This window comes from Streptomyces sp. NRRL F-2664, from assembly GCF_000719345.1.
Classification (GTDB): domain Bacteria; phylum Actinomycetota; class Actinomycetes; order Streptomycetales; family Streptomycetaceae; genus Streptomyces.
In genome coordinates, this window is sequence record NZ_JOFX01000002.1 from 169001 (window position 1) to 224935 (window position 55935).

Sequence of the window (55935 nt, forward strand, 5' to 3'; positions counted from 1 at the left end):
GCTGCATGGCGATCTCCGCCGTCGTCGCCGTCGGCTCCATCGGCGACACGCTGGTGGAGAAGATCCGCGAGCGCGCCGAGAAGATCAAGATCGGCCCCGGCAACGACCCGACCTCGGAGATGGGCCCGCTGATCACGGCCGCCCACCGCGACAAGGTCGCGTCCTACGTCAAGGGCGCGGCCGCGCAGGGCGCCGACGTGGTCCTGGACGGCACCGGCTACACCGTCGAGGGCAACGAGAACGGCCACTGGATCGGCCTGTCGCTGCTCGACCACGTGCGCACCGACTCCGACGCCTACCGCGACGAGATCTTCGGCCCGGTGCTGTGCGTCCTGCGCACCGAGACCTACGAGGAGGGCGTGGCCCTCATCAACGCCTCGCCGTTCGGCAACGGCACCGCGATCTTCACCCGTGACGGCGGCGCCGCCCGCCGCTTCCAGCTGGAGATCGAGGCGGGCATGGTCGGCGTCAACGTCCCGATCCCGGTGCCGGTGGGCTACCACTCCTTCGGCGGCTGGAAGGACTCCCTCTTCGGCGACCACCACATCTACGGCAACGACGGCATCCACTTCTACACCCGCGGCAAGGTCGTGACGACCCGCTGGCCGGACCCGTCGGACGCCCCGGCGGGCGTGGACCTGGGCTTCCCGCGCAACCACTGACCGCGCACCGCCCGGACGTCCCCGGACCGAGCCGCCCCCCGCACGCATCACCGCGGGGGGCGGACCGGCGCTGCCGGGCCCCGGCGGCGCAGCGCATGGGCGAGGGAGCGGTCGCCGCGGCTGTCCGGGACGAGGAACGGTGCGGCGACGTTGTGAGCCGATGACGGCTCTGAGCGGTGATGGCCGGACACCGTCACCCGGGGACACCTTGGCCGGTCAGCGCGTTCCGGCCAAGTCCAGGACGGACTGCTCCTGGTCGCTCTCGGCGCGACGGCGCCGGCGCAGTACCCCCACGGTGCCGCCCGCGCCCGCCAGGACCAGCAGCAGACCGACGGCCGGCCAGGGCACGGCGACGAAGTCGCTCTCGGCGCGCGAGACCAGGCCGGGATGGGCCGCCGCACCCGCCGTGATCCTGACGGTCACCCAGTCCGACTGGGGGGCGTCCGGCCACGGTTCGGTCAGCTCGATCCGCTGGCCCGGCAGCAGGGCCAGCTGCAGCTCGCGCCCCGGCCGGTCCAGCACCCGCCGGCCGAACAGGCCCTCCGCGGAGATCGCCACCTCGGGCCCGACCACCACATTGCCCCGGTTGACCAGCGTGTACGAGACGGTGGCGCGGGCGTCCTGCACCCAGGGCAGCAGCGGGGCGGACCGGCTGACCCGCACGTCCTCCACGCTCAGCCCGGGGGTGACGGGCCCCGGGACCCTGAGGTACAGGCGGGCGCCGACCGAACGCTTCACCCCGACCTGCACCTTGCCGTCCTGCTGCACGCCCTCCACGGCCGTGCCCAGGGCCACGATGCCGCCCACGTGGTCACCGGGCGTCGCGTCCGCCGGCACCTGCACGGTGAAGGGGATGTCCTTGCGGCCCTTGGCCGGCACCGTGACGGTGCCCGCCGCCTCCGGGGCCAGGGAGATCCACGCCCCGACGTCCTTCGGCCTCGTCTCCACCGGCAGCAGCGCGAACGCGCCGCCCGCCGGGGTGTTGACGGCGTCGGTGGCGAAGACCTGGAAGGTCAGTTCCCGGTCGGAGGAGTTCAGGACCGTCACGCTGTCGGTGAGGGTGGTGCCTGCGGCGCCCTCGTGGAAGAAGTACGCGCGGTCGGTCGTGGCGGCGCCTGCCGTGGGCGTCGGGAACACCGCCCACGTGCCGTTGTCGGCTGCCGTCGCCGGGGCGGTCGGCAGCAGGCCCGCGACCAGCACGAGCAGGCCGAGGAGCAGACCGTGCAGGGGGCTCAGGGCGCGGGTGCGGCTGTGTCTGCGGCGGGGCGTACTGCTGCGGGGGCGCATGGGCGGTCTCCAGTCGGCGCGGAGCGGGGAAAGGGGTGGTACGGCGCCGGAGCGCCGCACCACCCTGACGGAGCGGCCTTGCGGTCGTGCGGGGTCGCACGGGTCAGGCGATCGAGAAGGTGACGACCGTCCGGTAGGTGTCGGCGAACATGAAGGGCGGGAGCTGGATCATCCCGGCGCCGCCGACGGCGAACTCGCCACCGGTCAGCTCGTCGCCCCCGGCGGCCTGGGACGCGACCTTCATCGGGACGTCCGAGATCGCGCCGGGCGTGCCCGCGGTGCAGGTGCTCGGGCTGTCCGGGTTCGTCACGGTGCAGGACGGCTGGATGCCGATCTGCGCCTTCGGCATCGAGTGGCCGGTGGTCTGGTTCAGGAACGGCGTGCGCGTCGCCGTCACGTCCCAGCCGAGCGAGCCGCCGCGGAAGTCCTGGACGGTCGCGGCGTTGAACACACCGACCACCGACTGGGGCTTGCCGTTGATGGTGACCGCGCCGAAGCTGACGGCCGGCTGGCCGTCCTTCGGGCCCAGGGCCAGCGGTCCGGGCAGGATCTCGACGTCGACCGGGTTCTTCACGCCCGGCTGGTCCTCCGTGAACACGAAGGCCTTGTACGGCGTGATCGAACCGTCGATCCTGATCGTGTCGGCCTTCTTGGTGACTGTGATCGTGCAGGTCGCGGCGCCCGAAGCGTCCGCGGTACCGGTGCCGGTGTCACCGGTCGCCGCTCCGGCGAGCAGGGCGGAGCAGGTGACCGGACCGGCCGGGAAGTTGGCGCCGTTCACGACGACGGCGGTGCCCGCCGGACCGCTGTTGGGCGTCAGCTTCGTGGTGACCGGATCCTTGGGCAGGGCCTCGACCGCGACCGATCCGAGCGAGGCGCTCGGCCGGGGGGCCGGGGTACAGGTGGTGGTGAAGACGGAGCCGGAGAGGTCCGCGTCCGTCACCGCCAGATCGAGGGCGACCTGGACGGTGGTGCCCTCGGTGCCGTCGGGGATTCTGATGGTGCCGGAGAACGCCTTGGGGTCGAGCGGCTGCCCGGCCACGACGGACACGGTCTCCGGTGGGCTGGTCACCACCTGGGTGGTCGCGCCGACCTTGAGGGTGATCTTGGAGGTGTTCACCGTGGTGACGGAGAACGAGGGGATCAGGGGGCTCGCACCCGGGTCGATCGTGATCGGGACGACGTCGCCCGCCTTCGCGCCGTCGGGCAGCGTGACCGTCCAGTTCTGGTTGCCCGAGCCGTCCGGCTGCGGCGCCGGGGCGTCACAGTTCTCGAAGACGACAGTGGTCCTGGTCGCGGCCTGCGCGGGGCCCGCCAGGCCCGCCACGGCGCCGGTGAGGGCCAGCGACAGGGCCGCCGCCGCTGCCGGCACTCTGCGTCGATGCGTTCTCGTACTCACTGGGTCGCGACTCCTTCGTCGTGACGAAACCTCCCCCCACCCGCTGTGTGGGGGAGGCCGAGCCGGTGCGGTGGCCGATATTGACGCGTCACGGTGATGAGAAGTCAATGACTTGCTTTGTCCGGAAGCACACAGAAATTGATGGGCCATCAGGGAAGGGCTGATGGCCCATCGGGCGGCCCGACGGACACCGACCGATCGGGGTGGGCGGCGTGTCCGCCGGCCCGGCCCGGGGTCCAGGCGCTATCCGGCCTTTTCCGGCCGTCGGGCCCCGTCCGGCCGTCGGGCCCCGTCCGGCCGTCGGGCCCCGTCCGGCCGTTGGGCCCCATGCGGCAGTTGGGCCCCGTCCGGCAGTCGGGCGCTATCCGGCCGGGGCCACGACAGCCGGATTCCCGACGCCGGGATTCCCGACGGCCGGGTTACCGGCGGCCGGGGGGACGGTCGGTGGGGCGGCCGGGTGCATGACGGCCGGTGGTGCCTCCGGCTTCACCGCGGCCGGGTGGACGGTCGGGATGTGCAGCAGCCGGTTCGGGGTGCCGGCCGGCAGCCCGGTGATGCGGCCGGGAACGGCTCCCCGCACCAGCGCCTCGGCCACCTCGGCCGGGGTGCGCACCGTGCCGCCCGCCAGCAGCAGCGCGGCCGCGCCGGCCACGTGTGGCGCGGCCATGGAGGTGCCCGAGGAGCGGGCCGTGCTGGTGGCGGAGTCCTTCGAGGCGGAGACGACGGAGACGCCCGGCGCGAACAGGTCCACGCACGAGCCGTAGCTGGAGAACCGCGCCCGGCGGTCCTCGGCGTCGGTCGCACCGACGGTGACGGCCTGCGGGACGGAGGCCGGGGATCCGCCGCACGCGTTCCTGCCGTCGTTTCCGGCGGCGGCGACGAAGGTGATCCCGGAGGCCGTGATCCGCAGGACGGCGGAGTCGAGGGCGCGGCTGCGGCTGCCGCCCATGCTCATGTTGGCCACGGCCGGAGTGCCGGGGGAGCGGGCCGCGTCCTTCACCACCCAGTCGAGCCCCTTGATCATGGCCGACAGGCGGCCGTCGCCGCGGCAGTCGGCCACCTTCACGGAGACGAGGGAGACACCCTTGGCGACCCCGTACGTCGCCCCGCCCACGGTCCCCGCGACGTGCGTGCCGTGCCCGTTGCAGTCGCGGGAGCCTTCCAGGAACACCGCGTTCGTCCCGGAACGGGCGCGGCCGCCGAACTCCTGGTGACGGGTGTTGATCCCGGTGTCGACGACGTAGACGGTGACGCCCTCGGCCTTCGTGGCGTACGTGTACGAACCGTCGAGCGGCAGCTCGCGCTGATCGATCCGGTCCAGCGTCCAGGGCGCGGGGCTCTGCGGCTGTACCTGGGGGGTGTCGATGCCGGTGGTGGTGTGGAACACCGCGTCCGGTTCCACGGAGGCCACCCGCGGGTCGGCGGCCAGGGCGGCGGCCCGCGCGGCGGTGGTGCGGACGGCGAAGCCGTCGAGGACGGCTTCGTAGACGGGGCCGACCTCGTCGCCGGCCTCCGCGGCCTCGGCGGCCAGGGCACGGGTCGGGGCGCGCGAGGCGGTGTCCTTCAGGGTGACGACGTAGGGGGCGACGGGTCCGTCGGGCGCGGCGGCGGTGTCCGGCGGTGGGGCGAGGGTGGTGGCGGCGGCCGCCAGGAGCGCGGCGGGGACCAGCGGAGCGAAGGGGGTCATGCGCCCGATGCTCGGCGAACGGCGGTACGGACGCGCGGAGGGTGCGCCGAGTGGCCGCACGACACGCCGCCGCCCGGGGGGCGCCGGCCCGCGGACGTCCGGGCCGGATCAGGGGGCGAGGGGCCAGCCGCGCATGGTGAACACTCCCTCGTCGCGGGCCCCGGCCGCGTCGTAGGTGGCCAGGGCCGCCTCGTTGTCCGTGTCGACCCCCACCCACATGCCGTAGCAGCCGCGCTGCCTGGCCTCGTCCGCCAGGGCCAGCGTCAGGGCGCGGCCGATCCCGCGGCGGCGGTAGCCCTCGTCCACCGACAGCTCGTAGAGGCACATCTCCGTTCCCTTGTCGGGGTGGACCATTTCGATGCCGGAGACCATCCCGGCGGGTACGCCGTCGACGTACGCGATGAGCATCAGGTGCCCGGGGGCGGCGAGGAAGCGCTCGGACCACTCCTCGCGGGCGGGCCCGTCGAAGAGGGATGCGGCGGCCGCGAGTTCGGCGGGGGTGAGGGCCCGGCGGATGTCCATGGCGGTCACGATATGCGCGCGCGGCCGCCCGCCGCACGCATCGCGGCACGGCGTGGCGGGCGGCACGCACACACCGGCCGGTGACACACCGCAGTCGTCAACCGGTGCGTACCGTGGCTGACTTGGAGACCAGTGGCGGGCTGCGTACCCACGACATGGTCACGCCGGAGGTGACCGGATCCGCTGAGTCGCGCTGCCGGGCGTTGCGCCGCCGAAGCGTGTCGTTCGGAGCGTGCCGGAAGGCGTGCCGGCTCCCTAGCCGTCGGCGCGGGGGGACGGGGTGCCGTCGGTCCAGGCGTAGACCCGCTTGCCGTGCACCGCGACCTGGTACTGGTGGAAGTCGCGGCACTCCGTACGGACTTCGGCCTCCCGGGTGTCCGGCCGCCACCACCGGGCGTGCAGGTCCGGGGCGCCCTGCTGCCTGGGGGTGCCCGCCGTGCAGCGCGGGCCGTCCAGCGGCGTCTTGCCGAGGTCGAACCGGATCAGCCGGGACTCCCCGCTGGTGCGCACCCGTATGCGGACGTCGGTGGCGTCCTTCGGTATCCAGGAGGGCAGCGCGAACGGCGCCCCCGCGCGTGCCGGGGCATCGGCGGCGGTCGCGAAGCGCTTGCCCTTCTCCTTGAACACCTTGTGGTCGATCGTGTCGGTCACCGGGTTGGGCGGCAGGTCGGGCAGGGCGAAGGCGGCGGTGGCGAGGACCCCCACGGTGGCGGCGGCGATGACGAACGGGCGGCGGTTCATGCCCTCCAGTGTCGGCGGGGGCGACCCGCTCGCGCGTCCTTCCTCAGAACGAACCGTGCCTTGGCCGCAGGTAGCACACGGCCTCATACCTGGGAGGGGGCTCCGCCCCCAGCGGTGGCCCTCGGAGACCGGCCACCCCGCCGGCAGCCGTACCGCCCACCGACCGGGCCGCCCAGTAACCGCGCGGCGGCCGCCCCCGTTGGCGGGTTGACCGTCCGTCCGGCTCCCGAGGACCCCCATGCGCCGTCGCCGCCTCCTGCCCGCCCTCGCCACCTGCACCGCCACCGCCGTGCTCGCCCTCGCTCCCGCCGCCTGGGCCGCGCCCGAGGTACCGGCCGACAAACCGCAGGTCCTGAGCCGCTGGACCCAGCCCGGCGCCGCCAGTTACGCGGCCTGGGCCGACGCGCGCGAGCACCGCGCCGCGTGGGCCGCGTACGCCTTCGACTGGTCGACCGACCAGTGCACCACCTCCCCGGACAACCCCTTCGGCTTCCCCTTCGCCGCTGCCTGCGCCCGCCACGACTTCGGCTACCGCAACCACCGCGCCGCCGGCATCTTCCCCGCCGCCAAGGCCCGGCTCGACGAAGCGTTCCACGCGGACCTCCAGCGGGTGTGCGCCCGCTACTCGGGCAACCGCAAGCGCTCCTGCGACGGCACCGCGTGGACGTACTACCAGGCGGTCAGGCTCCTCGGCATCTCCTGACGGCCCGTCCCGGAACGGGTCAGACGCAGAGCACGTGGACCCGTTGCACCGCGTTGTTGCCGAAACCGCCGCGGTTCCAGGGCTGTTCGAGCGGCTGCGTCCGGCCCTCGGTGTCCGTCGCGCGGACGCTGAGGACGTGGCGGCCCGGCGCGGCCGTCCAGACCCAGCTCCAGGCCTGCCAGGCCCACGGGTGCGGCTGCGCCGCCGCCACCTCGGCCCGCGACCAGGTCAGGCCGTCGTCGGCGCTCACCTCCACCCGGGCGACGGCCCCGTGGCCGGACCAGGCCCGCCCCCGTACGCGGACGCGCCCGGGGCGCACGATGCGGGTCCGCGACATGAAGTCGGGGAAGCCCGGCGGGATCATCAGCGCCCGCGGCGCGATCCGGGTGACCGGCTCACCGGGGTCGTCCGGGCCGTCGGCGGCCCGCCGGAAGCGGTAGGCCACGGACTGCTGGAAGCCGGTGAACGGCGCGTCCACGAGGGTGATGTCGCGCAGCCATTTGACGTGTGCCATGCCGTACCAGCCGGGGACGACCAGCCGCAGCGGGTAGCCGTGCTGCGGCGGCAGGGGCAGGCCGTTCATGGCGTAGGCGATCAGCACACCGGAGTCCTCCCCGGTGGCGTAGGGCAGCGGCAGACTGCGCCGGTAGTCCTGCTCCACGCCGCGCTCCACGCCGTGGTCGGCTCCCGAGAACACGGCCTCGACGGCGTCGGACCGCACCCCCGCCCGCTCCAGGACGAGGCTCAGCGGCACCCCGGTCCAGTCGGCGGTGCCCACCGCCTCCACCAGCCACGGCTGGCTGACCGGCCGGGGCGTCAGCCGCGCCCGGCCGTTGCCCGCGCACTCCATGGTGACGCGGCGGGTGACCGCGGGGAACGCGCGCAGGGCGTCGAGGCCCAGCGACAGCGGTGTACGGACCAGGCCGCCGACGGTCAGACTCCAGCCGTCCGCCTCGGCGTCGGGGATGTCGTAGTGGACGAGGACGTAGTGCAGCCCGGGCGGGGTGACGTCGTAGCGCAGGGCCTCCAGCGGCAGGCCGTGGTTGCGGGCCGCGAGGGCCAACTCGTCCTCGCCGATGCCCTCACCCGCCCGGGCGATGCGCGCCGGGCCGCTGACATCCCCCGCGGACGCCTGCTCCATCTCCCCATCGTCGCGCGCCCCGGCCCCGGCGGCACCCCAGGGGATGTCCCGCCGCCCCTCGCCCCGACCGACCCCGGTCCGCCCGACAGGACCTAAGGCGCCAGGTACCGGGTGAACCAGTCACCGGCCAGGCGCGCCACCGCCTCCAGGGCGCCCGGCTCCTCGAAGAGGTGTGTGGCTCCCGGCACGACCTCCAGCCGGTTCTCGCAGCGCAGCTCCCGCTGCGCCCGGCGGTTGAGGTCCAGCACGGTGGTGTCCTCGCCGCCGACGACGAGCAGCGTGGGAGCCCGTACGGCGGCCAGCCGGGGCCCGGCGAGATCGGGCCGGCCGCCCCGCGACACCACGGCCCCGACATCCGCTGCGACGTCGGCGGCGGCCCACAGTGCGGCCGCAGCGCCGGTGGACGCCCCGAAGTAGCCGACCGGCAGGGGCGTCCGCCGGCGCAGCCAGGCGGTGGCGTCCACGAGCCGTCCCGCCAGGGCCCCGATGTCGAAGACGTTGGCCCGGTCGGTCTCCTCGGCGGGCGTCAGCAGGTCGAAGAGCAGGGTGCCCAGGCCCGCCCGGTGCAGCTCGGCGGCGACCGCCCGGTTGCGCGGGCTGCGGCGGCTGCTGCCGGAGCCGTGGGCGAACATCACGACCGCCCGGGCGCCCTCCGGCAGGGCCAGGTCCCCGGCCAGCGGCAGGCCGCCCGCGTCCACCTCGACCGCGGCCGCCGGCGGGGCCTGCCCGGCCGCGGGGCCGGCCGCCGCCCGCGCCAGCAGCGAGACGACCTCCTCGTCGGAGGTCTGGGCGAAGTCCCGGTACCACTCGCCGACGGCCCGGAAGGCGGGTGGCGAGGAGAGGCACACCACCTCGTCGGCCGCGGTGCGCAGCCACGCGACCGCGTCGGGCGGCGCCACCGGCACGGCCAGCACCACCCGGGCCGCGCCCTGCGCCCGTACGACCTGGCACGCGGCGGCGGCCGTGGCGCCCGTGGCGATCCCGTCGTCCACGACGATCACCGTCCGGCCGTCGAGGGCCACGCGGGGCCGGTCACCGCGGAACGCCCGGGCCCGCCGGGTGAGTTCCGCCTCCTCCGCGCGCTCGACCGCCGCCACGTCCTCGGGCGTGAGCCGGCCGGTGCGGACGATGTCCTCGCTGATGACGCGTACCCCGCCCTCCCCGATGGCGCCGAAGCCGAGCTCCCGGTGGGAGGGCACGCCGAGCTTGCGGACCACGATCACGTCGAGCGGGGCGCCGAGGGCCCGCGCCACGGGGAAGGCCACCGGGACGCCGCCGCGGGGCAGGCCCAGGACGACGGGACGTGCCGCCTCCAGCGGGCGCAGGGCCGCGGCGAGGCGCTCTCCGGCGTCCGAGCGGTCGGTGAAGAGCACGGGGTTTCACCCCCAGGTCGAGGGGAGAGGGGCAGGGCGGGAAGGAACCGGGGAAGGGACCCGCACTCCTTTCGACGCAACCCCACGCCGCGGCTTCCCGCAAGTCGGTCCATGGGGGAAGGGGAGGAGGAGGGCGGTGGTGCCGCCCCGCCGCCGACCCGTGGCGCGCCAACTGCGGGGATTGCGGGGCGTAGAGGGTGCTACCACCGCCGCCACCTGCGCAAAAGCCCTCCGCGGAGGGAGGGCTTGTGGTGGAGAATGTGTACCCCCGGCAGGACTCGAACCTGCGGCCAAGTGCTTAGAAGAGACCTACGTGCTCCGCCGAGGTCAGGGCGCTGACCAGCGGCGGAGCTGCCTCCTCGCTGCTTTGAGCGGCTACCGTCACGCGCATTCACCGGAAGCACCAGTTCCGCCACGAGGCCGTCATCCGATCAGCAATCAACGAGCCCTACGGAACAGGTACAAGCCGACGATCTTCCCCTTGACCGCCACCCGATCCTTCGACAAGAGCCCGTCGGGCCGGGACTCCTCGCTGAGGTGCACGTAGACGTACTGGGCGGTGTGGAGGGACCACCCCTCATCCTCAATCCGAGACAGCAGGTCACTCCGGGGCGAGGCCCCGCCCGGCCTCGGCCGGGTGGTCTCGCGCTTCGTGGGAGCCGGCCCGCCGAAGTCCACCGCAGCGGCCCCGTAGACCGACCAGCCGCTCGTACTGCGCTGATCGACCTCGGCTTCGAACCAGCCATCGCCCCGTTCGAACGCGTGGATCGCCGCCGTCACGATCACGCTCTCTGCGTCCTCGACCACCGCATCATGCCGCTCAAGAGCTTTGGCATCCCGAGCCTCGTTCCTGGCAGTCATCTCGCTCTGCCTGCTCTGCCACCGCTCCTGCATCCATGTTGTTTCCCTCGGTAGCCGGTTCGTAGGTGCACTGATGATGCACGCCGGCTGCCTGCTGGCACCGGGGAACTGCGAACGCCAAACAGGGGTGTGATCCGATGTCTCGGGGCACTCCACCGGGTCCTGCTCTGTATGGGCGTCAGGGTTTGAACTCACGACCTCTTCGCCCCGAAGCAGCGCAGGCCAGTGGCCGAGCGGTGACCTGTGTGCCGCTGACCAGTGCCGATCGTCCGTAGGCGTCCGCCTACGTCCGCCGCTGTGCGCCGTGGGTGTCACCCAGTTAGACACTCACCGCCAACGAGCGGCTGAGAGGCCGACTGAGGTGCTGTCCACCGTCGCGGACCAAAGCCGTACCACGGCACCCGTAGCTCGCTAGCATCGCGAATATGGGCCACGAAGCAAGTGAGACAAGGGCAGGATCATCGGCCGAGTCCGGCGTCAAGGCCGCAACCGGAGCGATCGTCGCAGTAGTCGGTGCAGCCAACCCAATCGCAGGCATAGCACTCGGGGCACTCAAGGAGTTCGTCGACGCCCCGCTCCTGCGCCTTGTCGAGATGGATCGCGCACGCCGTGCCGAGCGAGGAAGGCAGGCGCTTGCTGCTAGTTCTCGGGAAGCGGGTCAGTCTCTGGACAGGCTTGTTCAGACGATCGAGACCAGCTCTGATCTCCTGACGTTGATGTCGGAGACCGTACAGAGCGCCATGGCAACGCCCCTGGATGAAAAGATCATTGCGCTCGGGCGGTGCTTGGGACGCGGGGTGCGGGACGAAACCACCGTCGACGCGGAGCGTCTCCGCGTTCGCGGACTCGCAAGCATCGAGCCGCCAGAGGTCAAGCTCCTGGAGGTCATCTCCAGACAGACGTACCCGGCGCCGACAGGCTGGGCACAAGATCGCCTGCCTGGATGGAGGCGACCCGAGATCCTCAACGAGCTGCCCGGCTTCGCCATGGCTCTAGACGCCTCGATCGCCCGTCTGACTGCGGAGGGACTTGTCATAGATGACGGGATCGGCAGGCTCCCCGGAGACGATGCCCCAGACGCACGTGAGATGTGGGTCCTAACAGATTTCGGGCGGGACTGCTTGGCTCTCCTTAGGGCGGTCTCCCCTATCGGGGAGGACGGTGTCACGTGAGCTGAAACGTGCAGGGCATGAGCCGGTTAGCGAGTTGCGTCATCGGCAGCACCTCCTTTTTGCCCCGCGAGATACGGAAAACACGGCTGCCGTAAATGTATGTCGACCCGTATGGCAGTACCACTCGCACTCCAGATTGCTCTGCATTCTGAGGTTGTGTGGATTTCGGTTCGGATCCTTCAGGCAGCGAATGAATCGAGATGCGATTTCGGGCTCTAGTTCCGCAAGGGACTGGCCGGGGGGTGCAGAGGAGCGTGCTTTGTTGTTGCTTGAAACTCCTTGACGGTGACAGAAATGGCAACCTGATCCCTTGGTCGCTCTGTTTCGAATGGTGCTTTCCCACGTGCGGCCGCATTTGTGGCACTGCCATTCTGCGACATCGGATGAAGACGGAGAGCGCAAGGAAAGGTCGAATAGCGGGTTTGTGAGATTCCTTCTGAATTCGGCCACAAGGTGCGGATGTTTGGTGGCGGCTGACGCATACCTGACTTTTCCTTTAGTCTCCGCCCACGCCTCCGCGGCTTTAAGGAGGGCTTGTTTGATTCCCTCTGTGGGCAAGGGATTGAATGGCAGTCCGTGAGCTGTCATAAGTGGGCGGAGTGTCGAGGTCCAGATGTGAGGGTCGATTCCGTCCCTCGTCGCGTCGTTGACAATTAGAGTCTCGCCTGGAATTTGAGGAAGTCCCCGTGCGCGAACTCTGACATAGTTCAGGTTGCGCAGGAGAAGACTCTTTCGGGTGTCGTTTGCGATAGTGCGCTCGGACTTGTGAGTGTGGAGCGGATCCAAATCAATGTACAGCTGTATCTCGGGTACGAACAGATCCACTCTGGGTGATCGGCCCGAAGCTCCACTAAGCTCCTTGATTTCGAAGTCGCACAGTATGTCCGTGCCGGTGGATGCTTCTAGGAGAAAGCGCACTTCGAGCTCGAATCGCGACCTGCCGGCCGATGAGCATCTTGGGCACTCGGACCCGTTGGTCCGTGTAAGAACGCGAGCCTCCCACTCATGTCCGTTCGGGCACCTCCACCGGCAGCGGTCATTGCTGCCGACTTTCAGCTGCCCGGGGCCCTCACCGGGTGTGGTCAGATTCTCAACAAAGCTGCGGCTGATACGCGGATGGCGATCATTGAGTGACTCCCCTTGCTTGGGGAGCCGGCGGTGGGTGGCGATACGACGGTCGTAGCATTTGCGGCACCCGGAGCCGGGTCGATTTCGATGCGAGCGGACACGCGAGGCCACCGTTGCCACCCAAATGTGGCCGCAGGTAGAGCAAATCCAGTCGCATTTATCTGCAGAACCCGGCTTAAGCTCGGTCAGGCCAACTCCCGGAGTTGTTAGATTTTGGACGAACTCGTCGGCAATATCCCCCAGAATTTCATGGGCGGTTCGTGACGTGCCATCGGGGTGGCGCTTCCATTTTCCGCGTCTTGCGGCGAAACATGAGGGGCAGCCAGTGTTTCCACGTGTTCGATTTTGTGGAGTCGCAATCCATTCGTGACGGCATGTTCCGCAGCGCCATCTACATTGGTAGGCGCTCTGGGGTTTGAGCTGGACGGCTGTGAGTTCGTTCTCGAGGTTTTCGATGAACTCCGCTGCAACTTGCGGATAAATGTCCGTCAGGGATTTTCCCGGCTGCGCTATCCTGCGCGCGTTAATAGTTCGCAGGCGTCCACACTTCGGGCATCCGCTTCCTGCACGGCCGGAAGTGCGCTTCTTGGCGCTGGCAATCCATTCATGAGTGCAAGCCGTGCATCGCCATTCGCAAGGGTGTGGCGCAAGAGGGTGCAAGGTCTCACGTGTTATGTCATTGAATCCGATCACCGATACCAGCTCATTCGCTATGTGTGGATGAGTGGTAGCGATTGAATACTGCCCGTGAGGCGCTGAATCCGGACTCGTCACGATTACCCCCAGTTCGAAAGCGAGGTCAATCTACAAGGTTTCCCGTGATCATCGTTCAGGGGGTAGTGATCAATCTGCTGGTGAAACCCTGGTCGCGCAGGCGTTCATAGGCGGTGAGAGCGGTGTCCGGCACCGGCATGTAGACCATGAATCCCTGATCCGGGTAGAGCTGGAGGCGTTGGAAGGCGCCGACGAGCATGTCGATGACGACCTTCGGGTCACCGATGGAATCGACGTACTCCGTGAAGGTCATCGGCGTGGACGCACTGATGACCTCGACCTCCGGCCACAGCTTCCGCGCAGTGGCGTACGCACGCCGCTCTTCGTACGGCTTGCTGATCAGCAGTACGGATTCGATGGGGCGGCCGGCGTCTTCCAGCAGGGTCCGGGTTAGCCGGATGTTCTCTCCGGTGTTGCGGGCGTTGGGCTCCACGAGGACGTCCTCAGGCGGGACGCCCAGCTCCAACGCCCGCTCGCGGTAGTGCACCGCCTCCCCGCGCGGCATCCGGGCTCGGGTCGTCGGGCTGGTGGCGCCGGTGAACACGATCAGGGGCGCCAAGCCGCGCTGATAGAGGTCGACCGTGGTGTCAGCCACGCCCAGGTCGTGACTGCCAAGGCCGACCGCGACTGAGCAGGGGCGCGGCTCATGGTGCATCTGGTGGAAGTCCCAGATGAGTTCCGCGTCCGCCCACGCCTGCTCAGAGATCACTTCTGTTCGCCACCCTCGGCCGAGTCCGGGACTTTGAACTCATACTCCCAGGCGAAGCGCGAAGCGGCGTGGACCCCTATGGCGAACTCGACGACTGTCCCGTCCTCGGTGTACGTCGTGCGGTGGAGCTCAACTACGGGCTCGCCCGTCGGCAGCTTCAGGAGCTTGATCTCGTCGGCTGTGGGGACGCGCGCGAAGATGCGTTCCTTCATGTGGTCGATCTCGTAACCGGCGTCGTACAGGACCCGGAAACCGCCGCCGCGGCCCGCGGGCCCGGGGGTGGGGTCGACGATGCGCGTGCCCTCGACGTGCTCAGGGCGGTAGTAGCTGGTGAGCGTGTGCGTCGGCTGCTCACCCTCCTTCACGAGGCGAGCGCGCGCGTACACCTGGGCGCCGGCGGGCAAGCCGTGCGCCTCAGCCGCAGGGGCGGGCGCTTCGATGAGGCTGACGGACTGGGTCTGCTCGCCACGCCGGTAGGTACGACCGGAAGCGACCCGGTCCGCGATGAACGCGACCTCGTCCCCGTCCCGCCATTTCGCCTTGTCGTAGCGGCTGATTCCGATGCGCTTCAACGGGGTCTGTGCGCGCACCATCGTCCCCACGCCGCGCGACGACGTGACGAGCCCCTCGGCCTCCAGGGCCTTGTAGGCGGCATTGACGGTGGCCTTGGAGCCCTCGCCTGCCTCGACCAGGTCGCGAATCTGCGGCAGCAGTTGGCCAGGGGTGTAGTCGCCGTTCTTGATCTGCTCGGCCAGTTTGTCGGCCAGCTCTCGCCACTTCGGTGCCACCGGGCACTCCTCTCGACATGGCCAGTTTCCCACAGTCCTAGGACATTGACAGTCCTAGGACTGGAGTGTCATGGTCTACCTCAACGGCGAACAGTCCTAGGACAAGTCGCTCCTCTTGGAGTTGCTGTGCTCGCCCGAGTGAGTGCTGTCCCTGCTGCATCCCAACGCAGTGCAGCCCCCGGCGTTCCCGCGCCGGAGGCTGCTGTTGGGTCCCGTTCCTCTCTCGAAGGAGCAAGACCCGTGAAGTCCATCGTTGCACTTCAGAAGCGCGTTACCCCGTGGTCCGACGGTCTGGAGCCGTCGGCCGCGGAGCTGGACGCGATCGAGGAGGAGATGCCGGTCATCTCCGCCGAGGTCGAGTTGCTGGACGTTCGCATCGCCCTGATGGACCGGGTGCCGAACGAGCTGGACGAGCGCCGGTTCCGGCGGGCGGTTCACCGGCTGCTGGAGGCTCGCCGCACGTTCGCCGCCGCGACGCAGCAGGTGCCGGGTGGTGCCGCGTGAATACGGCCAGGCAAACCCTGAGCCGAGCGCAGAAGGTGGTGCTGACCGCGGCGTTCGTGCCGATGGTCGCCACAGGTGTGGCCGGCGGGTTCGGTACCTACTCGAACATCTCGGCCGCCTACGGTGCGGGGACAGCATTGGGTGCGGTCGCGGCCGGTGAGGGTGCGACGGCCGTGCTGGCGCTGGTGCTGCTCGGGCTGACGATGCTGGGGCAGTCCTCGCCGATGGTGATCCGGGCGGGGCTGTGGGCTCTTCCCGCCGCCGCGGCGGTCATGTCTGCGATGGCTGCCACCGACCCCGGCGAGACCGTGATCTACGCCCTGACCCCGATGGGCATGACCACGGCCGCCGAGGGCGCGGCGTTCCTCGCCCGCCGGATCGTGGTCCACCGTGACGGACGCGACGCCGAAGCCGACCGGAAGGCCGCCGCCATCGTGCAGGCACTGGCGTACCGGCAGGCGGTGGCAGCGAGTCACCCCGACGAGAAGGTGCGGCAGAAGTCCGAACTGGTGGCGTGGAAGCTTGCCGGGAAGGTCGGCGCCGGTGACCTCGCCCTGGGTGAGCGGCTGCTCGATGTTCAGCGCGACCGCGTCACGGCCGGCGCCGACTCCGCCCTGGCCGCCATGTTCGGAGCCTCAACTCCCTTGGCGATCGCGGTGGCGGGCCCCGCCCCGGTGGTGGAGCTGGAGGTCGACCGATCCACCGAACCGATCCACCCCACAAATCAGCAGCAATCTGAGCAGATCGGTATGGAGCGGTCTACCTCTGAGCAGTCACTGCGGGCCCTGGAGCCCCCTCCGGTCGTCCCCGATCCGCTCCGGACGGAAGAGCCCACCCAGTCGCCTGCCGTGGATCCGGCGGAGTCGTCCGATCGGCCGGTGATGCGTGCGGTTGCGGCTGACGGGCCGGTCCGTCGTCGGGCCACCGGCCGGGTGCCGGAGATCGCCCGCACCAGCGTCCCGCGCCGTACCCGGGAGGAACTGCTCGCTGAGGCCCGGCAGCTGACCGAGTCCTGGCCCTCCGAGCACGTGACCGGTGACCGGATCCGCAAGGCGCTCCGCACATCCCCGGTCAACGCCCGGTGGCTGCGGGAGACGCTGCGGGCCGAACGCGACGCCTCGACCGGCTGATGGCGACGCTTCCCGTCTACCGATGGCGTCTGGCACCGGACGGGTTGGCCACGCGCCGCCAGCTCCGAGCGGCAGGGCTGCGGCCCGGCGGTCAGGACGTCGCCGCCCAGCTGGAGCGGCCCCGCCGCCGGCGCGGCCCACTGATCGCCTACCTGTACCGGATCGACCGCGCCCGCCCCGTCCGCCCGATGACCCCCGCCAAGACCGCCGCTCTGGACCGGGCGAACGCCGCCCGCCGTACCTGCCCCGCCTGCCGTAACGACGTCGGATACGTCATCCCGGTCTCCCTCGGCATGTGTGTCCCGTGTGCGTATCCCGCTGCCGACAGCACGTCTGACCTGCCCGGAAGGGGCTGTCATGTTCGCTGAGATCGCGTTTCTGCTCTACGTCGGGCATCTGCTGGCCGACTACCCGTTTCAGACCGACCACCAGGCCGCCCACAAGGCCGGATGCGGACGCATCGGTTGGGCCGCCAACGTCTCCCACTCCGCCACCCACGTGCTGATCTGCGGCCTGCTCCTGGCCGTCGGCTCGGTCGGGCTGGGGTGGCATCTTCCCCTGCTGCCCGCGGTGGCCGCCGTCGTCTGGATCGGCATCAGCCACGGGTTCATCGACCGGCGGTGGCCCGTCGCCGCGTGGATGCGGCTGGCCCGCCAGCAGGGCTGGGCCGCCCACGGTGGCGCCGCGCACGTCGACCAGACCGCGCACGTCCTGGCCCTGACTCTCGCCGCGCTCTTCCTCGCTGTCTGACCGAAGGGATCTTCCATGTCCAGCAACGACATTGCCGTCCAGTACCGCACCGCCGGCGGCGCCACCGTCACCGTCTACGGACGCGGCTTCGAGTACCGGGCCGAATGCGCCGGCTGCAGCGACTGGACCTTCAGCGGAAACCTCAAGAGCTGGGCCCAGCGCCACGCGCGGCGCTGCCTCGCCCTGCCCCGCCGCTGACCACCGGAGAGGAGTACACCCGATGAACCACCTGCCCGAACCTCACCGGCCGCCCGGCATCGTGCAGCTCCCCGACGGCCGCCACGTCTACGCCGACCAGCTGCCCGCCACGTACGCCGGGCCGCAGGTCGTGCACCAGCACATCCACCAGGCCGCCCCCGACAAGACCGTCCAGCGCATCGCCCTCGGCTCCGGAGTCGGCGCCGGCGCGGTCGCGGCGGGGGTGTACTTCGGCCCGCTCCTCGTCGCCGCGCTCACCGCGATGGCCGCGAACCTCGCCTTCCTGACCCTCCTGGCCCTGATTCTCGGCTGGGGCGTGCACACGGTCGTGAAGTCGATCGGCAGCCCCGAGGCCGGAGTCGCTGCGAAGAACGTCCGTAGGGCCCGCCGCCGGGGCTGACGGCTGCCTGATCCACCCGCCCCCGCAGGGCGGGTGGTGAAGGGGAGCCGGACAGCCCGGACTCCAGACGAGATTGGGACCCGTGATGGCCAAGGACCCGAAGTTCACCGCTCGTGAGATCACGCAGATCGGCTGGTACACGGCCCGGATGGCCAAGCGCGGGATCGGCGGGGAGAACGTTCACCTCGGCGACCTGCAGAAGAAGGTCGACCGGATCATCGACGGCGCCCGCGACCGCGAGGCCCAGCAGGCCGCCGACCAGGCCGAGGCCGAGAAGGCCGCACGCAAGGCCCGTGCGAAGAACCACCGCAAGTAGCTGCGCTCCTGGGGCGGCCGCCCTCTCGCCAAAGAATGCCGGCCGCCCCGGGCTCCACTTCCCGCCTCTCGACGAGACCCGGAGGTCTCATCATGTCCCAGTCCGTTCCGGACGCGTCCGTGCACAGCCTGGAGGAGCACCGTGCCGCGAAGGACGCCGCGGCCACCCCGATCCAGCCCGACACCACGGACGCGTCGGCCGAGGTGGAGGCGGTGGACCGGCCGGACAACCCGCTGGCCGACTGGCTCACCGTGCCGGACGCGCCGCTGCTGCCGGTGTGGGCCCGCTCGTGGAAGTCCATCAACGCCAACGTCACCGCCCTGGGCCGCCTCACGTGGTGGCACTCCCGCTACCACTCCATCCGCGTCCCCAAGTACCTGATCAAGACCGTGCTGCTGGCCTGCCGCGGCTTCTACCGGGCCGCGAAGGGCTTGTGGCCGACGCTGTCGGCGCAGGACCACTCCGCGACCGTGAAAGCCCTGCGCGCCCAGGTCAAGGTCCGGCCCGAAGACGTCGACCTGGCCACCCGCCACCAGGCCGCGCACGCCGCCCGGACCCACGCCCGACGGTGGCGGTTCGGCGCCGCCGCCACAGCGGTCGCCACGGCCGCAGTGGGGATCGCGCTGGCCGATCCGCTGGTGCAGACCGGCATTGCCAGCGCCATCACCGTGCCGCTCGCCTACCTCGGCCGCGGTGAGGAGACCCAGCTGCTGGACCACGCCACGCCGCCGCTGCGGGTGGACATGTCCGCGCAGCAGCTCAACGACGCCCTGCGCGCGGCCGGGCTGATCAAGCAGGGCAAGGGCGACGACGAGGGACCCAAGGTGTCCTGCATCATGGGCCCGGTCCGCGACGGACGCGGTTGGGCCGTCGTCTTCGACCTGCCCCGCGGCGGCGGCAAGACCGCCTCCGACGTGCTGGCAAAGCGGGAAGTCCTCGCGCAGGAACTCGGCGTCGACGAGATCCAGATCGTCATGTCCCGCGTGAGGGCAGCGCAGGGCGGCAACGCCGGCCGGGTGTCGATGTGGGTTGCCGACGACGACCCTTACCTGGCCGATCCGACGCCGTCGCCGCTGGAGGAGCTGGAGCGGTTCTCGATCTGGGAGCCGATCCCGTTCGGGCAGGACGCCCGCGGCACGCGGGTGTCGGTGCCGGTGGTGTGGCAGTCGATGTTCTTCGGCGGCCTGCCCCGCCGCGGCAAGACCTTCACCCAACGGCTGCTGACGGCGGCCGGGCTGCTCGATCCGTGGGTGCGGCACTACGTGGCCGACTTCAAGGGCGGGCAGGACTGGATGCAGATGCGGCAGGTCGCCCACCGCCTCGTCCTCGGCGCCGAGGACGACGCGATCGCCGCGTTCAAGGACATGCTCCAAGAGCTCCTCACGGAGATGGAGCGGCGGTTCGCGATCATGCGGGAGCTGCCCACCTCGATCTGCCCCGAGGGCAAGCTCACCCCGGCCATCGTCGAGAAGTACAAGATGCCGTTCATCCTCTTCACCGTCGACGAGCTGCAGGAAGCCTTCCTCGCCCTGGGCGACGAGAAGGAACGCAAGGCCGTCATCGACGACATGGCCCGCATTGCCCGCCGCGGACCGGCCGCCGGATTCATCTCCAACTACGCCAGCCAGCGCCCCGATGCCGAGTCCGTGCCGACCAAGCTGCGGGAGATCATCACCATCCGCGCCTGCACCCAGGTCACCGACCAGACCTCCTCCGACATGGTCCTCGGCAAGGGCAAGGCGTCCATGGGCGCCGACGCGTCGGTCCTCTCGGAGGACCACAAGGGCGTCGTCGTCCTGGTCACCGGCCCGGCGTCGTTCGCCACGGTCAAGAACGACCTGCTCACCACGGCCGCGTTCAACGCCATGTGCGCCAAGGGCCGCGCCATGCGCAAGGACATCGGCCAGCTCACCGGCGACGCCGCCGGCGACCTCGCCACCGCAGCCGCCGAGAACGGCGTCCGGATCCCGCCGATCCTCTCCGACGTGCTGGAGGTCATGCAGCACTCCCCGCGCATGTACACCCGCGACCTCATCGACCGCCTCGTGAACCTCGACGAGGACACCTACGGCGACTACGACGCCGAGTCCCTGGCCAAGGAACTCGAAGCGGCCGGGGTCAAGCGCACCAGCAAGCAGGTCAAGATCAACGGCGTCAACGGCGCCGGATACCAGCGCCGCGACATCGAAGGCGCCGTCCCCGTCACCACCTGAGGTAGCGGGCCCCCGCCCTACCCACCCCGCCCCACGCACCCTGTGACCCGCCCCGGCTGGAGCCTTCCCGCAGGGCCGCGAAGTAGAGAGCCCTCTTTACCCCGGTAGCGGGGGCGGTAAAGGCCCCTGACCTGCGAGGTAGCGCCGGTAGAGGGGCCCTGGCGGGCCCCTGGAAACCCGCCCCACACCACCAAAAGCACAGGGCGGCCCCGTCTCGCCAAAGCCGGGCCGCCCTGCATCCCCAGTCCATCAAGAGACCTGTGGAGGACCCCAACATGACCCCCCCGACCGGCATCCCGCGAGACCCCGGCGCCGTTGCCTTACCCGCCACCCTCCACACTGCTCTGCAGCTCGCCGCACAGAGCCTGCCCGTGCTGCCGCTGCGGGAGGGCAAGGGCCCCATGGGCAACTGCCGCGCCTGCCGCAAGAACGCCTGCGGCGGCCGGCCGAACATGAAGACCCCCGGCCCCTGCAAGTGCCCGGCGCCCTGCCACGCATGGGCCGCCGCCACCACTAACCCGCACATCCTCACCTCACCCGCGTGGGCTCCGGCCTGGCGGCAGGCCGCAGCCGTCGCCTACCACCCCGGCGGTGCCGGGGTCACCGTCGTCGACCTCGACAACGCCGAGGCAGTCGCATGGGCCCGCCAGAACCTCCCGGTGACCAGGACTGTGGCGACCACGCGCGGGGAGCACTGGATCTACCTCGGCACCATGACCTCCCCCAACGCTGTACGTCCCGGCGTCGACATCAAGTCCGTCATGTCCTACGCCCGATGGCTCGGCACCGGAACCGGCACCATGGCGCCGCTCCCGGACGTCGTGCGTGCCCTCGCCGTGAAGGAGGCCACTGCAGCCCGGCCCGTTTCGAGCGCCCTCACCGTTTCGGCGCCAGCCGGGGGCGGGCAGTGCCTTCACCGCTCGCCCGCCTACCTGGAACGGGGCATCGCCATGGCGGAGCAGCGGATCGAGGAGGCCCCGGACGGCATCCACCGGACCGTGTACCGGATGTTCCTCGCGGTGCTGTCCGCGCACGGCCGCTGCGGATGCCTCACCGACACGCACATCGGCCGGTTGTTCACCGCCGCGCAGGCCAAGGGCGAGTCTCTGCAGCACTGCGAGGACGCCTGGACCAACGCCCGCACCCAGTTGGGGATGTGACCGTGACCGACGATGACAAGACCCCGGCACGGCAGATCATCACGGACTACGCGCAGGACCACTTCCGGTACTTCCGCACCACCGAAGGCACCGTCTACGCGCAGAAAAACGGCCACCCCGTCGCCCGCCCGATCCGCTCCCAGGGCACCACCGGAAGCCACCGGCAGGAACTCATGGTCGGCCTCTACAACGACGGCCACGGCTCCTTCAACGGCTCCGCCCTCAAGGAGGCACTCGACTTGATCGAAGCACTCGCGCTCAGCCAGGACGTACAAGCCACCCACATCCGCGTCGCCCCTGGGCTCGACGGTGCGACCTGGCTGGACCTGGGCCGCGACGACGGCAAGTCCGTCCGAATCCACCCCACCGGCTGGGACATCCGCGTCCCGGACCCGCGTGAGGTGTGCTGGCGTCGCACCCAGCTCACCGGCGAACTGCCCCTCCCGGAGAAGGACACCGACGGCAAGGGCATCGACGCCTTGCTGAGGCTGTGCAACTTCGCCAACGCCGAGAGCGAGTGCCTCGCCGTCGCGTGGCTCATCGGCTGCTTGGAGCCGTCCGTGCCCGTTCCCGCACCGTTCCTCACCGGCCCCCAGGGCGCCGGCAAGTCGACCGGCGGGCGGATGCTGGTGCGGATCATCGAGGGCATGACGGGTGACCTGCGCCGCGCTCCGAAGGACGAGGAGAACCTGATCACGGCCGTCGCCGCCGGATGGGTCACCGCGCTGGACAACCTCTCTCACCTGCCGCCGGACCTGTCCGACCTGATGTGCTGCATCGTCACCGGCGCCGAGAGCATCAAGCGGGCACTGTTCAGCGATGGGGACGTCTACCGCTCGCGCTACCGCCGGCCGCTCCTGCTCACCGGCATCGACGTGGGCGTCATCCGCCCCGACCTCGCCGAACGCCTTCTGCCGTTGCGCCTGGAGCGGCCCCGTGTGCGGCGGACGGAGGCGGAGCTGTGGGCGGACTACGCGCAGGTGCTGCCCGTCATCCTGGGCTCGCTGCTGGACCTCGCGGTGAAGGTGCGGGCGACCGAGGCCGAGATTCCCACCGACCTGCGGATGGCGGACTTCGCCCACCTCTGCGCCCAGCTCGACGCCGCCACCGGCCTCGGCGCGCTGGGCGCCTACCGGGCCAGCCTCGACGACCTCAACGACGACGTGATCGAAGGCGACCTCCTCGCACAGACCGTCCTCAAGCACGCCACCGGCCTCGACCTCGGCGAGGAGGTCCGGATGACCTCGACCGAGTTGCTGCACGCTCTCACCCAGCTCTACACCGGAGAGGACTTTCGGCCCCTGCCCAAGGGCTGGCCCACCACCGGCAAAGTCCTCTCCGACCGCCTCAAGCGGCTCCAGCCCACCCTTGCCGCCCGCGGCGTCCTCGTCGACTGGGGCCGCACCAGTACGGCCCGCTACATCGAGATGACCCGCCCGGCCGCCGCACCACCCGGCCAGCAACAGGCCGCGTTCTGACCCGCGCAACCGCACCACCCGCGTTCAAGCAAGAAGAGCACCCGGCGCCCCCGGGGGCGTGCTCCTCTTGCTGTTCCGGCGGCTTGCCGCCGCTGCAAGGGACGTGCCGCGCAGCGGCCCCCTCTTCACGCTCGAAGACGCACCGCACCACTACAGACACCACCCCTCTCTTTTTCCTAAGAGAAGAGACGCTGCGTCACCCACGTCACCACAGCGCAGGAAACAGCACGTGACCTGCGGCTACACCCGTGACGCAGACGGACAACGGCTACGTCATCACGCGTCACCCGCGTCACCCGCGCGCGTCACTCCGGTGACGGTGACGCAGGCCGGTGACACACAGCCCAGCTACGACGTCATCGAAAGCCGCAGGTCAGACCGGCTGATGACCCAGACGACGCGATGACGCAGAAATCCGAACCTCGGACAGATGCGGGAGCCCTGCGAAGCCCCGAGTCCATCCTGCAACCCACCAACGTGACCCCCCGACTTCACCCCGAGAAGGGACACCCATGCCTGCCGCGCCCACGTCCCGCGTGATGCTCACCGTTCCTGAGCTGTGCGACGAACTCGGCATTTCTCGCTCCACCTTCTACGACTGGCGCCAGAAGCGGCGGGCTCCCCGCTGCATCAAACTGCCGAACGGCGACCTCCGCGTCCGCCGCACCGACCTGGAGATCTGGCTGAACGAGTGCGAGGACGCTGCCTGATGGACACCACGTACGACGTGAAGCTGTGGAAGACCTCGGTGTATGAGGGAAAGAAGAAGACCACCCACACCGTCCGTTGGGAGTTGGCGGGCAACGAGTGGCGGAAGCCGTTCGCCACAGGACCTCTTGCGGAGTCCTTCCGCTCGGGACTCGTGACCGCGGCCCGCAAGGGAGAGGCGTTCAGCCTTTCCACGGGGCTTCCCGTCTCGTACCAGTCCGGCGCTGCCAGCGTGAAGTGGTACGACTTCGCGGTGCAGTTCGTGGATCAGGTCTGGGAGCGGACGTCCGCGAACAATCGACGGAACGTGGCAAAGGCGCTCACCCCCGTCACGGTGGCTCTGCTCCGCAGCAAGCCGTCCATGTTCGACGGGGTGGACGTCCGCCGGGCCCTGCGCGAGTACGCCTTCAACACCGGCCGGCGCGACGAGGCCCCGCCGGAGGTCGCCGTGATCCTGCGGTGGGTGCAGCGCAACAGCCTCACCATGGCGGCCTGGGAGGACGAGGGCACCGTCGAAGCGCTGCTCCGCGCTGCCGGGACCAAACTCGACGGCGCGTCAGCGGCCCCCAGCTCCGTCCGGCGGAACAAGCGGGTCCTCAATGTCCTGATCGAGCACGCCATCAAGAGGAAGGTGCTAAGGGAGAACCTCCTGCCGAAGGGCAAGGGCACCACGGCGGCCAAGACCTCCTCCGCCGTGGACAAGCGGTCGCTCCTCAACAGGGAGCAGGCCGCCGCCCTGCTCGCCTGGATTTACGCGCGGCCGAGGGGCGGCCGGCGGCTCCACGCCTTCTTCGCCACGATGTACTACGCCGGCGCCCGGCCCGAAGAAGTCGTGGCACTCAAGGTCGCGGACGTCCGCCTGCCCAGCGCGGACGCCGATGATCAATGGGGTGAGCTGCTGATCCATACAGCTCAGCCCGAGGTGGGCCGGCAGTGGACGGACACCGGCGAGGTTCGGGAGCTGCGGGGACTCAAGGGGCGGGCCGCCGACGACATGCGCACGGTGCCCTGTCGCCCCGCCCTCACTCGGATCCTCCGCGCCCACATCGAGAAGGAGGGGCTGAAAGCCGGAGACCTCCTGGTCCAGGGGGAGAACGGGGGACTCCTGGCAGGCTCGGTCATCCGCCGAGCCTGGAGGCGAGCCCGAGCGGTGGCTCTTCCGCCTCACGAATACGAGTCGCCTCTCGCCCGCCGCGTTTACGACCTTCGGCACACCTGCCTGACCAACTGGCTCAATGCCGGCGTCCCCGCCGCGGACGTGGCGGAGTGGGCGGGCAACAGCGTCCCCGTGCTCCTGGCCACGTACGCACGGTGCATCAACGGGCAGCTCGACGACCTCAAGCAGCGGATCGAGCGGGCAGGGGAGCTGCCGGATCCGGCCGCGCCCAGCACCTGATTTTTCACCGCGTATTCTCCGCAGCCACCCGCAGAAACCCGGTAGCAACCGGACACCGCTGGACCTGCTCGCCCCCGCCGAGGGGATCCGGTGATACCTGCTTCCGGCGCTACCAAATGTCCCTGACCAGCAAAAAGGCCCTCCCGTGGGAGGGCCTTCACATATGTGCCCCCGGCAGGACTCGAACCTGCGGCCAAGTGCTTAGAAGGCACCTGCTCTATCCACTGAGCTACGGGGGCCGGAAGGTGGCCCTGGTGGGCCTGGAGCCCCTGGTGGGGGTGGGACTTCGGTCCGTACCGGGTCAAGGATAGGGCTCCGGCCGCCTTGTCCCGGTTGCTTCACTCGCGGGCCACGATGTGGAGGTTCCGTGAAGCGGTCCCGATAATCGCAGGCAGGTGCGATTCTCGCATCGCTTTTGCGCCGCGGCGCCCTGGGTGTTGTGCACTCGTTATGCCTGCGCCCCACTCGTCCGCCGTGCCCGGAATGTCCCACTGAAGTCGCGGTCGGCGCGCAGGGGGCGTATAAGCTTCAAAAATGGTCCTAAATTGGGCATTCTTCGCATGTGGTGACCTTGGATGTTCGGCCTCAGCTGCTCGATGCCCTGTCCGCCCTGCGCGACCGGGTCGCGTCCGTACGTCTGCCGTTGCCCCTGCCCGGCACCCCACGGGCCCGCCAGACCAGAGCCGAGCTGCTCGCGCAGCTCGACGACTACCTCGTACCGCGCCTGAAGGCGCCCGAGGCGCCCCTGCTCGCCGTGGTCGGCGGGTCGACCGGGGCCGGTAAGTCCACCCTCGTCAACTCCCTCGTCGGACGCCAGGTCAGCGAAGCCGGCGTCCTGCGGCCGACCACCCGCACCCCGGTGCTGGTCTGCCACCCCGACGACCACCACTGGTTCGCCGGCATGCGCGTACTGCCCGACCTGATGCGGGTGTGGGTGCCGCACGAGGACGACGACACGCCGCCCAAACCGCCCGTCCGCGGCCGCAGACGCAGCCACACCGGCAGCCGGGGCGGCGCCGAGACCCGCGAGATGCGGATCGAGACCGTCTCCACCCTGCCGCGCGGACTCGCCCTCCTCGACGCCCCCGACATCGACTCCCTCGTGGTCGAGAACCGGACACTGGCCGCCGAACTCATCTGCGCCGCAGACGTCTGGGTGATGGTCACCACCGCCTCGCGGTACGCCGACGCAGTCCCCTGGCACCTGCTGCGCACCGCCAAGCAATACAAGGCCACCCTCGTCACCGTCCTGGACCGGGTCCCGCACCAGGTGCTCGCCGAGGTCTCCCGCCAGTACGGCGCCCTCCTCACCAAGGCCGGACTGGGCGACGTACCGCGTTTCACCGTCCCCGAGCTCCCCGAGTCGGCAGGCGGCGGCGGGCTGCTCCCCGCCAGCGCCGTCGCCCCGCTGCACGCCTGGCTGGCCCACCACGCGCAGGACCCCGCCGCCCGGCAGTACGCCGTCGGGCGCACCGCCCTCGGCGCCCTGGACTCCCTGCGCAGCCGGATGCCCGAACTCGCCTCCGCCGTCGCCGCCCAGCACGCCGCCGCCGTCCGGCTGACCTCCGCCGTCGAGGACGCGTACCGGCGCGAGGGCAAGCGGGTGCGCGGCCGCCTCGACCAGGGCGCCGTACTGGCCGGCGACGCGCTGACCCGCTGGCGCGGCTACCCCCTCGACACCAGCGCCGCGGAACTGCTGGACTCGCTCGCCGAATCCCTCGCCGCCCTGCTCCAGTGCGCCGTCGCCGCCGCCGACGAACGCATCGCCGAGGCCTGGCGGCGCGAACCGGCCTCCGGAGCGCTGGCCCTGCCCGCGCCCGACAAGGAGGCCGCCGAGCGCATCGGCGTGGCCGTACGCCGCTGGCGGCGGGTGCTGGAGGAACTGGCCGAGGAGGAGGTGGCCGGCCTCGACCAGCAGCCCGCCCCCGACGCCGAGGGCATCGCGGCCCTGCTCGTCGCCGCCCTGCTCGGTGGCAAACGGGCCCGGCCCGCCGGGGAGAAGCTCGCCGAACGGATCGGCGCCCAGGCCGCCCTGCGCCTGCGCGACAAGGGCGGCGAACTGGTTGGCGACCACCTCGACGAGGTGCTGCGCGGCGAGCGCGACCGCCGCCTGGCCCCGTTGGAGGCACTCGAAGTGACCCCCGAACCCCAGGCCGAACTGATCGCCGCGCTGTCCGTACTGCAGAAGGAGAGGTGACGCCGTGACCGCCCTGACCGACCGCACCGACGACCGATGGGACGACGGACTCATCGCGCGCTCCCGCCCCCGCCCCGTCGACGCGGGCGAGGAGGACGCCGCTGAGGCGGGCGACGAGGGCGACGAGGCGCTCGTACGGGCCGTGTCCGGCGCCGGCAGCGACGGCGGCAAGTCGGCCGCGCCCCCGCTCAGCCCCGAGGCGCGGGCCCTGCGCCAGCGCCTCGACGCGCTGCGCCAGCTGGTCGGGCTCTCCCGCACCCGGCTCGACGGCAAGACCCTCGCCGAAGCCGGACGGGTGCTGGACGAGGCCGCCGCCCGCCGCGGCCTCTCCCCCCAGCACACGGTCGTCGCGGTCGCCGGAGCGACCGGAAGCGGCAAGTCCACGCTCTTCAACGCACTCGCCGGGGTGCAGATCTCCGAGACCGGGCTGCGCCGCCCGACGACAGCCGCGCCCATCGCGTGCAGCTGGTCGGACGGGGCCGCAGGGCTGCTGGACCGGCTGGAGATCCCGGGGCGGCTGCGGCGCCGCCCCCGCGACACCTCCGGGGCCGAGACCCTGCGCGGGCTGGTCCTCGTCGACCTGCCCGACCTCGATTCGGCGCTCGGCACCCACCGCGACCACGTGGACCGCGTACTGGCGCTCGTCGACGCCGTCGTGTGGGTCGTGGACCCCGAGAAGTACGCCGACGCGGTGCTGCACGAGCGGTACCTGCGGCCGCTCGCCGGGCACGCCGAGGTCACCTTCGTCGTGCTCAACCAGGTGGACCGGCTGCCCGGCGAGGCCGCCGACCTCGTCCTGGACGACCTGCGCCGGCTGCTCGACGAGGACGGCATCGCACTCGGCGAACACGGCGAGCCCGGCGCCACCGTCCTCGGGCTGTCCGCCCTCACCGGCGACGGCGTCGGCGAGCTGCGCGAACTCCTCGGGCAGTTCACGCAGGAGAGGGGTGCCGCGACCCGGCGCATCTCGGCCGACGTGGACCGCGCCGCCGTCCGGCTCCGCCCGCTGTACGTCGCCGACGGACACCCGGGGCCCGAGATCGGGGAGGCGGCGCGCGCCGAGTTCGAGGACCGGCTCGCCGAGGCGGTCGGGGCCTGCGCGGCCGGTCTCGCCGCCGAACGGGCCTGGCGGCGCAACGCCGGCAAGGCCTGCGGCACCCCGTGGCTGCGGCTGTGGCGCTGGTACGAGAACCGGCGCGCTCCGCGCACCCTGGCCGGGCTGGCCGCCCTGGCGGCGATCGGCGGCCGCGGCCAGCCGGCCGTGCAGGCACCGGCCGAGGAGGAGGTGACCGCGCGTCAGCGGGTGGAGCAGGCGGTGCGCGTCGTCGCCGACGAAGCGGTCGCGGGCCTGCCCGAACCGTGGGCGCAGGCCGTCCGGGAGGCGGCGGTACGCGGAGCCGACGGGCTTCCGGAGGCGCTGGACGAGATCGCGGTGACCCTCGGGGCGGCGGTTGCGGTACCGACCGCCAAACCGCCGCGGCCCGCGTGGTGGCCGGCGGCGGTCCTGACCCAGGCGGCCATGACGCTGCTCCAGATCTTCGGCGGGCTGTGGCTCGTCGGGCAGATCGTCGGGGTCCTGGAACCGGAGCTGATGCCGCCGGTGCTGCTGATGGTGGCGGGCATCGTCGGCGGACCGCTCGTGGAGTGGGCCTGCTCCATCGCGGCCCGGGGGCCGGCCCGCCGCTACGGCCAGGACGCGGAGCGCAAGCTGCGCCAGGCGGCGGCCGGCTGCGGCCGCGCCCGGGTACTGGAACCGGTGGCCGCGGAGCTGCTGCGCTACCGGGAGGTGCGCGAGCAGTACGCCACCGTCGCCGCAGGGGGGAGCCGGTTGTCCACAACCCGCCAGTAATCCACAGGCCGAAGCGGGGGCCGGCCGGCGGGCGCAGCATGGCTCCCAGCCCGTACGGATGGTCCGTGCGGGCCGGGACGACGGGGGAGGGCGGCCGGGATGTACGACACCCAGGTGACGCTGGTGGGGTATGTGGCGACGCAGGTCGACTACAAGGAGACGGTGAACGGCCCGTCGGCGCGGTTCCGGTTCGCGGTCACGCCCCGGTACTTCGACCGGCGCAAGGAGGCGTGGACGGACGGAGCCACCAGCTTCTACACCGTCTGGGCACGGCGCACCCTCGCCGTGAACCTCGCCGGATCCGTGTCCGTCGGTGAACCGCTGGTGGTGCACGGGCGGCTGCGCGTGCGGGAGGACCCGCCCGACGGGGAGGGCAACCGGCGCTTCGGTGCGGAGATCGACGCGACCGCCATCGGGCACGACCTGAACCGGGGAACGGCGGCGTTCCGGCGGGTGATGAGAACCGATCATCCGCTGATGGGCACTCAGAAGGCGACGGTGGGCTGAGTGTTGGAGACGGATAGGATTCCCCGGTACTCACGGGCACCTGGGTCTTTGGCCCGAAGGGGAAGACTGTGTCGATTGCCGTTCCCGCATCCTCCGCTCCTGCTCCAGCTCCTGCACCTGCCTCTGGTTCTGCTTCTGCGTCCGCTCCTGCCCCCGCGTCCCTTCTTGTTTCCGCTGCGGCTCCCGCTGCTCCCGCACCCGCCGTTCCTGCACCGGCCCCCGTCGAACCCGCCGCCGCGGGACGGGGCTCCGCGCGCCGGCCGCTCGCGGCCGCCCTGCTGGCCGCGGCCCTCACCGCCGCGCCCGGCGCCCGGGCCGCCGCGGACTCCGGCCCGGTGGCACCCCGCGCGCCGGAGGGCGCGAGCGCCGTGCTGGACGGGCTGAAGACGTACGGGCAGGCGGTCCTCCACGGCGGCGACGGATCGGTGCGGCAGATCCCGGCCGGCCTGTACGAGATGCGGGTCGAGGGCGGCGGGATGCTCCAGACGTACGGGGTAGGGGTGGCGGGCACCGCACAGCCGCAGGCCCGGTACACCGAGAGCGGCTGGAGCGGCAGCCCGCTGGCCGGCAACGGCCAGGCCGGCCGGATCCGCTGGGTGCTGGAGCACTCCTACCCGCAGCTGAACGACCTGGCCGGCCTCGCCAAAGCGGCCGGAGCCGCCTCGCTCACCGCGGAGAGCGCGGCGGCCGGGACCCAGGTGGCGATCTGGCGGCTCGCGGACGGAGTGCGCGTCGAGGCGGCGGACCCGTCCGCGGAGAAGCTGGCGGACTACCTCCAGCGGGCGGCGGGACAGATGCCGGAGCCGCCCGCCTCGCTCGGGCTGGATCCCGGCGACGTGTCGGGGCCGGTGGGGACCCGGCTCGGCCCGGTGACCGTGCGCACCGGGGCGCGGAGCGTGGCGGTCGTCCCGGACGCGGCGGCCGTGGCCATGGGCGTCCGGGTGGTGGACGCCCAGGGGCAGCCGCTGACCACGGCGGTCAACGGCAGCCGGCTCTACTTCGAGGTGCCTGCGGGCACCCCCGACGGGACGGCCTCGGTCACCGTCCAGGGTGCGACCAGGGTGCCGGTCGGGCGGGTCTTCACCAGCGGGGTCCCCGCCCGGGCGCAGATCGTGGCCGGCTCCAGCGAGTCCGTCGCGGCCGCCACCGCGCGGGCGGCCTGGGCGCCGCCGCCGGCTCCCGAGACCGGCCCGGGCCCGGCATCCGGCCAGGGCGCGGCGGACGGCTCGGCGGCGGTCGCGCTGGGCGTGCAGTCCGCGTCCCTGCCGACGGCCTCACCGGACGAGGAGCGGCTGGCGACCAGCGGCAGCTCGGCCGCCACGCCGGTCATCGCCTCCTTGGCGGTGGGCCTGGTCGTGCTGGGCGGACTGGTGGTCCTGCTGCTGCGCAAGCGCCCCATCGACGAGGAGGAGTAGAGGAGGGGCGGACGAGGAAGGAGGGCGGGAGGGGATCCGGCAAGGGGATACGGGGTAGAGGCAGAAGATGGTTGATCAAGAACTGACCTGGACCGGCGTCCTCGCACGGTGGGACCGCCGGCTGTTCGACGCCGTGGCCCGCAGGCACTGGCCCGGCGCCGACCGCGTGCTGCCGCGCCTCGGGCGGGCCGCCAACCACGGCGTGCTGTGGGGCGGGGCCGCAGCGGCCCTCGCGGTCTTCGGTTCGGCCGGGACACGCAAGGCCGCCGTGCGCGGCGCGGCCTCGCTCGCGCTGGCCTCCGCCACCATCAACACCGTCGGCAAGTGGTCCGTACGCCGCCCGCGGCCGCTGCTGGAGGGCGTGCCCGCGGTACGGCGGCTCGCCGTGCAGCCGCACACCACCTCCTTCCCCTCCGGGCACTCGGCGTCCGCCTTCGCCTTCGCCGCCGGGGTGGCGCTCGCCTCCCCGGCCTGGGGGGCCGTGCTGGCGCCCGTCGCCGCGTCCGTGGCCTTCTCGCGCGTGTACACCGGCGTGCACTACCCCTCGGACGTGGCCGCGGGCGCGGCGCTCGGCGTGGGCGCCGCGTTCGTCGTACGCCGGCTCGCACGCGACGTGCGGGAGGCCCGGGCCGTGCCGGGCGACGAGCGCAAGGCCATCGGGGTGCCCGCGCTGCCCGAGGGGGCCGGGCTGACGGTGGTGGTCAACACCGGGTCGGGCACCGCCTCCACCGTCCCCGGCCTGCTGCGCACCCGGCTGCCCAAGGCCGAGGTGATCGAGTGCGAGGGCGAGGAGCTGCTGCCCGTCCTGGCGGAGGCCGCCTCGCGCGCCACCGTCCTCGGGGTGTGCGGCGGCGACGGCACCATCAACGCGGCCGCCACCGCGGCGCTGCGGGCCGACGTGCCCCTGGCCGTCTTCCCCGGCGGCACCCTCAACCACTTCGCTCTCGACCTCGGCCTGATCGGCCCCGAAGGGACCTGCGAGGCACTGGAGCACGGGGAAGCCGTCCGCATCGGAGTCGGCCGCTTCTCCCCGGGCCCCGACGGACAGCCCGGCTACTTCCTCAACAACTTCACCATCGGCGCCTACCCGGAGCTGCTGCGCCACCGCCTGCACTGGGGTCCGCGCATCGGCGGCGGCCCGGCCGCGCTGCTGGCGGCCTGGAAGGTGCTGCGCGCCGAGCGGCCCGTCCGGCTGAACCTGGCCGGGCGGCGCCGCAGCGTGTGGCTCCTCTTCGCCGGCAACGGCACCTACCACGGCACCGGCCCCACCCCCGGCCGCCGCGACAGCCTCGGCGAGGGCCACCTCGACCTGCGCCTCGTGTACGGCGGCGGGCGGCCCGGCCCCCGGCTGCTGGCCGCCGCCTTCGCGGGCCCCCTGAGCAAGTCCCCGGTGCACGCCGCCACCCACCTGCGCAGCCTGCGCATCGCAGACGTCCCGGAGGGCACCCCCCTCGCCTACGACGGCGAATACGCCAAGGCCCCCCGCTCACTCGTCCTCGACGCCCTCCCCGACGCCCTTACGGTCTACCGCCCCATCTGACCCCGCCCGGCCGCCCCACCCACCCGGGGCGGCCTTCACACGACGGGCGGGAGCCCGACCGGCTCGTCCGCCACGCCGAGATCCGCCCGCATGGCGCCGAGCAGCCTCTCCCACTCGTCCCAGATCCGGGCGAAGTCCGCGCGGATCTCGTCGAACGACCCGTTCAGATCCGGCCGGCCCTCCTCCAGGCACATGATCCGCCGGTAGGTCTCCGACAGCGTCCTCGTCATGCCGTTCAGCTCGGCCAGGACCCTCGCGGAGGCGACCATCTGCGCCTCGGCCATGACCGAGTGGTGATCACGCCGGGCTTCCTCCACCACCTCCCGCGCCTCGTCGGTCACAGCGCCCTTGTGCACGGTCCAGAGGAAGTTCAGCAGGTGCGTCCGGTAGCGCCGCAAAGCGGCGTTGACGTTCATGTAGCCCTCGCGCCGCCGGTCGAGCTCGGCGACCCGCTGCTCCCGCAGCCACTGGGCCTCGGCCTCCTGCTGCTGGCGCGCGAACTGCTCCACCTGCACGCGTGCCGTCATGCGCTGCGACAGCACGGACGCGATGAGCGTCCCCGTGACGCCCACGACCGCCGCCGCCAACCCTATGAGTGCGCTCCCCACCGAACTGAACCCCCTGAAAACCGGTCCGACCCTCCAGCCGCATCCTCCCCCGACGCGGGCGGCTCTGACCTACCCATTCGCCCGCGGGTATGGACGTACGGCAAGATGGGGTGTTTCTGGCGAAATCAGAGCCCCAAAGGGCCCCTGACCTGCGGCGGAACCGCCAGTCAGGGGCCGTCTCGGGGCCGTGGGCCGTCTGTGGGCCGTCAGGCTGCCTCAGGGGTGCTCCGGGGGCCGCCGAAGACCGCCGAAACGGCCGCGCGTGTCCGCTGCTCGCTGCTCGGCATCAGGTGCGTGTAGATCCGCAGAGTGAAGCCGGGATCGGAGTGGCCGAGGTATACGCTCAGCGCCTTGATGCTCTCACCGCTATCCAGGAGCACCGACGCGTAGAAGTGCCGCAAGGCGTGCATGCCGTCGTCTGGCGCCGCAGCATAGCGCTTGCCGCGCTCCCTGGCCGGGATGACGCCGGCAGACGCAAGGGCGGCCTTCCACACGTGATCGTCGAAGTAGCTGCGCCAGATGGCATGGCCCACAGCACTCGTGAAGACGAGCTGGCGGGACACCAGCGGCCCGTCCGGAGTCTTCCAAGGCAACTTCACCTCGACCGGCGGAAAGCGCTTCATATGGGTGTTCAGGGCCTCAGCAGTCACGGGGCTCAGGGGCACATCCCGGAGCTTGCCTCGCTTCGGCGGTGCGAACACGAGCTTCCCGCCAACACGCTTGACCTGCTGCCGTACGTAAAGCCACCCCGACGCGGCGTCGATGTTCTCTCGATCCAGACCGAAGATCTCCCCCTGCCGCAGGCCACAGCCACCGCCGACGTCCACTGTTGCGGCGAAGCGGTCGGGCAGGCCGGCCCGGACTGCCAACACGCGCTTCTCAGACCACGGCTGGACAAGCCGCGGGTCAGGCTCCGGTGCCTTGACCGATTGGGCATGGCACGGGTTCGCCCGAATCACGCCGTCGTCCTTGGCGGCGTTGAACAGGGAGGACACGGAGTCGTAGATGGCGCGCCGGTATGTCGCGTTGGGGAGCGAGGTCGCGAGGGTGCTCAGCCAGGCGCGTACGTGCTCGGGCTTGAACGACCCCATCGGGCGAGTGCCCAGATGGGGGACGGCGTGCAGGCGAATCCGCCTCTTCACCGCCTCCTGGCTGACGATGTCGGTCGTCAGGCCACCGAGCCACTTCTCGGCGTACTCACGGAAGGTGATCCGTCCGGCCTTCGGGTCGAAGAACTGCCCCGAGTCCATATCGGCCTTGATCCGGGTGAGCCACTTCTCGGCCCGGCCCTTCTCCCGGTCCGGGAAACTCTGCGACTGCTCGGTACCGTCGGGCCCGACGTACCGGGCGCGGTAGCGCATGCCCGTGCCGTAGCGGTCGGTTTTGACCCGCCGGGTCTTCCCGTCGGGCCCGGTCTCGGTCTTGTACCAGCGGTCTTGGATGTGGCCTGCCACGTGAGGGCCTTTCTGGGGAAGCGCTGAGGGCGGGCCCTGGTGGGCCCGCCCTCGTGATCGGGTGGTGGTTAGGCGGCTTGGCTGAGGTCCGCGCGCTTCTGCTCGGCGATCCAGGCGTAGACGTCGGCGGGGTCGTAGCGGAGGTGTTTGCCGACGCGGAATCCAGGCGGACCGGTGCGCTTCTTGCGCCACTGGTAGACGGTCTCCACCGGAACGTCGAAGAGTTCGGCGATGTCGTCGGGATTCAGGTATCGGTCGGGGAGGCCGGCGCGCAGGATGGCGCGGGGGTCGCTCTGAGCGGGCATTGCTCCTCCGGAAGCTTGGGTGGGCCCGTATCTGTCCGAGGTTCGGATTTCTGCGTCATCGCGTCACCTACGTCATTCAGGGACCTGACCTGCTGCTTTGGGTGACATAGGGGGTATGTGTGCGTCACCGGTCTGCGTCACCTGTGTCATCGGGTGACGCAAGGCGGTGACGCAGGTGACGCGGGATGACGCAGCCGTGGGCCGTCTGCGTCACCCGCTTATCCGCAGGTCACAGGCGGTTTCGCGGCTGATGGTGACGCGGGTGACGCAGACCTTCCCTTCTTAGGAAAAAGGGAGGGGGTGTCTGTTGTGGTGCGGTGCGCCTTCAAACGCGAAGAGGGAGCCGCCAAGCGGCACGTCCCTTGCAGCGGCGGCAAGCCGCCGGAACAGCAAGAAGAGCACGCGGCGCCGGGAGCCGGGTGCTCTTCTTGCTTGTGCGGGAGCGAGCCCGGGGCGTGGGCTAGAACGCCTCCGCCTGCTCGTGTGGCGCCGGGGGGGCCGGGCGGGTCATTTCGATGTAGCGGGCGGCTTTGGTGCGGCCCCAGTCGACGAGGACGCCGCGGGCGGCGAGGGTGGGCTGGAGGCGCTTGAGGCGGTCGGAGAGGACTTTGCCGGTGGTGGGCCAGCCCTTGGGCAGGGGCCGGAAGTCGTCTCCGGTGTAGAGCTGGGTGAGGGCGTGCAGCCACTCGGCGGAGGCCATCCGGACTTCGGCGCCCGGGTCGAGGCCGGCGGCGTGCTTGAGGACGGTCTGGGCGAGTAGGTCGCCCTCGATCACGTCGTCGTTGAGGTCATCCAGAGTCGCCCGGTACGCGTTCAGGGACGCGAGGCCGGTGGCCGCGTCCAGCTGAGCGCAGAGGTGGGCGAAATCCGCCATCCGCAGGTCGGCGGGGATCTCGGCCTGAGTGGCCCGGACCTTGACGGTCAGGTCCAGCAGTGAGCCGAGGATGACCGGCAGCACGCTCTCGTACTCCGCCCACAGCTCCGCTTCCGTCCTGCGTACGCGGGGACGCTCCAGGCGCAGAGGCAGCAGGCGTTCGGCGAGGTCGGGGCGGATCACGCCGACGTCGATGCCGGTCAGCAGGAGCGGGCGGCGGTAGCGGGAGAGGTAGACGTCCCCGTCGCTGAACAGCGCGCGCTTGACGCTCTCGGCGCCTGTGACGATGCAGCACATCAGGTCCGACAGGTCCGGCGCCAGGTGGGAGAGGTTGTCGAGGGCGGTGACCCATCCTGCGGCGACGGCCGTGATCAGGTTCTCCTCGTCCTTCGGCGCACGGCGCAGGTCGCCCTTCATGCCCTCGATGATCCGCACCAGCATCCGTCCGCCGGTCGACTTCCCGGCACCCTGGGGGCCGGTGAGGAACGGCGCGGGGACAGGCACCGACGGCTCCAGGCAGCCGATCAGCCACGCGATGGCCAGGCACTCGCTCTCGGCGCCCGCGAAGTTGCACAGCCGCAGCAGAGCGTCGATGCCCTTGCCATCGGTGTCCTTCTCGGGGATCGGGAGTTCACCGGTGAGCTGGGTCCGGCGCCAGCACACTTCCCGCGGGTCAGGGGTGAGGACGTCCCAGCCGGTGGGGTGGATGCGAACCGACTGGCCGTCGTCACGGCCCAGGTCCAACCAGGTCGCACCATCGAACCCGGGCGCGACCCGGATATAGGTGGCCTGTACGTCCTGGCTGAGGGCGAGTGCTTCGATCAAGTCCAATGCCTCCTTGAGCGCGGAGCCGTTGAAGGAGCCTTTGCCGTCGTTGTAGAGGCCGACCATGAGTTCCTGCCGGTGGCTGCCGGTCGTGCCCTGGGAGCGGATCGGCCGGGCGACGGGGTGGCCGTTCTTCTGCGCGTAGACGGTGCCTTCGGTGGTGCGGAAGTACCGGAAGTGGTCCTGCGCGTAGTCGGTGATGATCTGCCGCGCCGGAGTCTTGTCCTCGTCGGTCACGGTCACATCCCCAGCTGAGTGCGGGCGTTGGTCCAGGCGTCCTCGCAGTGCCGCAGGGACTCACCCTTGGCCTGCGCGGCGGTAAACAGGCGGCCGATGTGCGTTTCGGTGAGGCAGCCGCACCGGCCGTGCGCGGACAGCACCGCGAGGAACAGCCGGTACACGGTCCGGTGGATGCCGTCCGGGGCATCCTCGATCCGCTGCTCGGCCATGGCGATGCCCCGTTCCAGGTAGGCGGGCGAGCGGTGCGGGCACTGGCCGCCCCCGGCCAGCGCCGAAACGGTCGGGGTGCTCGTTGCGGGCCGGGCCGCGGTGGGCTCCTGCTGGGCGAGCGCGCGCACGGCATCCGGGAGCGGCGCCATGGTGCCGGTGCCGGGGCCGAGCCAGCGGGCGTAGGACATCAGAGACTTGATGTCCACTCCCGGGCGTACGGCGTTGCGGGAGGTCATGGTGCCCAGGTAGAGCCAGTGCTCCCCGCGGGTGGTGAGCACGGTCCGCGTGGTGGGCAAGTTCTGCCGGGCCCAGACGATCGCATCGGCGTTGTCCAGGTCAACTACGGTGAGGCCGGTACCGCCGGGGTGGTAGGCGACGGCCGCGGCCTGCCGCCAGGCCGGGGCCCACGCGGGCGAGGTGAGGATGTTCGGGTCGGTGGTGGCGGCGGCCCATGCGTGGCACGGCGCCGGGCACGCGCAGGGGCCGGGGGTCTTCATGGTCGGTCGGCCGCCGCAGGCGTTCTTCCGGCAGGTGCGGCAGTTGCCCATGGGGCCCTTGCCCTCCCGCAGCGGCATCACTGGCAGGCCCCGCTCGGCGAGCCGGAGAGCGTTGGCCAGGTGGCCGGTCAGCGTGGTCATGCGGCCACCGCCATGGTGTTGAGGTGGGTGAGGGCCTGGCGGCCGATCCAGTGGGTGTAGGCCGGGGGGATGCATTCGCGGATGCCGTCGCGGTTCATCCAGGGGACGCCCATGTCGGAGCGGACGTACGGGACGTTGGAGAAGTTGCCGACGGCGTGGTACCAGTCGCCGTCCCTCAGCGGGCGGCCCATCTTCGTGAGCGGGGCGGTGTGCGGCTGGTGGGCGGGCGGGGTGAGGGTGAAGCCGCCGCCGGTCTCGAACAGCCGGTGGCGGTAGGTCCGCATCCCGAACACAGCCGCGCACATCACCACCGGGTCCCGTAGTTCAGGTACGGCCTCTACGACGTTCTCGATGACCCACGGCCGCCCGGTGGCCTCCAGCGCCTCGCGGACGGGTGCGATCAGGTCGGGGTGTTCGCGGCCCTGGATCTTCTGCGTGCGGGAGTAACGCTGGCAGGGCGGGGAGGCGTGGATGAAGTCGAACCCGGCACCGAACTCGCGAATGAACGCGACGGCGTCGCCCTGGTGGAAGCCGAGCGGGTAGCGGGTCTGCGCGGTCAGGTCGACGCCGGTCACGTCGAATCCGGCCCGGTGGTAGCCCATGCCTGCGCCGCCCTGGCAGCAGAACGCGTCCAGTAACAGCGGCCGGTGCTCTCGCCGGATGTGGGTGAGGTGGGTCATGCTGGAGTCCTCCACAGGTCTTGGATGGGTTGTGGATGAGGGCGGCCCGGTCTTTGGCGAGAGGGGGCCGCCCTCGTTGTGTTCAGTGGCGGGTGTGGTCGGTGGCCAGGTCGGTCAGCCGCTTGGCCTCGTCGGGGGTGACGTGGCGGTAGCGGACCGAGACCCGGCAACCGGGGTGCGGGCAGCGCACGGTGCGCATGCCGGTGAGCAGTGCGAGCGCGTCGGCGGCGCGCTCGGGCAGGGGCTGGTTCACGCGGTGGCCTTTCAGCGGTTGTTGAAGGTGCCGGTGGCGCGGCCGAAGACTCCGGTCGCGGTGATGTTCTGGGTGATGTGGTGGACAGGCCCCGCTCCCCGTCCGCCGCGGCTGCGGCCGGTGCGGAGGAGGAGCGTGGCGAGGCCGCCGGCGGCGATGACGGCGACGGTGGCCCAGAGGGCTTCGGCCATGGCGAGGACTCCCGGGGCGGCGTAGGAGATCCCGACCCCGGCGGCGGCGATCCCGCCGCCAAGCGTCGGGGCGAGGAGCGCGGTGGTCTTGGCCCAGCGCGGAATCGGCTCCCGGACCGGTTCCGGTTCGGGAGTCGGGGCGTAGTGCGGCTGGGTGTAGGCGAGGGTGCGGATCCCGTTGGGGAGGGTCACCCAGTCGATGCCGGGCGGGACCTCGGTCGGCAGCAGGACGGTGTGCGGCTCGACCGGTAGGGGGCGGTGGATGGGGTCGCCGTAGCGGGTGGCGGGGGTGAGCGGCTGGTGGGGTTCGGTGTGCACAACGTGGTCCCTTCAACGGGACGGGCACCACACCTCAACGTTGAGGTGTGGTGCCCGTGCGGCTTGTCGCCTGCTTGTCGTCCCGCTTGTCGTGTGCCCTGTCTTGTCGCTTGTCTTGTCGCTTGTCGCCCCCGAGGTCAAAGCCCGTTTCCGGCCCTCCAGAGGGCCGGGGAGAGGTCTTGGCGTTGGGGAGGCGACAAGCGACAAGGGGTCACGCGTCGGGGGCGTGGTTGCGGTGGACGTAGCGGGTCTTCGTGCCCGCCCCGACCCGCACCGCCAGGCCCTCGTCCGCCCACTCCTGGAGCCACCCACTGATCGTCTGCCGGTTGGTGCCGTAGGTGTCGGCGAGGGCTCGGGCGATCGCCGATGCCCCGGTGCCCTCGGGCCCGGCCGCCTCCAGAGCGGCGAGGGCAGCCGCCTGTGCGGCGTTGTCCTGCTCCCCTCGCAGAGCAGACAGGTTCAACCCGCCCGGCACCGCCTTGGGCGCCGGAGGGGATTCCGATTCCGGGTCGGGGGTGGTGGCGAACTGGGCGTCGATCTGCGCCCGGAAAGCCTCGGCCAGCCGGTCCTCATGCGACGCGGTCGCCGTGGGCTGCCGGTGGGCGCTCAGGTTCAGCCCACCCGCCGGCGCGGCGGTCGCCGTGGTGTCGTGCGGGCTGCCCGAGTCGTCGGTGTGGTCGTTGATCCAGGCGGTGCGGGTGGTGTCCCAGCGGCGGGCGTAGTCGGGCCCGGCGGCCTTGGCGGAGATGTCGTCCAGGCGGGGGTGTCGGTCGGAGGTCGCGTGGACGATGTCTCGGATCTGGGCGGGCTTGATCCGCCAAGACTTGAACAGGGCGGCCGGGGATTCGGGGGTGCCGAGGAACCCGGCGCCCTTGTAGGGGGCCTGCTCGATGCTCAGTCCGCGGCGGCCGGGGAAGAGCTTGGCCAGGTCCATGCCCTCCTTCTCACCACCAGTCAGCGCGATACGGACCTTCGCTTCCCGGCGGATCATCAGGTTTCCGAGCACCGCCCCGGTGGCGCCGAGCGCGGTGAGGAAGGTGCGCAGGCCCATGGCGCGGGAGATCCGGATGACTTCCAGGATCTTCGCCGCGAGTGCCTTCATGGCCTTGTCGCGGCTGGCGAGGATCTCGGCGCCCTCGTCGATGATCAGCTCGATCTGCGGGATCCGACGGCTGATGGGCAGCAGGTCGGTGTCGGCGTCGGCCATGAGCTGCTGGTAGGCGACCTTCCGCCGTTTGGCGATCGCGATCGCCGCGTCGAGCATCCGGTGGGCTTCCTCCGGGGTGGAGGCGAGCCAGTCGATTCCGGGCCGGACCACCTGGCCGTCGGTGGGGGTGAGGGCGGGGCGGACCCAGGGCAGGCCGGCGGATCCGGCGTTGAGGTCGATGACCCAGCCGAGCATGTCCTCGGCGCGGGCTACGGCCCCGATGAAGGTGTGGACGAAGTTGGTCTTGCCCGATCCGGTGGGGCCGACCGCGATCGCGCACTGCTCCCGCAGGAACGCATCCGCAGACCGGCCGTCGGTCCGCACCCCCAGCGGCAAGCCGGTGTGGACCGACAGGGGGCCGTAGTCGGTGGGGTAGGCGATGTCCTCGGCCAGGACGTTGACGGTGGTGACGTCGATCAGCACCCGGCCCTGGTTGATGCCGGCGGACGCGGCGGCAGTGCAGCCGTTCGGCAGCCGCGCATCGGCGGAGAGGGCGGCGTTGTACTGGGCGACCTTGTGCCAGGTCGCCCCGCCGGGCGGCAGGTCGGCGTCGATCGTGAACCCTGTCCCGGTCGGCCACGTCTCCACCGCGAGGATCCGCAGCGTGAGCCCGCACACCCGCTGCACCCGGTCCACCCACTCCGCGGCGATCGCACGGCGTTCGGCGGACAGTTCACGGGCGACCTGCCGTTCCGCGGCGGCGATGGCCTCCAGCTCCCTGGCCTCCTCGTAGAAGCCGACCGAGCGGGCGGCAGCGCCCATGCTGACGCCGAGCACGGCCAGGGCGCCGAGCTTGGTCCACTCCAGCGGCCCCGTCGCCAGAGCCCAGGTGGTCCAGCCGGATCCGAGGAGCCAGGACGCGGCGCGGGAGGTGATGGTCCGGCCGGCCAGCTTCTGTCGCAGGCCCGACGCGGTGTGCCCGATCGCGCCGACCGTGCCGACGGCGAGGGCCCAGCCGGGGGGCATGTGGGCGAGGGTACCGACCGTGGCCACCGCGTACGCGCCCGTGGTCGCCGACAGCGCCCCGGTGACCGGGCCGTGCCCGGCCGCCCAGTCCAGAGCCAGGCCCCGATGCTCGACCGCTTTCGTCTTGCCCTTGGTCTTGGTGGCCATCAGACGTTCCAGCCCTTCTCGGCATCGGGGCCGTTGCGGGGGTCTTCGTGGCGGGCGATGTCGGCCTCGTGGGCCTGCCGGAACACCGGACCGAGGTCCTCGGCGACGGCGGTGGCAGAGTTGAGGGCGCCGTAGATGTCGGCGAACCCGTCCGCCACCTCCTTCTCCAGCGGGAACTCGCTGTCGGAGCGCTCGGCGAGGATCTGCATGATGTTCGCGATGGAGGCCAGGGCCTCGGGGAGGCCTTCGACCATGGCGAGGATCTCCATGGCGTTCTCGGGCTCGTAGGCCTGCGCGGCCTGCTCCATCTCCGCGGCCAGTTCCTCGAACCTGAACCCAGACGTGCTGCTGTCCATCAGCTGTACTCCTTCACCAGAGTGGGGTGCGGGGGTGGGGGTGTCGGGACGCTCGGCGCGGTCGCCGAGCCGGTCGCCTTCGGTGTCCTGCTCGTGTTCGGCGTCGGCCTGCTCCTCGGCGGCCCGCTCGGCGTCCTCAAGCCCGTTGTGGATGTCCGCGTCCCGGTCTTCGCGCTCGGCGCGGGCTCGGCCGAGCAGGTAGCGGTAGAGGCGGCGGCCGGGGTGTTGCAGCCACGCCCAGCCGAGCTTCCGGCCGAGCGGCGTGGTCACCATCCCGAGCAGGCCGAGCGCACCGCCGAGGGCGGCGGCCAGGGCCCGGCGGGCGTGAAAGCGGGCCGCGGATCGGCGCAGCGCCTTCCGGGCCACTTTCTGGGCGGGGGCTTTGAGCTGCGCGACCCGCGCCCGGTGCGCGGCCTCACGGACGCCCGCCCGGCCGTTGGCCACGGCGCGGCCGGCGGCCCGGTCCCGCGCGCTGCGGGTGGCGGCGGCGGCCTTGTCGCGGACCGCCGCGGCCTTGGTCATGCCCTTGGCCAGCGTGCGGGCAGCAGGACCACGGGGCTTCGCCCCGGCGGCGGTGGCCGTACGCTCGGCGGCTTTGGCGGCGCGGCGGGTGTCGGCGACCTGCCGGCGCGCCTGCACCGCCGCCGTACGAGCTGCGGCCTTGGTGGGGGACTGGGTACGGGCCTGCTGGCGCAGCGCGTGCACCTGACCGGCCCGGCCACCGGCCAGACCACCCGCCGCGTGTGCGGCGCGCTGCCGGACCGACGGCTTACCGGGCGTGTTGTGCTTGCCGACCGAACCGCCGGACCGGGCCAAGCCACCCGGGTCGCCCGCTCGCTGGTTGCTGCGGCCGCCTGCGGACTTGCGGAAGCCACCGCCGCCGGGCGTTCGGGGCGTGGTGCGAGGTTGCGCCGGGATGCGGCCCAAGGGGCCACGCCCCGCGCCACCGCTTGTGTTCTTGGCTGTCGCCTGGGAGGTCTTGGCCGGGGCCTTCTTGCTGCTGTCCTTGTTGCGGTGGTGGGCGGCGGCGGTGCCGAGGACGGCGGCGCCGGTCATCGCGATCGCCGCGGCGACCGGCCCACCGGCGAGCGCGGCCGTGGCGAACAGACTGGCCGCGGTGTTCGTCCCCGACAGGGACAGCGGTACCACGGGGAAACCGCCCGGGGTGTGCTCCACCTCCTTCCCGGCCTTCGGACTGCCGGTGTCTGCGGGTACCGGGGTGGGGGTGGCTTCTTCGGGGGGAGCCTGCGGTTCGGTGATGGTTTCGGTCATGCTGAACGTGCTCCTTCACGGGAGAGAGAGCCCGGCCGGCGCTGTAGGAGGCTGGCGGCCGGGCTCTCGTGCTGATCAGGCGACGCGCTGTTCATCCGGGTACGCGCACGGGGTGCACATACCGAGCGAGGCCGGGATCACGTACCCGGCATCGCGGCGGCAGGTCGGGCACCAGCGGCGAGCCGCGTTGGCCTTCGCCAGCGCTGCGGCCCGCCGGGCGGTCATCGGCCGGACGGGCCGAGCCCGATCGATCCGGTACAGGTAGGCGACCAGCGGGCCGCACCGACGGCGGGGCCGCTCGACCTGGGCGACAACGTCCTGTCCTCCGGGGCGGAGGCCGAGCGCTCGGAGCTGCCGGCGGGTGGCGAGCCCGTCGGGGGCGAGGCGCCAGGGGTACACGGGCAGGGTCGCCATCAGTGCAGGCGGTGGTAGGAGGCCTGGCAAGCCGCAGCGTGTCCGTTGGCGTCGTCGCGAGTGATGCTCAGGTCGTAGTCGACGTGACTCTCGCCGCAGCCGTGGCAGGACCAGCGGGCCCGGTTGACGGCGCCCATGACGTCGACGGCGGCGCCAACCTGGTTGTGCATCCGGATCAGGAGGTTGTCCGGCTCGACAGGGGCGGTGTTCGGGGAGAGCTTCACGGGGTGGCTCCTTCGAGTGCCGGGCGCGGGGTGGGGGCGGTGAGTTCGCGCAGTTCCTGGTAGCGGGCAGCGATCCACCCGGCGGACCAGCCGGTGAGTTCGACGGCCTGCCGCTGCGTCAGCCCGGCCGCGTACGCGGCCTGCGCGACCTGCCGGGCCTGAACCTCGTCGAGCTTCTCCGTAGCGGGGCCGGCGGAAAGCAGTTCGGCGCGCTCACGCTCCGCCCGCTCCGCCGCCGTCTGGCGTTCCTGCTCGGCGCGTCGGCGGTCTTCCGCGGCGCGCTGGGCGGCGGCCTGCCGGGCAGCCTGCTCACGAGCCTTCGCGGCTTGCTCACGCTCGTGCTCACGGCGCTCACGCTCGTCCCGCGCGGCCTGCTCGGCCCGCCGCGCAGCCTCCGCGCGGTCGGCCTCTTCACGGAGGATCCGGGCCCGGCGCTCGTCGGCTTCCCGTGCCAGCTTCGCCTCGTGCTCACGCTGCTCACGCGCCTGCGCAGCCTCGTACTCACGGCGCTCACGCTCCGCCCGAAGCCGGTTCTCCTCCCGCTCCGCAGCCGCTCGTACTGCCGCGTCCCGCTGGGCTTGCTTGCGTTCCTCGGCGGCGAGGACGGCGGCGGTCAGGGCGCGGCGGTAGGCCAGGCCTGCCTCAGCGGTGACGATCAGCAGCAGGGGTGCGACCGCGTGGACCGCGACCCCTACCATGTCTCCGACCAGGGCGGATGCGCCGATGTTCAGCAGGAGCGTCATGGCGCCGGTCATCCAGCGCAGGGCCACCGGCCACGGGCCGCCCTGCCCGCCCATCCGGGCCAGCACCGAGTCGAGGCGGACCACGATGAGCACCGCCGCGTCCACGACGAGCGGCAGGATCGGCGCCGTCCAGTCCCACGCGTCCGGGGTGTGGGCGGCCATCAGCGGCGTGACCGTGAGAATCGAGTAGAGCATCGCCCCACTCACGATCAGCCACGTCCCGAACGCCAACGCGCGTTCCGATGAGCGCAGATGAGCATCGCTCACGACACACCCCCCACGACCGGCTCGACGGGCGCGAGGGCGATCAGGATGACCGGCGAGGCCGGGTCGTCAAACCGCTCGCTGTCCTCGGTCCAGGACCAGGCCGCGCCGTCCATGAGCGCGAAACCGAGCGCGGTGAGCGCCCGTGAGCGCTCCTGAACACTCGGCACGGCCGGCCCCGTGAAGTAGTGCGTCGGCCAGTGAGCCACGCTGCCGGGCAGCGCTACGAACAGTCGCCACCGGCCATCCCGGTGGACCAGGTGCGCGCTGCGCATCACGCCACCGCCGGCGGAACCGGGCAGCTCTTGTTCGCCGCGTCCCGGCGGGCCGCCAGCACCCGCCGGTGCGCCCGCCGGATCCGGCGGGCGTCGAACTCCGACGCCGGCCGATCCAGCAGCACGATCAGCGCATCCAGCAACTCAACCTCAGCCAGGATCACAGGCATCTCGGCCTCGATCACGTTCAGCTCCGCGTCCGACGGCTCCAGGCCGTCGGACCACGGGGTAACAGCGTCGTGAAGTGCAGCGATGGACTTCATGGGTCTTGCTCCTTCTGTGGAGGAACGGGACTCGACAGCAGCCCTCGGCGCGGGAACGCCGGGGGCTGCACTGCATGCGTTGGGTGAAGCAGGAAGCACACCGGCTCCCCTCGACCCCGCCCGTACGGCCCAGAATGCCGGACGGGCGGAGGAGGCAACCGGCCGCGGCAAGGCCGCAGGATTGGGGTGGTCTCGATTCGGGGACGCGGCTGCCGGATCAAGGAACAGCTCGCTAGGGCCCCGTTGTAGGCAGAGACCGCCTGCCGTATGGGCTGCCAAGGACCGCGCCCGAAAGCTGCGCGGCTGCCCACCACCCTCGCCCCGCTTTCGCGGGCCTCGATGCCCTGACCTGCGCCATAAGGGCACAGCTCACCCGTTCCAGCCTGACTTACTTGGCTAGCCCGGTGGGCATGGGAATAACGTAGCCAGCTTGGCTAGCCACGTCAACATCTGGCTATCCAAGCTGCTCAAATAGTCAGGTTGGCCGTAGCATCGGGCCATGACCTTTGCGCTTGAACCCCTGGACCCGGACGACGACCGGCCGCCGTACGAGCAGGTGGCGCGCAGTCTCGGAGCCGCGATCCGAACGCGGAAGCTCGGCCCTGGTGAGAAGCTGCCGTCGCACAAGATGCTGACGGACCACTACGGCTTCGCTCGCGCCACGATTCAGCGGGCGCTCCGGGACCTCGAAGATGAGGGGCTGGTCGTCTCCCGCAAGGGGAGCGGCGTGTTCGTCCGCAACCGCACTGAGCGGCCGGCGGGCCTGCGGCCGTACGTCGAGCAGGCTTTCGCCAGTCGCAACGTCACGATCGATTTCGCGGGGTTCTCCAGCGAGACCCTGCACGGCGCACTTCAAGAGCCGCTGGACAAGATCCGGATCGGTCGGCTCACCCCGACCAGCATCCGGATTCGCATCCTGGTGCCGGACATGGCCGTGCCGCAGGCGGCTCCTGTCCGGCGTGAGGACTGCGCGGACGACGCCCGGCTGCGCAGCCGGATGCACGACATCATGGTCGGCTACACCCGCAGCATCTCGGACGCCATAAGCGAGCTGAGCCACCTCGGGCTGGTCCAGGAGAGCAGCGTCAGTGTGCGCGTCCACAGCGGTACGCAGTTCTTCAAGCTGTACGTGATCAACAACGAGGACGCGTTCTTCGGGTACTACCCGATCAGGCCGAACAAGGTCGTGGCGCAGGGCGAGGCCGTCGAGATCTTCGACCTTGTCGGCAAGGACACGATCCTCTTCCACCACTCGATGAACGACGGCGACTCGTCCAGCGGCGCACAGCAGGTCGAGCAGGCGCGCATGTGGTTCGACAGCATCTGGGACACGATCGCGAGGGACGCCGATGCCCACACCCTCTGAGGCTCTGGCTGACGTCATCGGGGCGTCCGCTGGGGTGCTTTTCGACTTCGACGGACCCGTCTGTGACGTGTTCGGAGGGCTGCCTGCCCCGCAGGTAGCAGTCGAACTGGCCGGCATCGTCGCGACCCGTGCGCCGTCCCTCGCGGACCGTGCCCGCGCGACGGACGACCCGATGGAGATCCACCGGCTCTCGCAGGAAGGCGGAGCGGACCTCCTTGCCGCGGTGGAGGCTGCGTTGACGACGGCCGAAGTCGCCGCGGTCAAGGTTGCCGGGCCGCCGGTGGCTGGCGCCGTGCAGACGCTCAAGGCCGCCCGTGCATCGGACCGGCGCGTCGCCGTGGTGAGCAACAACTCAGCCGAGTGCGTTCGGGAGTATCTGGAGCTCCACGGCATCGCCGGGGCGGTCGAGGTCGTAGTCGGGCGCCCGGTGCTGCGGCCGGACCTCATGAAGCCCGCTCCGCACCCGCTGCTCGCCGCAGCCGCTGCCCTGGATGTCGAGCCCGCCGCCACTGTGCTGATCGGGGATTCGACCACGGACGTAGAGGCAGCCCGGGCCGCGGGCACCCGCAGTATCGGATTCGCGAACAAGCCGCAGAAACACTCGACGCTTGCCGACGCCGGCGCGGACGTCGTGGTGCAGAGCATGGAAGCCGTCGCAGACGCGCTCGCTTCGGCGGCTGCCGCAGACCAGCTCCCGTAGCCTCTACCTGCGTAAAGGTTAGGACGGGCTGTCCGGAGCTGGGCCGTCTCTGGGCCGTCGGAGGTGGCCCAAGGACGCCCACCGAGGACCAACGACGACCACGATCGCGCGGGGCCCCTGACTTTCGACCCCAGGTCAGGGCCCCCGGGCCATACGCGTTTCCCCCGGGGTATGGACGCCTGGCAAGATGGGGTGTATCTGCCCACCATCGATCTGCCGGACGGTTTCTCTTGGCTGAGTTCATCTACACCATGCGCAAGACGCGCAAGGCACACGGCGACAAGGTGATCCTTGACGACGTCTTCCTGAACTTCCTGCCCGGCGCGAAGATCGGTGTGGTCGGCCCGAACGGTGCCGGTAAGTCCACCGTTCTGAAGATCATGGCGGGCATCGAGCAGCCGTCCAACGGCGACGCCTTCCTCTCGCCCGGCTACTCCGTCGGCATCCTCATGCAGGAGCCGAAGCTGGACGAGTCCAAGACCGTCCTGGAGAACGTCGAGGACGGCGTCGGCGAGATCAAGCAGAAGCTCAACCGGTTCAACGCGATCGCCGAAGAGATGGCGACGAACTACACCGACGAGCTGATGGAGGAGATGGGCAAGCTCCAGGACGACCTGGACCACGCCAACGCGTGGGACCTCGACGCCCAGCTGGAGCAGGCCATGGACGCCCTGGGCTGCCCGCCCGGCGACTGGCCCGTCACCAACCTCTCCGGTGGTGAGAAGCGCCGCGTGGCCCTCTGCAAGCTGCTGCTGGAGGCCCCCGACCTGCTGCTCCTCGACGAGCCCACCAACCACCTCGACGCCGAGTCCGTGAACTGGCTGGAGCAGCACCTGGCCCAGTACAAGGGCGCCGTCGTGGCCGTCACCCACGACCGCTACTTCCTCGACAACGTCGCCGAGTGGATCCTGGAGCTCGACCGCGGTCGCGCGCACCCCTACGAGGGCAACTACTCCACCTACCTGGAGAAGAAGGCCGAGCGCCTCAAGGTCGAGGGCAAGAAGGACGAGAAGCGCGCCAAGCGCCTCAAGGAAGAGCTGGAGTGGGTCCGCTCCAACGCCAAGGGCCGCCAGGCCAAGTCCAAGGCCCGCCTCGCCCGTTACGAGGAGATGGCGGCCGAGGCCGACAAGATGCGCAAGCTGGACTTCGAGGAGATCCAGATCCCGCCGGGCCCGCGCCTGGGCTCGATCGTGGTCGAGGTCAACAACCTCTCCAAGGCGTTCGGCGACAAGGTCCTCATCGACGACCTGTCCTTCACGCTGCCGCGCAACGGCATCGTCGGCATCATCGGCCCGAACGGCGCCGGCAAGACCACGCTCTTCAAGATGATCCAGGGCCTGGAGAAGCCGGACTCCGGCGAGATCAAGGTCGGCGAGACCGTCAAGATCAGCTACGTGGACCAGGGCCGCGCCAACATCGACCCCAAGAAGACCCTCTGGGCGGTCGTGTCGGACGAGCTGGACTACATCAACGTCGGCAACGTCGAGATGCCGTCCCGGGCGTACGTCAGCGCCTTCGGCTTCAAGGGCCCGGACCAGCAGAAGCCGGCCGGTGTGCTCTCCGGCGGTGAGCGCAACCGCCTGAACCTCGCGCTCACCCTCAAGCAGGGCGGCAACCTGCTGCTCCTCGACGAGCCCACCAACGACCTCGACGTCGAGACCCTGGGCTCGCTGGAGAACGCGCTGCTGGAGTTCCCCGGTGCGGCCGTGGTCGTCTCCCACGACCGCTGGTTCCTGGACCGCGTCGCCACGCACATCCTCGCCTATGAGGGTGACTCGAAGTGGTTCTGGTTCGAGGGCAACTTCGAGTCCTACGAGAAGAACAAGATCGAGCGGCTCGGCCCGGACGCGACCCGTCCGCACCGCGCCACCTACAAGAAGCTCACCCGAGGCTGAGGGGAGCGCTGAGGTCACGGCCATGGCCAGACACCACTACCGCTGCCCGCTGCGCTGGGCGGACATGGACGCCTTCGGGCACGTCAACAACGTCGTCTTCCTCCGCTACCTGGAGGAGGCGCGGATCGACTTCATGTTCCGTCTCGCGCCGGGCGAGGGCAGCGAGTCCTTCACGGGCGGATCCGTCGTGGCCCGCCACGAGATCGACTACAAGCTGCCTCTCGTGCACCGCCACGAGCCCGTCCTCATCGAGTCCTGGGTGACCCGGATCGGTGCCGCTTCCCTGACCATCGCCTACGAGGTCAAGGACGAGGCGACCGAGGACCGGCCCGAGACCGTCTACGTGCGCGCGGAGACCGTGGTCGTGCCCTACAACCTCGCCGCCGGCCGGCCCCGCCGGATCACGCCCGAGGAGAGGCACTTCCTGGAGGAGTACCTCGACAAGCCGCGCGCCGAGGCCGTCGCGGCATGACCGAGCAGCTGCGCTTCGCCGATTCCGGGGAGGCGGCGGACCTCGCCGCCTTCCTGGGCCGGCTGGTGCACTACGACCGGGCCGCCGCCGTCCGCCTCCAAGGGGCACCTCCCACGGCCGAGGCCGTGGGGGAGGACGGCGGGGCGCTCGGCGTGTTCGGACGGCCCCCCTCCTTCGAGGTGCTGGCCGTCCGTACCGTCCGGCTCGCCGTCCCCGTGACCGCGCCGCTGGACGTGACCGTCTCCGCGGGCGAGCTCCTGGAAGCCGTGGACGAGGCCTCGGCCCGGGCGGTCGTACCCGGCCCGGTCACCGGCCCGCCGTGGACCGGGGTGCTCCCGCCTCGCGGCGGCTGGCGGCAGCTGCCCGGCCTGCCCGCCCCCGAGGCGATCGCGCAGGTCCTGGCGGCCTCCGTGGCGGAGTTCCGGGCCCGCGACGAAGCCCTCCCCGCGCAGCACCGCACCCGGTCCGAGCGCGACCGCATCGGCCGCGAGATCTGGTCGCGCACCCTGGGCGACACCGAACTCCCGCTGCGCGTCGCGCACGCCGCGCAGTCCCTGGGCTTCCTGCGGCCGGTACGGACCACCGTGTCCGCCCCCGCGTCCGCAGGCTCCGGCCCCGGCACCGCCCCCGTGGCGCTGCTCGCCGCCGGGAGCTGGCTGAGGCTGCGTACCCCGTACGGCTCCGTCGCCACCCGCCGCCCCGGCGCCACCGGCGGCCTCGGCGCCTTCCGGGTCAGCCCGGTCTGACCGGTCCCTCGGTCGGCCGCGCTCCTCAAGGGTCCTGAGCGGCCGGCCCGGTCCCACCGGCCCGCCCCGGGGCCGGCTCCGTCGCGGGCCCGGGGTGCGTCTAGCCCGCCGTGTTGATCATCGATGCGGCGGCGTAGGTGAGGTACTTCCACAGCTGTGCCTCGTGCTCCGGCGCGAGGCCCAGCTCGTCCAGCGCCACCCGCATGTGCTTCAGCCACGCGTCGTGGGCCGCGGAGTCGACCGGGAACGGCGCGTGCCGCATCCGCAGCCGCGGGTGGCCGCGGTGCCGGCTGTAGGTGTTCGGACCGCCCCAGTACTGCATCAGGAACAGCGCGAAGCGCTCCTCGGCGGGACCGAGGTCCTCCTCCGGGTACATCGGGCGCAGCAGCGGGTCCTCCGCGACCCCCTGGTAGAAGCGCCGCACGAGGCGACGGAAGGTCTCCTCGCCACCCACCTGCTCGTAGAACGTCTGCTCCTGAAGGCCGTCCGGCGGAATCTCATTCACCCGACCATCGTCTCAGACGCCCGGCACCACCCGGGGGGCCCTGCGCGTTCGCACGGGACGGCCGGGCGCAGGACAGTGGAGGCATGGGCGCACACACGCCACGCACCGCCCGCACCACCGAGGCGCGCACCGAGGCGCGGGACCTGCGGGAGACCGCGCACGCCGCCCAGGTGCGCGAGCTGACCGCGGCCGGCGTACTGGACGACCCGCGCTGGCGGGCCGCCTTCGCCGCCGTGCCCCGGCACGTCTTCGTCCCGTACTTCTGGACCGACCGCGGCGCCGGCCACGAACGCCTCTGGGCCGAGGACCCCGACCCGGGCCAGCGGGCCCGCTGGCTGCGCGGCGTGTACGTCGACGCCCCGCTCGCGACACGGCTGCGCGACGGCCGGCTCGTCTCCTCCAGCAGCCAGCCCTCCCTGATGGCGAAGATGCTGACCGCCCTCGACGTGCGCGACGGCGACGACGTCCTGGAGATCGGTGCCGGCACCGGCTACAACGCCGCCCTGCTCAGCCACCGCCTGGGCGACGAGCACGTCACCACCGTGGACCTCGACGAGGAGATCACCGAATCGGCCCGCTCCCACCTCGCCCGGCTCGGCTACCACCCGACCGTGGTCACCGGGGACGGCGCCCGCGGCTGCCCCGCCCGGGCCCCCTTCGACCGGATCCTGGTGACCTGCACCCTCCCCCTGGTCCCGCAGGCCTGGCTCGGCCAGTGCCGGCCGGGGGCGCGGATCCTCGCCCCGCTCTCGACCGGGCTGATCGCCCTCACCGTGCGGGACGCCGACTTCGCGGAGGGCCGCTTCCTGCACACCGCGGCGTACTTCGTCCCGCTGCGCGGGGCCACGGCCGTGCCGCCGCCCGACCGGCCGGCGATGGGGCGGGGGCTACCGTACGAATTGGTGGAGAACGAGCGCTTCCAGTTCATGCTCGTGCTGACCGCCGGGGTCCTGCACCCCCGCGAGGCGCTGGACCTGTGGCGCAGCGAGGGCCGCCCGTCCCGCGAACGCTTCGGCGTCACGGTGTGCCCCGACGGCCAGTGGTCATGGCTGGACGACCCCCAGGGACCCTACGTATGGCCCCTGGGGCAGGCGGATCCGCCGGGGCCCTGATCAGCCGCGACGGATGGTGATCGTGGTCCAGGCGCCCACGTGGACGCGGTCGCCGTCGGCGAGCGGGACCGGGACGTAGGGCTGGATCGGGTCCTCGCCGCCGTTGATGGTGGTGCCGTTGGTGGAGTTCTGGTCCACCACCGCCCAGCTCATGTCGGGCTGCTGCACCAGCACCGCGTGCTGGTGGGAGACACCGGGGTCCTCCGGGGGCACCGACAGGTCGATGTCGGGGGACTCGCCCGTGGAGGCGCGGCGGCGGCCGATGGTGATCTGGCCGCCGGACAGCGGGAGGTGCTGCTCGGGGGAGTACGCGGGCAGGTTGAGGCCGGTCGCCTCCGGTCCGCTGCGCTGCATCATCGCCATGAAGTAGGAGCGGTCCGGGCCGATCGTCGCGGTCCAGGAGCCGCCCTGCGGCGGGAGGGACTGGTACGACGGCGTCCGGGGCTGCTGCCGGTACTCCTGCTGGTACTCCCCAGGCTGGTGGTGCTGCTGCTGGTGCTGCTGCTGCGGGGGCTGCTGCTGGTACGGGGGCTGCGGTGCCTGCTGGTACGCCGGCGGCGGCTCGTGCGCGGGCGGCGACAGCATCCAGTCCTCCTCGCGCTGGAGCGGCTCCGCCGGGCGGTTGACCCGCGACGGGCGCGAACCCTGGTACTCGAAGTGGTCCTGCGCGTACGTCCCCGGCGCGGGCACGGGCGGCGGGGGCGGACTGCCCGGACGCGGCCCCGCGGGCGCTCCCGCGCCCGTCCCCGGGCCGGGCGCCGACGGCGCCGGGTCCGCCGCGGCGGAGGGGTACGCGGGCGGGGTCGCGGAGCGCGTGAGGAAGTTGTACCGGCACTCCTCGCAGAACGGGGCCATGGCCTCGCGCGGGGTTCGGCACTGGGGGCACAGCTCGGCCTGGGCGGTCGGTTCACCGGCGGTCGGGGGGAAGCCGTAGCCGTAGGAAGGCGCCGCGGGGGGTCCCTCCGGGGTACCCATGCGGTGGCCGCAGACCTCGCACCAGTCGTCGGAGGCGGACTGGTGCCCGTTCGGGCAGGTCGGCATGGCGGCTCTTCCCCCTTCTTCTCCCTGCGTCATCGCGGGAGGCTCTCAGGACTTCTTCACTCGGACGGTCTGCGTCGAACGTGTTTCGAGAGTCATCTCGTCGGCGTCGGCGACCTTCGCTTTCAGCCGCACAGTACCTGCCACCGCGTCCACCACATCCACCACCTTCGACAGGAGTCGTGCTGTGTCGGCGTTCCCGGAGGCACTGGCCAGTTGCACGGCCCGCCCGAGTTTGGCCGTAGCCCCGTCGACATCGCCCAGTTTGCGGGCTTCGAGGCCCTGCTGGATAGCCTGCGCCAGCTCCGCCTGCCCGGTGTAGTGGGCGACCTGCGGGTTGATGGCGGTGGACGCGGCGACGTCGTTCGTCCACACCGCCCGCACCAGGCCCTGCGCCAGGACGGCCTCGGGCTCGCCGCCCGCCCCCCGCGGTCGTAGGAGCGTGACCCGGGACGCGAGCATCTCCTGGCCGACGGCGGCACCGGGGACCCGGACGCACACGTGGTACTCGCGGGACTCGTCCCCCCAGGACCCGGTCGGATAGTCGCCGGCGCGCGGGCCGGTGTCGGTGCGGCGGGCGGTGAGGTCCTGGACGCTGGGCGCCACCTGCTTGACGTACTGGATCTCCGCGCCGACCGGGGTCCACAGGCGCAGCGAGACGTCCGCGACCTCCTTGCCCATGACCTTCTCCATCATGCGCGTGAAGTCCTCGGCGAGGTGGGCCGGATCGGCCACGATGTCGGCGGAGCCGAGCAGTGCGCCCGCGATGCCGGTGACCTCCTTCACCTCCCAGTCGGTGCCGACACCGCGGGCGTCGCAGGTGAAGCGGCCCGCGCAGGCGTCGAGGGTGGCGCGCAGGACGGCCGGCTCCTCGTGCTCGTTGCGCCCGTCGGTCAGCAGGATGCCGTGGCGGATGGCGGCGGTGGAGCCGCGCAGCAGGCCGTCGGCCAGGCGCAGCCAGGTCCCGATGGCGGTGCCGCCGCCCGCGGTGAGGCTGCGCAGCGCCTCCTTGGCCTGCGCACGGGTGGCGGGGTCGGCCACGGCGAGGCGGCCCCGGCCCGGATAGACCTCCTTGGCCACATGCGTGCCGGCGATCACCGCGAAGGCGGTGCCGTCGCGCAGGGTGTCGATCGCCGCCGCGGTGGCCTCGCGGGCGCCGCGCATCTTCTCCGGGGGGTACTCCATCGAACCCGAGCAGTCGACCATGATCACCACGGCGGCCGAGCCGTCGGCGGGCGTTCCGCGGGTCACGCTGCCGCCACCGGTGGCGGTGACGGTGACGATGGCGTGGACGTCCCGCCCCCCTTCGGGAAGGAACTCGTTCTGGTACACGTCCACGCTGAAGCGCGGCGCGCTCGGCTTGGCGAAATTCGCCATCGGCAGGACTCCTAGAGGGCTCGGGCAGGCGGGTCAGACCTGCGGGCGCGCTTCCGCTTCCGCTTCCGGTTCCGGCGCCGGTCCGGGCTCCGGGGCCGCACCCGGTTCCCGTTCGGTCTGCGTGGCGAACGGCACGACGGCCACGGTGATGTTGTCGTGGCCGCCGCCGTCGAGGGCGTGCCCCACGAGCACCTGGGCGCTGTGCAGCGGGCGGACCGCGGCGTCGGCGGGCAGCACCTGGGCCATCTCCCGCGCCGACTCCGCGTAGTTCCACAGCCCGTCGGTGCAGACCACCACCACGCCGGGGTGGTCCGGCTTGAAGATCGCGGTGTGCGGTTCCAGGTCGTACGCGTCCGCGCCGAGCCAGCCGGTGATGGCGTGCGCGCGGACGTCGGCGTAGGCCTCGGCCTCGCCCATCAGGCCGGCGGCGACCATCTGGGCCGCCCACGAGTCGTCCTCGGTGAGGCGGCGCGGGAGCGCGGCACGGTCGTCGGGCACCCAGTAGGCGCGGCTGTCGCCCACCCAGCCGATGGTCAGCAGACCGCCGCTGACGACGGCGCCCACCAGGGTGCAGGCGGGCGCGTTCTGCGCGCCGGGAACCTCGGGGGCCAGGGCGTTGACCGCCGCGGCGGCGGCCAGGATCGCCTCGTGCATGGCCTCCTGCGGGTGCGCGCCGCGGGGCAGGGCGTCCAGCAGCGCCTCGTTGGCGGCGGCGGCCGCTGCGGCCGAGGCCTCGTCGGGGCGGCTGGCGGAGGAGACCCCGTCGCACACCACGGCCACCGTGGCGGCGGAGCCGTCGGGCAGGGCGGTGGCCGACACGGCGAAGGAGTCCTCGTTGCGGTGGTGGCGCAGCCCCCGGTCGCTGACGGCGGCGACGCTGCCCAGCTCCTCCTCGACGTGGTCGCGCTCGCGGGGCTGGGCGTGGCCGCAGTGCTCGCAGTAGCCGTCGGTGTCGACGTGCCCGGCGCGGCAGGCGACGCAGGTCTTGCCGCCGGGGACCGGGCCGGCCGGCGGCGGGCCGTCGTAGGCGGTCCCGTACGGGCTCTCGTGCGGGGCCTCGTACGGGTTCTCGTGCGGGGCGCCGCCGGAGGGGTCGCCGCCCGGCCGGTCGTGGCGGGTCTCGGGGACCTCGGCCGCGCCCCGGACCGTGTCGGGACCGTACGGGTTCTCGTGCCCCGGGGCCGGGTGCGAGGCTCCGGCGGGGTACGGCCGGGACTCCGGCACCGGCTCCGGCTCCGGTTCGGGCCCGGACTGTGCCGGGGCGGTGGCCCAGTCGCCCGGGTCGCCCA

56 protein-coding genes and 1 tRNA gene (2 of these 57 only partly in view) are annotated in these 55935 nt (G+C 71.6%); 26 read left to right on the plus strand and 31 right to left on the minus strand.

From position 1 onward, the window contains the following. A protein-coding gene (locus IF89_RS0103040) for a CoA-acylating methylmalonate-semialdehyde dehydrogenase (RefSeq protein ID WP_030760652.1) crosses the window boundary here: on the plus strand, positions 1–662 show its end. 838 nt of this gene lie to the left of the window's left edge; 662 of the gene's 1500 nt are visible here — the last part of the coding sequence; its start codon lies beyond the left edge, outside the window; the stop codon is at positions 660–662. Between the two features lie 216 nt (positions 663–878). On the opposite strand, the gene IF89_RS0103045 is transcribed toward IF89_RS0103040, so the two are convergent. The 5 genes from IF89_RS0103045 to IF89_RS0103065 all read right to left on the minus strand — a co-directional run bounded on the left by IF89_RS0103045 (position 879) and on the right by IF89_RS0103065 (position 6298). Beyond that, a complete protein-coding gene (locus tag IF89_RS0103045) occupies positions 879–1949 on the minus strand; it encodes a WxL protein peptidoglycan domain-containing protein (RefSeq protein ID WP_051806742.1) in 1071 nt (356 codons plus the stop codon). Between the two features lie 103 nt (positions 1950–2052). After that, positions 2053–3348 (minus strand): hypothetical protein, encoded by a 1296-nt coding sequence (locus tag IF89_RS0103050; protein ID WP_234327645.1) that lies wholly within the window; start codon positions 3346–3348, stop codon positions 2053–2055. Between the two features lie 361 nt (positions 3349–3709). After that, a complete protein-coding gene (locus IF89_RS0103055; RefSeq protein WP_078628060.1) occupies positions 3710–5035 on the minus strand; it encodes a S8 family peptidase in 1326 nt (441 codons plus the stop codon). Between the two features lie 108 nt (positions 5036–5143). Beyond that, positions 5144–5557 carry a GNAT family N-acetyltransferase gene (locus IF89_RS0103060; RefSeq protein WP_030760663.1) on the minus strand — a complete coding sequence of 138 codons (414 nt, stop codon included), beginning with the start codon at positions 5555–5557 and terminating at the stop codon, positions 5144–5146. A 255-nt stretch (positions 5558–5812) separates the two neighbouring features. Next, on the minus strand, positions 5813–6298 hold the full coding sequence (locus IF89_RS0103065; protein WP_030760666.1) for a hypothetical protein: 486 nt from the start codon (positions 6296–6298) through the stop codon (positions 5813–5815). Positions 6299–6536: 238 nt separating this feature from the next. On the opposite strand from IF89_RS0103065, the gene IF89_RS0103070 reads away from it, so the two are divergent. Further along, positions 6537–7001: a phospholipase gene (locus tag IF89_RS0103070; protein ID WP_030760670.1), complete on the plus strand. Its 465-nt coding sequence runs from the start codon at positions 6537–6539 to the stop codon at positions 6999–7001. A gap of 19 nt (positions 7002–7020) precedes the next feature. Here IF89_RS0103070 and IF89_RS0103075 read toward each other — a convergent pair whose 3' ends face one another. The 3 genes from IF89_RS0103075 to IF89_RS0103085 all read right to left on the minus strand — a co-directional run bounded on the left by IF89_RS0103075 (position 7021) and on the right by IF89_RS0103085 (position 10376). Further along, positions 7021–8142, minus strand: coding sequence for a sulfite oxidase (locus IF89_RS0103075; protein WP_030760673.1), 1122 nt, complete (start codon positions 8140–8142; stop codon positions 7021–7023). A 92-nt stretch (positions 8143–8234) separates the two neighbouring features. Then, positions 8235–9515 (minus strand): phosphoribosyltransferase, encoded by a 1281-nt coding sequence (locus IF89_RS0103080; protein ID WP_030760675.1) that lies wholly within the window; start codon positions 9513–9515, stop codon positions 8235–8237. Positions 9516–9953: 438 nt separating this feature from the next. Continuing rightward, entirely contained in the window at positions 9954–10376 is a 423-nt protein-coding gene (locus tag IF89_RS0103085; RefSeq protein ID WP_158717790.1) for a hypothetical protein, read from the minus strand. A gap of 425 nt (positions 10377–10801) precedes the next feature. Here IF89_RS0103085 and IF89_RS40600 point away from each other — a divergent pair, with 425 nt between their 5' ends. Continuing rightward, a complete protein-coding gene (locus IF89_RS40600) occupies positions 10802–11548 on the plus strand; it encodes a hypothetical protein (protein ID WP_158717791.1) in 747 nt (248 codons plus the stop codon). Positions 11549–11587: 39 nt separating this feature from the next. On the opposite strand, the gene IF89_RS49575 is transcribed toward IF89_RS40600, so the two are convergent. The 3 genes from IF89_RS49575 to IF89_RS0103100 are packed head-to-tail and all read right to left on the minus strand — an operon-like array spanning position 11588 to position 14947. Continuing rightward, complete coding sequence (locus IF89_RS49575; protein WP_420706862.1) at positions 11588–13450, minus strand: zinc-ribbon domain-containing protein; 1863 nt, start codon at positions 13448–13450, stop codon at positions 11588–11590. Between the two features lie 55 nt (positions 13451–13505). Beyond that, entirely contained in the window at positions 13506–14159 is a 654-nt protein-coding gene (locus tag IF89_RS0103095) for a YdcF family protein (protein ID WP_030760681.1), read from the minus strand. Next, entirely contained in the window at positions 14156–14947 is a 792-nt protein-coding gene (locus IF89_RS0103100) for a GntR family transcriptional regulator (protein WP_030760684.1), read from the minus strand. Before IF89_RS0103100 ends, IF89_RS0103095 begins: the two co-directional genes overlap by 4 nt. A gap of 240 nt (positions 14948–15187) precedes the next feature. Between IF89_RS0103100 and IF89_RS0103105 the strand changes: the two genes are divergently transcribed. From IF89_RS0103105 to IF89_RS0103160, 12 genes are all read left to right on the plus strand, one after another. Then, a complete protein-coding gene (locus tag IF89_RS0103105; protein ID WP_030760687.1) occupies positions 15188–15451 on the plus strand; it encodes a DUF6284 family protein in 264 nt (87 codons plus the stop codon). Further along, positions 15448–16581, plus strand: coding sequence for a hypothetical protein (locus tag IF89_RS44435; protein ID WP_030760690.1), 1134 nt, complete (start codon positions 15448–15450; stop codon positions 16579–16581). Before IF89_RS0103105 ends, IF89_RS44435 begins: the two co-directional genes overlap by 4 nt. Beyond that, the gene (locus IF89_RS41725) at positions 16581–16949 is read left to right on the plus strand and encodes an RRQRL motif-containing zinc-binding protein (protein ID WP_078628062.1); all 369 of its coding nucleotides are present in this window, start codon (positions 16581–16583) and stop codon (positions 16947–16949) included. The genes IF89_RS44435 and IF89_RS41725 overlap by 1 nt, the downstream gene beginning before the upstream one ends. Beyond that, positions 16939–17331 carry a DUF3307 domain-containing protein gene (locus IF89_RS0103120; protein WP_030760693.1) on the plus strand — a complete coding sequence of 131 codons (393 nt, stop codon included), beginning with the start codon at positions 16939–16941 and terminating at the stop codon, positions 17329–17331. The genes IF89_RS41725 and IF89_RS0103120 overlap by 11 nt, the downstream gene beginning before the upstream one ends. Positions 17332–17346: 15 nt before the next feature. After that, positions 17347–17529: a hypothetical protein gene (locus IF89_RS0103125; RefSeq protein WP_030760695.1), complete on the plus strand. Its 183-nt coding sequence runs from the start codon at positions 17347–17349 to the stop codon at positions 17527–17529. Between the two features lie 22 nt (positions 17530–17551). Continuing rightward, the gene (locus IF89_RS0103130) at positions 17552–17929 is read left to right on the plus strand and encodes a DUF6251 family protein (RefSeq protein ID WP_030760698.1); all 378 of its coding nucleotides are present in this window, start codon (positions 17552–17554) and stop codon (positions 17927–17929) included. An 85-nt stretch (positions 17930–18014) separates the two neighbouring features. Further along, the gene (locus IF89_RS0103135) at positions 18015–18245 is read left to right on the plus strand and encodes a DUF6257 family protein (protein ID WP_030760700.1); all 231 of its coding nucleotides are present in this window, start codon (positions 18015–18017) and stop codon (positions 18243–18245) included. 92 nt (positions 18246–18337) lie between these two features. After that, positions 18338–20458, plus strand: a complete 2121-nt coding sequence (locus IF89_RS0103140; RefSeq protein WP_030760703.1) for a cell division protein FtsK — start codon at positions 18338–18340, stop codon at positions 20456–20458. A gap of 275 nt (positions 20459–20733) precedes the next feature. Next, complete coding sequence (locus IF89_RS0103145) at positions 20734–21618, plus strand: bifunctional DNA primase/polymerase (RefSeq protein WP_030760706.1); 885 nt, start codon at positions 20734–20736, stop codon at positions 21616–21618. A gap of 2 nt (positions 21619–21620) precedes the next feature. After that, on the plus strand, positions 21621–23096 hold the full coding sequence (locus tag IF89_RS0103150; RefSeq protein ID WP_030760709.1) for a hypothetical protein: 1476 nt from the start codon (positions 21621–21623) through the stop codon (positions 23094–23096). 512 nt (positions 23097–23608) lie between these two features. Continuing rightward, positions 23609–23806, plus strand: coding sequence for a helix-turn-helix transcriptional regulator (locus IF89_RS0103155; protein ID WP_030760713.1), 198 nt, complete (start codon positions 23609–23611; stop codon positions 23804–23806). Next, complete coding sequence (locus IF89_RS0103160; protein ID WP_030760716.1) at positions 23806–25200, plus strand: tyrosine-type recombinase/integrase; 1395 nt, start codon at positions 23806–23808, stop codon at positions 25198–25200. The genes IF89_RS0103155 and IF89_RS0103160 overlap by 1 nt, the downstream gene beginning before the upstream one ends. A gap of 166 nt (positions 25201–25366) precedes the next feature. Here the strand turns inward: IF89_RS0103160 and IF89_RS0103165 are convergent. Continuing rightward, positions 25367–25439, minus strand: a tRNA-Arg gene (locus IF89_RS0103165). 326 nt (positions 25440–25765) lie between these two features. Here IF89_RS0103165 and IF89_RS0103170 point away from each other — a divergent pair. The 5 genes from IF89_RS0103170 (at position 25766) to IF89_RS0103190 (ending at position 32708) form a co-directional block, all read left to right on the plus strand. Then, positions 25766–27397: a dynamin family protein gene (locus IF89_RS0103170; protein WP_420706863.1), complete on the plus strand. Its 1632-nt coding sequence runs from the start codon at positions 25766–25768 to the stop codon at positions 27395–27397. Between the two features lie 4 nt (positions 27398–27401). Beyond that, positions 27402–29246 (plus strand): GTPase, encoded by a 1845-nt coding sequence (locus tag IF89_RS0103175; RefSeq protein ID WP_030760722.1) that lies wholly within the window; start codon positions 27402–27404, stop codon positions 29244–29246. A gap of 99 nt (positions 29247–29345) precedes the next feature. Next, on the plus strand, positions 29346–29753 hold the full coding sequence (locus tag IF89_RS0103180) for a single-stranded DNA-binding protein (protein WP_030760725.1): 408 nt from the start codon (positions 29346–29348) through the stop codon (positions 29751–29753). A gap of 335 nt (positions 29754–30088) precedes the next feature. Beyond that, the gene (locus IF89_RS0103185) at positions 30089–31168 is read left to right on the plus strand and encodes a thioester domain-containing protein (protein WP_234327646.1); all 1080 of its coding nucleotides are present in this window, start codon (positions 30089–30091) and stop codon (positions 31166–31168) included. Positions 31169–31235: 67 nt separating this feature from the next. Further along, positions 31236–32708: a bifunctional phosphatase PAP2/diacylglycerol kinase family protein gene (locus tag IF89_RS0103190; protein ID WP_030760731.1), complete on the plus strand. Its 1473-nt coding sequence runs from the start codon at positions 31236–31238 to the stop codon at positions 32706–32708. 35 nt (positions 32709–32743) lie between these two features. Here the strand turns inward: IF89_RS0103190 and IF89_RS40605 are convergent, their stop codons facing one another. The 15 genes from IF89_RS40605 to IF89_RS0103265 all read right to left on the minus strand — a co-directional run bounded on the left by IF89_RS40605 (position 32744) and on the right by IF89_RS0103265 (position 45435). Continuing rightward, positions 32744–33316, minus strand: coding sequence for a hypothetical protein (locus tag IF89_RS40605; protein ID WP_051806743.1), 573 nt, complete (start codon positions 33314–33316; stop codon positions 32744–32746). 206 nt (positions 33317–33522) lie between these two features. After that, entirely contained in the window at positions 33523–34770 is a 1248-nt protein-coding gene (locus tag IF89_RS0103200; RefSeq protein WP_030760737.1) for a tyrosine-type recombinase/integrase, read from the minus strand. A gap of 68 nt (positions 34771–34838) precedes the next feature. Beyond that, positions 34839–35075: a helix-turn-helix transcriptional regulator gene (locus IF89_RS0103205; RefSeq protein WP_030760740.1), complete on the minus strand. Its 237-nt coding sequence runs from the start codon at positions 35073–35075 to the stop codon at positions 34839–34841. A gap of 460 nt (positions 35076–35535) precedes the next feature. Further along, complete coding sequence (locus IF89_RS0103210; RefSeq protein ID WP_030760743.1) at positions 35536–37011, minus strand: hypothetical protein; 1476 nt, start codon at positions 37009–37011, stop codon at positions 35536–35538. Between the two features lie 2 nt (positions 37012–37013). After that, positions 37014–37862: a bifunctional DNA primase/polymerase gene (locus IF89_RS0103215; protein WP_030760746.1), complete on the minus strand. Its 849-nt coding sequence runs from the start codon at positions 37860–37862 to the stop codon at positions 37014–37016. After that, positions 37859–38542: a hypothetical protein gene (locus IF89_RS0103220; protein ID WP_030760748.1), complete on the minus strand. Its 684-nt coding sequence runs from the start codon at positions 38540–38542 to the stop codon at positions 37859–37861. Before IF89_RS0103220 ends, IF89_RS0103215 begins: the two co-directional genes overlap by 4 nt. An 82-nt stretch (positions 38543–38624) precedes the next feature. Next, positions 38625–38795 (minus strand): hypothetical protein, encoded by a 171-nt coding sequence (locus tag IF89_RS45800; RefSeq protein ID WP_158717793.1) that lies wholly within the window; start codon positions 38793–38795, stop codon positions 38625–38627. An 11-nt stretch (positions 38796–38806) separates the two neighbouring features. Then, positions 38807–39304 carry a hypothetical protein gene (locus IF89_RS0103230; protein ID WP_030760750.1) on the minus strand — a complete coding sequence of 166 codons (498 nt, stop codon included), beginning with the start codon at positions 39302–39304 and terminating at the stop codon, positions 38807–38809. Between the two features lie 211 nt (positions 39305–39515). After that, positions 39516–41624 (minus strand): hypothetical protein, encoded by a 2109-nt coding sequence (locus IF89_RS0103235; protein WP_030760752.1) that lies wholly within the window; start codon positions 41622–41624, stop codon positions 39516–39518. After that, positions 41624–43252: a hypothetical protein gene (locus tag IF89_RS0103240; RefSeq protein ID WP_030760755.1), complete on the minus strand. Its 1629-nt coding sequence runs from the start codon at positions 43250–43252 to the stop codon at positions 41624–41626. Before IF89_RS0103240 ends, IF89_RS0103235 begins: the two co-directional genes overlap by 1 nt. Positions 43253–43327: 75 nt before the next feature. Continuing rightward, the gene (locus IF89_RS0103245; RefSeq protein ID WP_030760758.1) at positions 43328–43666 is read right to left on the minus strand and encodes an RRQRL motif-containing zinc-binding protein; all 339 of its coding nucleotides are present in this window, start codon (positions 43664–43666) and stop codon (positions 43328–43330) included. Then, the gene (locus IF89_RS0103250; protein WP_030760761.1) at positions 43666–43890 is read right to left on the minus strand and encodes a hypothetical protein; all 225 of its coding nucleotides are present in this window, start codon (positions 43888–43890) and stop codon (positions 43666–43668) included. The genes IF89_RS0103245 and IF89_RS0103250 overlap by 1 nt, the downstream gene beginning before the upstream one ends. Beyond that, positions 43887–44900 (minus strand): hypothetical protein, encoded by a 1014-nt coding sequence (locus IF89_RS0103255; RefSeq protein ID WP_030760766.1) that lies wholly within the window; start codon positions 44898–44900, stop codon positions 43887–43889. The genes IF89_RS0103250 and IF89_RS0103255 overlap by 4 nt, the downstream gene beginning before the upstream one ends. Further along, on the minus strand, positions 44897–45172 hold the full coding sequence (locus IF89_RS0103260; protein ID WP_030760769.1) for a DUF6303 family protein: 276 nt from the start codon (positions 45170–45172) through the stop codon (positions 44897–44899). Before IF89_RS0103260 ends, IF89_RS0103255 begins: the two co-directional genes overlap by 4 nt. Beyond that, positions 45172–45435, minus strand: a complete 264-nt coding sequence (locus IF89_RS0103265) for a DUF6284 family protein (RefSeq protein WP_030760772.1) — start codon at positions 45433–45435, stop codon at positions 45172–45174. Before IF89_RS0103265 ends, IF89_RS0103260 begins: the two co-directional genes overlap by 1 nt. 499 nt (positions 45436–45934) lie before the next feature. Between IF89_RS0103265 and IF89_RS0103270 the strand changes: the two genes are divergently transcribed. From IF89_RS0103270 to IF89_RS0103290, 5 genes are all read left to right on the plus strand, one after another. Then, positions 45935–46801 carry a GntR family transcriptional regulator gene (locus tag IF89_RS0103270; RefSeq protein ID WP_030760775.1) on the plus strand — a complete coding sequence of 289 codons (867 nt, stop codon included), beginning with the start codon at positions 45935–45937 and terminating at the stop codon, positions 46799–46801. Next, on the plus strand, positions 46785–47501 hold the full coding sequence (locus tag IF89_RS0103275; protein ID WP_030760778.1) for an HAD family hydrolase: 717 nt from the start codon (positions 46785–46787) through the stop codon (positions 47499–47501). The genes IF89_RS0103270 and IF89_RS0103275 overlap by 17 nt, the downstream gene beginning before the upstream one ends. 230 nt (positions 47502–47731) lie before the next feature. Then, complete coding sequence (gene ettA / locus IF89_RS0103280) at positions 47732–49396, plus strand: energy-dependent translational throttle protein EttA (protein WP_078628063.1); 1665 nt, start codon at positions 47732–47734, stop codon at positions 49394–49396. A gap of 22 nt (positions 49397–49418) precedes the next feature. Further along, positions 49419–49868 (plus strand): acyl-CoA thioesterase, encoded by a 450-nt coding sequence (locus IF89_RS0103285; RefSeq protein ID WP_030760783.1) that lies wholly within the window; start codon positions 49419–49421, stop codon positions 49866–49868. Further along, positions 49865–50614, plus strand: coding sequence for a hypothetical protein (locus tag IF89_RS0103290; protein ID WP_030760786.1), 750 nt, complete (start codon positions 49865–49867; stop codon positions 50612–50614). Before IF89_RS0103285 ends, IF89_RS0103290 begins: the two co-directional genes overlap by 4 nt. Positions 50615–50714: 100 nt before the next feature. Here the strand turns inward: IF89_RS0103290 and IF89_RS0103295 are convergent, their stop codons facing one another. After that, positions 50715–51119 (minus strand): globin, encoded by a 405-nt coding sequence (locus IF89_RS0103295; protein WP_030760789.1) that lies wholly within the window; start codon positions 51117–51119, stop codon positions 50715–50717. Positions 51120–51202: 83 nt separating this feature from the next. Between IF89_RS0103295 and IF89_RS0103300 the strand changes: the two genes are divergently transcribed. Beyond that, a complete protein-coding gene (locus IF89_RS0103300) occupies positions 51203–52231 on the plus strand; it encodes a methyltransferase domain-containing protein (protein ID WP_043192765.1) in 1029 nt (342 codons plus the stop codon). Here the strand turns inward: IF89_RS0103300 and IF89_RS0103305 are convergent, their stop codons facing one another. The 3 genes in view from IF89_RS0103305 to IF89_RS0103315 are tightly spaced (at most 45 nt apart) and all read right to left on the minus strand, a layout consistent with a single transcriptional unit that may run on beyond the window. Continuing rightward, complete coding sequence (locus IF89_RS0103305) at positions 52232–53272, minus strand: FHA domain-containing protein (RefSeq protein WP_030760792.1); 1041 nt, start codon at positions 53270–53272, stop codon at positions 52232–52234. A 45-nt stretch (positions 53273–53317) separates the two neighbouring features. Then, positions 53318–54646: a VWA domain-containing protein gene (locus IF89_RS0103310; RefSeq protein ID WP_030760794.1), complete on the minus strand. Its 1329-nt coding sequence runs from the start codon at positions 54644–54646 to the stop codon at positions 53318–53320. Positions 54647–54679: 33 nt separating this feature from the next. After that, positions 54680–55935: the 3' portion of a protein phosphatase 2C domain-containing protein gene (locus IF89_RS0103315; RefSeq protein ID WP_051806744.1), read on the minus strand. It continues 322 nt past the right edge of the window; 1256 of the gene's 1578 nt are visible here — the last part of the coding sequence; the start codon falls outside the window, past its right edge; it ends in the stop codon at positions 54680–54682.

Excerpts from the sequence above, each read along its gene's own strand:
- IF89_RS0103125 (WP_030760695.1), top strand. The coding sequence starts at position 17,347 with ATGTCCAGCAACGACATTGCCGTCCAGTACCGCACCGCCGGCGGCGCC.
- IF89_RS0103215 (WP_030760746.1), bottom strand. The coding sequence starts at position 37,862 with ATGACCACGCTGACCGGCCACCTGGCCAACGCTCTCCGGCTCGCCGAG.
- IF89_RS0103220 (WP_030760748.1), bottom strand. The coding sequence starts at position 38,542 with ATGACCCACCTCACCCACATCCGGCGAGAGCACCGGCCGCTGTTACTG.
- IF89_RS0103160 (WP_030760716.1), top strand. The coding sequence starts at position 23,806 with ATGGACACCACGTACGACGTGAAGCTGTGGAAGACCTCGGTGTATGAG.
- IF89_RS0103180 (WP_030760725.1), top strand. The coding sequence starts at position 29,346 with ATGTACGACACCCAGGTGACGCTGGTGGGGTATGTGGCGACGCAGGTC.
- IF89_RS41725 (WP_078628062.1), top strand. The coding sequence starts at position 16,581 with ATGGCGACGCTTCCCGTCTACCGATGGCGTCTGGCACCGGACGGGTTG.
- IF89_RS0103260 (WP_030760769.1), bottom strand. The coding sequence starts at position 45,172 with ATGCGCAGCGCGCACCTGGTCCACCGGGATGGCCGGTGGCGACTGTTC.
- IF89_RS0103155 (WP_030760713.1), top strand. The coding sequence starts at position 23,609 with ATGCCTGCCGCGCCCACGTCCCGCGTGATGCTCACCGTTCCTGAGCTG.
- IF89_RS40600 (WP_158717791.1), top strand. The coding sequence starts at position 10,802 with ATGGGCCACGAAGCAAGTGAGACAAGGGCAGGATCATCGGCCGAGTCC.
- IF89_RS0103145 (WP_030760706.1), top strand. The coding sequence starts at position 20,734 with ATGACCCCCCCGACCGGCATCCCGCGAGACCCCGGCGCCGTTGCCTTA.
- IF89_RS0103065 (WP_030760666.1), bottom strand. The coding sequence starts at position 6,298 with ATGAACCGCCGCCCGTTCGTCATCGCCGCCGCCACCGTGGGGGTCCTC.
- IF89_RS0103060 (WP_030760663.1), bottom strand. The coding sequence starts at position 5,557 with ATGGACATCCGCCGGGCCCTCACCCCCGCCGAACTCGCGGCCGCCGCA.
- IF89_RS0103285 (WP_030760783.1), top strand. The coding sequence starts at position 49,419 with ATGGCCAGACACCACTACCGCTGCCCGCTGCGCTGGGCGGACATGGAC.
- IF89_RS0103045 (WP_051806742.1), bottom strand. The coding sequence starts at position 1,949 with ATGCGCCCCCGCAGCAGTACGCCCCGCCGCAGACACAGCCGCACCCGC.
- IF89_RS0103275 (WP_030760778.1), top strand. The coding sequence starts at position 46,785 with ATGCCCACACCCTCTGAGGCTCTGGCTGACGTCATCGGGGCGTCCGCT.
- IF89_RS0103235 (WP_030760752.1), bottom strand. The coding sequence starts at position 41,624 with ATGGCCACCAAGACCAAGGGCAAGACGAAAGCGGTCGAGCATCGGGGC.
- IF89_RS0103205 (WP_030760740.1), bottom strand. The coding sequence starts at position 35,075 with ATGCCCGCTCAGAGCGACCCCCGCGCCATCCTGCGCGCCGGCCTCCCC.
- IF89_RS0103305 (WP_030760792.1), bottom strand. The coding sequence starts at position 53,272 with ATGCCGACCTGCCCGAACGGGCACCAGTCCGCCTCCGACGACTGGTGC.
- IF89_RS0103135 (WP_030760700.1), top strand. The coding sequence starts at position 18,015 with ATGGCCAAGGACCCGAAGTTCACCGCTCGTGAGATCACGCAGATCGGC.
- IF89_RS0103055 (WP_078628060.1), bottom strand. The coding sequence starts at position 5,035 with ATGACCCCCTTCGCTCCGCTGGTCCCCGCCGCGCTCCTGGCGGCCGCC.
- IF89_RS0103140 (WP_030760703.1), top strand. The coding sequence starts at position 18,338 with ATGTCCCAGTCCGTTCCGGACGCGTCCGTGCACAGCCTGGAGGAGCAC.
- IF89_RS0103265 (WP_030760772.1), bottom strand. The coding sequence starts at position 45,435 with ATGAAGTCCATCGCTGCACTTCACGACGCTGTTACCCCGTGGTCCGAC.
- IF89_RS0103270 (WP_030760775.1), top strand. The coding sequence starts at position 45,935 with ATGACCTTTGCGCTTGAACCCCTGGACCCGGACGACGACCGGCCGCCG.
- IF89_RS0103085 (WP_158717790.1), bottom strand. The coding sequence starts at position 10,376 with ATGACTGCCAGGAACGAGGCTCGGGATGCCAAAGCTCTTGAGCGGCAT.
- IF89_RS0103070 (WP_030760670.1), top strand. The coding sequence starts at position 6,537 with ATGCGCCGTCGCCGCCTCCTGCCCGCCCTCGCCACCTGCACCGCCACC.
- IF89_RS0103190 (WP_030760731.1), top strand. The coding sequence starts at position 31,236 with ATGGTTGATCAAGAACTGACCTGGACCGGCGTCCTCGCACGGTGGGAC.
- IF89_RS0103240 (WP_030760755.1), bottom strand. The coding sequence starts at position 43,252 with ATGACCGAAACCATCACCGAACCGCAGGCTCCCCCCGAAGAAGCCACC.
- IF89_RS0103120 (WP_030760693.1), top strand. The coding sequence starts at position 16,939 with ATGTTCGCTGAGATCGCGTTTCTGCTCTACGTCGGGCATCTGCTGGCC.
- IF89_RS0103075 (WP_030760673.1), bottom strand. The coding sequence starts at position 8,142 with ATGGAGCAGGCGTCCGCGGGGGATGTCAGCGGCCCGGCGCGCATCGCC.
- IF89_RS0103290 (WP_030760786.1), top strand. The coding sequence starts at position 49,865 with ATGACCGAGCAGCTGCGCTTCGCCGATTCCGGGGAGGCGGCGGACCTC.
- IF89_RS0103310 (WP_030760794.1), bottom strand. The coding sequence starts at position 54,646 with ATGGCGAATTTCGCCAAGCCGAGCGCGCCGCGCTTCAGCGTGGACGTG.
- IF89_RS0103245 (WP_030760758.1), bottom strand. The coding sequence starts at position 43,666 with ATGGCGACCCTGCCCGTGTACCCCTGGCGCCTCGCCCCCGACGGGCTC.
- IF89_RS0103130 (WP_030760698.1), top strand. The coding sequence starts at position 17,552 with ATGAACCACCTGCCCGAACCTCACCGGCCGCCCGGCATCGTGCAGCTC.
- IF89_RS0103300 (WP_043192765.1), top strand. The coding sequence starts at position 51,203 with ATGGGCGCACACACGCCACGCACCGCCCGCACCACCGAGGCGCGCACC.